The sequence below is a fragment of the Pseudomonas sp. zfem005 genome, from assembly GCF_032621735.1.
GTDB lineage: Bacteria > Pseudomonadota > Gammaproteobacteria > Pseudomonadales > Pseudomonadaceae > Metapseudomonas > Metapseudomonas solani.
In genome coordinates, this window is the sequence record NZ_JAVYJE010000001.1 from 226301 (window position 1) to 283237 (window position 56937).

The window sequence follows — 56937 nt, forward strand, 5'->3', positions numbered from 1 at the left end:
AGTTGTCCAGCAGCAGGAAGCCGATGGATTGGGGTGCGCGGTTCTGGGGCTGGGAGCCCTGGTTGGACTGTGACATCTGAAAACCCTCACGCTAAACACGCTGTGAACCTTCGTTGCGAGGTTCTCTTCTTATGGTTCTGGTACGGCGACTGACCCAGACGGTTGCCCCTGATACGAGGCAAAGGTCATGCCTAAATTGTTCAGCCGTTCAATAAAAATGCATAAGCGCATCCAAACCCCATGCCAGCGGGGCTAGGCGAGAGCGACAGAAATATTCTGTTAACGACCGCCAGGCCGCGTGAATCCTGGGGTCTGGGGCATTAGGTAGCACCCGCTGGTGGTGCCGTTGTCACCCCGCTACATCCAGGAATACCGGGCGTAACAGACGGACGGCAGCGCAGGTGACCGAATGGTCACGCGGGGCGCTGGCAGCGCCCCGGGGCGTCGCACCAAAAGCTGGCAAGGCGACGCGCCGGGGAGCGAAAGCGGGTCAGCATTCGATGGCGCTGACGGCCAGGCCGCCGCGCGAGGTTTCCTTGTACTTGTCGTGCATGTCCGCGCCGGTATCGCGCATGGTGCGGATCACCTGGTCGAGGGAGATGAAGTGCTCGCCGTCGCCGCGCAAGGCCATCTGTGCCGCGTTGATGGCCTTCACCGCTGCGATGGCATTGCGCTCGATGCAGGGCACCTGCACCAGCCCGCCCACCGGGTCGCAGGTGAGCCCGAGATTGTGCTCCAGGCCGATCTCGGCGGCGTTCTCCAGCTGTTCCGGGGTAGCACCGAGCACTTCGGCCAGGCCGGCGGCGGCCATGGCGCAGGCCGAACCGACCTCGCCCTGGCAGCCCACCTCGGCGCCGGAGATGGACGCGTTCTTCTTGCACAGGATGCCCACGGCGGCGGCGCCCAGCAGGTAGTCCACCACGTCGCCGTCGGAGGCCTCGGGGTTGAACTTCATGTAGTAGTGCAGCACCGCCGGGATGATGCCCGCCGCGCCATTGGTGGGCGCGGTGACCATGCGCCCGCCGGCGGCATTCTCCTCGTTCACCGCCAGGGCGAAGAGGTTGACCCACTCCATGGCGCTCATGGTCGAGCCGATGACGTTGGGTTTGCCCAGTTCCTGCAGGCTGCGGTGCAGCCTGGCGGCGCGGCGACGCACATTGAGGCCGCCGGGCAGGATGCCTTCCTGGCTCAGGCCGTTGTCCACGCATTCGCGCATGGCGTCCCACAGGCGCAGCAGCCCGGCGCGGATATCCACCTCGCTGCGCCAGGCCTTCTCGTTGGCCAGCATCAGTTCGGAAACCCGCAAGCCATGGCGCTTGCACAGCTGCAGCAGCTCCTCGGCGCTGGAGAAGTCATAGGGCAGCCGGGTGTGGTCCTGGTCGAGCTGGCCTGCGGCGGCCTGCTCGGCATCGACGACGAAGCCGCCGCCGACGGAATAGTAGGTGTCGCGGTGCAGCTCGCCGTCCTCGCCGACGGCCACCAGGGTCATGGCGTTGGGGTGGTAGGGCAGGTTCTCGTCGAGCAGGCGCATGTCACGCTGCCAGTCGAAGGGCACCGGCAGGCGGCCATCCAGCGGCAAGGTGCCGCTGGCAAGCAGCTCGGCGATGCGCGGGGCGATCTGCTTGGGGTCGATGCGGTCCGGCCACTCGCCCATCAGGCCCATGATCACGGCGCGGTCGGTGCCATGGCCGATGCCGGTGGCGGAAAGCGAGCCGTAGAGGTTCACCTCCAGGCGCGTCACCCGCTCCAGCAACTGGCGCTCACGCAGGGCGCCGACGAAGAGCACCGCAGCGCGCATGGGGCCGACGGTATGGGAACTGGAAGGACCGATACCGATCTTGAACAGGTCGAACACGCTGATAGCCACGATGGTCTCCGCGACGGGTGATGGGGCGTCGCCGACATCATCTGCATTTCCGCCGCGAGCCGGCGTCCCACACCGACCCGCTCGTGTCCAAATACGCCGCGGCGTCGTGGATGAAAAAGCGACAGCACCTTCCTGCTTGCGACCTGCTTCGTAGAAGCCCGCACGACTTCGTCACATGATCCGGGCGCACCCGCACCGGCCAGCAGCAGTCCGTTCGCCGCGCGGACAGGCGATCGCCATCCCCTCGACTCTGCTGTGGAAGTCCCCATGAACCCATTGATCCCCCGGTTCCTGGCCGTAGCGCTCTGCACCCCGCTGCTGGCACAGGCCGCCGTTGAACCGGAATCCTGCAAGACCGTCCGTTTCGCCGATGTCGGCTGGACCGATATCACCGTCACCACCGCCGTCACCCGCTACGTGCTCGCCGAGCTCGGCTACAGCACCCAGGTCAAGCGGCTCTCGGTGCCCGACACCTACAAGGCGCTGTCGGAAAAGAAGATCGACGTGTTCCTCGGCAACTGGATGCCGAGCATGGAAAACGACATCGCGCCCTACCGCGAGAACGGCAGCGTGGACACCCTCGGTGCCAACCTCAAGGGCGCCAAGTACACCCTGGCGGTCAACCAGGCCGCCTATGACGGCGGCCTGAAAAGCTTCGCCGACCTGGCAAAGTTCAAGAAGGAACTGGGCGGCAAGCTCTACGGCATCGAGCCTGGCAACGATGGGAACAAGTTGATCCAGAAGATGATCGACGACAAGGCGTTCGGCCTCGCCGACTTCAAGCTGGTGGAGTCCAGCGAGAGTGGCATGCTGGCCCAGGTGAAGCGCGCCGAACACCTCAAGCAATGGGTGGTGTTCCTCGGCTGGGAGCCGCACCCGATGAACAACCAGTTCCAGATGCATTACCTGGCTGGCGGCGACGATTACTTCGGCCCCGACTTCGGCGGCGCCACTGTCTACACCAACACCCGCGCCGGTCTGGCCAAGGAATGCCCCAACCTCGGACGCCTGCTGGGCAACCTGGAGTTCAGCCTGGATATGGAGAACCACCTGATGGGGGCCATCCTCAACCAGAGCACCAACCGCCGGCGCGAAGCCAAGGCCTGGCTGAAGGCGCATCCGGAGCAATTGGAGAAGTGGCTGGTGGGCGTCACCACCCGCGACGGGAAAATGGCGAATGCCGCCCTCGGGCTCGCCGCAGCGCCATGAATTTCGCTTTTTCTCGAATCCGCTGTAGCCCCCGGCAGCTCTTGCCTGAGGCCGTGTCAACCCCTGAAACCCGCGCCCTGCGCGGGTTTCAGCACCCCCAACAGGTGAAAAATTTCTGTTATGGTTTTTTTCGGCAACCGGCCTTGTGTCGTCGCCCAACACGTCAGGGTCGTAAACCGACAATTGCCCGGCTACCGAGGCTATATCGTTGACTCAGCCGATTTCGTCGCTGTCCTTTCAAGCCTGAACTGACAGACCTGGGCCCTCAGCCCTGGACCGAAGAACAGAAAACGGCGGAGCCAATGTCTAAGGCGCCCGCCCTACAAGAAATTTCGGATGTACGCACACCTCAGGACGAGGTGTTGATCGACCCAAGGACAGGGTTTCGTAGCACTGCCAGAGGGTTTGGAAAGCGGTTTGCAAAACAGCGGAATGATGGTTAGGAACTCAAGGAATCGAACGCTCGTCCATACACCTCAGGTGTCATGGCGAATCCTCGAATCCGTGCAGTGCCTAGCCCGCTCCGCCGGTCGCGCGATTCTCCTGCCAAGCCCTGGAACCAGTAAACCCACACAGGCAATAACAGTCGGCATCGCCTGTCGGCGCGTCCCCGTGGCGCCCGTCCGGTCCCGTGTAGCTGATCTGGATGTCTACTGAAGGGGAACCATCCCATGCAGTCTGGAAAAATCGTTGTCCAGAACCTCTACAAGGTTTTCGGCCAACAGCCACAAGAAGCCATCGACTTGCTCAAGCAAGGCTGGAGCAAGGAAAGGATCCTCGCCGAACGTGGCGCGGTGATCGGCGTCAGCGACGTGTCGTTCAGCGTCGAGGAAGGCGAGATATTCGTGCTCATGGGCCTCTCCGGTTCGGGCAAGTCCACGCTCATCCGCCTGATCAACCGGCTGATCGAGCCCACCGCCGGTGACGTGTTCATCGACGGCCAGAACGTCGCCAAGCTGCCCAAGGCGCAACTGATCGACCTGCGTCGCCGCGACATGAGCATGGTCTTCCAGTCCTTCGCCCTGATGCCTTCGCGCACCGTGCTGGACAACGCCGCCTTCGGCCTCGAAGTGGCCGGCAAGGGCAAGAAGGAACGCGAGCAGCGCGCCATGGAAGTGCTGGAGCAGGTGGGCCTGGCACCCTTCGCGCAGAAGTACCCCCACGAGCTGTCCGGCGGCATGCAGCAGCGCGTCGGCCTGGCCCGCGCCCTGGCGGTCGACCCCTCGATGATCATCATGGACGAGGCCTTTTCGGCCCTCGACCCGCTCAAGCGCCGCGAGATGCAGGACGTCCTCCTGGCGCTGCAGAAGACCCACCGCCGCACCATCATCTTCGTCTCCCACGATATCGAGGAGGCCATGCGCATCGGCACCCGCATCGGCATCATGGAAGGCGGCAAGCTGGTCCAGGTCGGCACCCCGCAGGAGCTGATCGAGAAGCCCGCCAACGACTACGTGCGCAACTTCTTCGACACCGTCGACACCAGCCGCTACCTCACCGCTGGCCAGCTCAAGTCCGATAGCGTCCCGCTCTACGTGCATAACGGCAAGGCGCCCAACGCCCAGCAGGTGTGCCAGGAGCTGCAGGCGCTGGACAAGCACTACGCCTTCATCGTCGACGAGGACAACAAGTTCCGCGGCTCTATCAGCCTGGAGAAGATCGCCCTGCTGGTGGAAGAAGGCCAGAACAAGTGCCTGGAGCCTGAACTGCTCAAGCACATCGTGCCGGTACCCGAGGACCTTCCGCTGGAACAGGTGATCGAACGCCTGGTGGACAACGAAGGCCCCATCCCTGTCGTCGATCAGGACGGCCATTACTGCGGCGCCATCAGCAAGGGCCGCCTGCTTAGCCGTCTGCAGGGAGAATGACCATGAGCGAGAAACTGGATCTGGGCAGCTGGGTCAACGACGTCGTCCAGCACCTGCTGGATAACTACAGCGGAGCCTTCGAGAACATCGGCGCGGTGGTCAGCGGCTTCTCCGAGCTGATCGAACGCTTCCTCATGTGGCCGCCGGCCTGGCTGGTGATCGCCGTCTTCGTCGGCCTCGGGCTGTGGCGCATCGGCGTCAAGTTCGCCCTGTTCACCGCCGCCGCCTTCGTGCTCATCGTGCTCACCGGCTTCTGGGAACAGACGGTGGTCACCCTCGGGCTGACCTTCTCCTCCACCCTGATCAGCCTGTTGCTGGGCGTGCCCCTGGGCATCTGGGCGGCGAAGAGCGAACGGGTCGCCTACATCATCCGTCCCATCCTCGACTTCATGCAGACCATGCCGGCGTTCGTCTACCTGATCCCCGCCGCCATGCTCTTCGGCCTCGGCCGCGTGCCCGGGATCATCGCCACGGTGATCTTCGCCATGCCGCCGGCGGTGCGCCTCACCAGCCTCGGCATCCGCCAGGTGAACAAGGAAATCGTCGAGGCCGGGCAATCCTTCGGCTGCACCAGCTGGCAGCTGCTATACAAGGTGCAGCTGCCGAACGCGATGCCGTCGATCATGGCCGGGGTCAACCAGACCATCATGATGGCGCTGTCGATGGTGATCATCGCCTCGATGGTGGGCGCTGGCGGCCTGGGCAACGACGTGCTCGCCAGTATCCAGCGCCTGGACATCGGCCTGGGCTTCGAAAGCGGCATGGCCGTGGTGCTGCTGGCGATCATCCTCGACCGCATCACCGAAAGCTTCGGCACCCCGCAAACCGCTTCCCGCGGCCGTCTGTTCGGCTGGCTGAGCGCGCGGGCCAAGCTGCAACGGCAATAACGTATACCTAGAAAACAGAAGCCATCACTTTCCAGTAGCAGGGAGTTGCAGATGATGAACATGAAGAAGATCGCGGGTGCCGGCTTGCTGGCCTGCGCGCTGGTGCAAGGCGCGTGGGCACAGGACCCGGAGAGCTGCAAACAGGTGCGTTTCGCCGAGATCGGCTGGGCCGACATCTCCGCCACCACCGGCGTCGCGATGGTCCTCACCGAGGGCCTGGGCTATACCCCGCGCAAGATCATGGCCTCTGTACCGATCGCCTTCACCGGCGTGAAGAACAAGCAGATCGACGTGTTCCTCGGCTACTGGGCGCCCTCCATGGACGCCGTGATCGAGCCCTTCACCAAGGGCAACGGCGTGAAGGTGCTGCCGACCGCCAACCTGGAAGGCGCCAAGTACACCCTGGCCGTGCCCACCTACGCCGCCGAAGCGGGCCTGAAGAGCTTCCAGGACATCGCCAAGTTCAAGGACCAGCTGGGCGGCAAGATCTACGGCATCGAGCCGGGCAACGACGGCAACCTGCTGATCGACAAGATGATCAAGGGCGACCAGTTCGGTCTCGGCGGCTTCCGCATGGTCGAGTCCAGCGAGGCCGGCATGCTGGTCCAGGTGCAACGCGCGGTGAAGAAGAAGGAGCCGGTGGTCTTCCTCGGCTGGGCCCCGCACCCGATGAACACCCAGTTCGACCTCACCTACCTCTCCGGTGGCGATGACGTGTTCGGCCCCGACTTTGGCGCCGCCAAGGTCTACACCGTGGTACCGCCGGATTACGAAGCGCGCTGCGGCAACGTCGGCAAGCTGCTGAACAACCTGCAGTTCAGCGTCGAGATCGAAAGCCAGCTGATGGACCGCGTCCTGAAGAAGGAAGACCCGGTCGTGGTCGCCAAGGACTGGATCAAGGCCAACCCGGCGATCCTCGACAAATGGCTGGCCGGCGTCACCACCCTCGATGGCCAGGACGGCGCCGCCGCCGTCAAGAAACACGTCGGCCTCTGATTTTCCGCTTCCCGTCTCCTGCCGCCACGGCCCCACCGGGCCGTGGCGTGCAGCGCCACACAGCCCGCCCGAGAACGGGCCCGTGGCATCCAACGTAGCTAGCTGCCAATCCCACCTGATGGAGCATTACGTATGCGAAAGCTGAAGTCCCTGTGTCTGCAATCCATCGGCATCGCCGCCCTGGCCATCGGCCTCGGCGCCCACGCCGCTGACAAACCCACCCTGAAGATCGGTTACGTCAACGGCTGGGACGATAGCGTCGCCGCCACCCACGTCGCCGGCGAGATCCTCAAGGAGAAACTCGGCTACGGCGTCGAGCTCAAGCCGGTCGAGCCCGCCATCATGTGGCAGGGCATCGCCCGCGGCGACCTGGATGGCACCCTCTCCGCCTGGCTGCCCGCCACCCACGGCGAATACTTCGAGAAGCTGAAAGACAAGGTCGTGGTCCTCGGCTCCAACTACAAGGGCGCCAAGATCGGCCTGATCGTGCCCGACTACGTGCAAGCCAAATCCATCGAAGACCTGAACAAATACAGCAAGGACTTCGACGGCAAGATCACCGGCATCGACGCCGGCGCCGGCGTGATGCGCCGCACCGAAGACGCCATCAAGCAGTACAACCTCGACATCAAGCTGATGCCCAGCTCCGGCCCGGCCATGGCCACCGCCCTGACCCGCGCCGAGAAGGCGCAGAAGCCCATCGTCGTCACCGGCTGGATTCCGCACTGGATGTTCGCCAAGTGGAAACTGCGCTTCCTCGAGGACCCGAAGAAGGTCTTCGGCGACGACGAGCACGTCGACACCGTGGTCAACCCGGGCCTGGAAGCCAAGGCGCCGGAAGCCACCGCTTTCCTCAAGAAATTCTCCTGGAACGGCGAGGAAGTGGGCGCCGTGATGCTGGCCATCCGCGAGGGCGCCAAGCCCGAAGAGGCCGCCAAGGCCTGGATCGCCAAGAACCCCGAGCGCGTGGCCGAATGGCTTAAGTAAGCGCTGGCAACCTCTCGACGGCGATGCGTGCCCCCGGTGCGCATCGCCGTTTTTCGTTATGCCTCCCGCCTTTTCCAACGCTTCACGGCGCATGCCTTTGACCGACGGGTCATCCTTGAAGCGACCTTCTTGATTGATCGATCAATTTGATACGCCCTAGACTGCGCGCTTTCCTTCGTCCGAATTCGTCGTCTGGAGTGCCTGATGCCCAAGGTCGGAATGCAGCCGATCCGCCGTTCGCAACTGATCAACGCGACCCTCGAAGCCGTCGACCAGGTCGGCATGGGCGATGCCAGCATCGCCTACATCGCCCGCCTCGCCGGTGTCTCCAACGGCATCATCAGCCACTATTTCAAGGACAAGAACGGCCTGCTCGAAGCCACCATGCGCCACCTGATGCAGGCCCTGAGCACGGCCGTGCGCGAACGTCGCGCGGCCCTGGGCGACGACTCCGCGCGGGCGCACCTGCGCGCCATCATCGACGGCAACTTCGACGACAGCCAGGTCAACGGCCCGGCCATGAAGACCTGGCTGGCGTTCTGGGCCACCAGCATGCACCAGCCCGCCCTGCGCCGCCTGCAACGGGTCAACGACCACCGCCTCTACTCCAACCTGTGCTGCGAATTCCGCCGCGTGCTGCCCCAGGAACCCGCCCGCGCCGCCGCCCGTGGCCTGGCCGCGCTGATCGACGGCCTGTGGCTGCGCAGCGCCCTCACCGGCACCACCTTCAACGCCCGGCAGGCGCTGCAGATCGCCTACGACTACCTCGACCTGCAGCTGGCCAAGGCGACCGGCTGACGCGCGTAATGGCGGCGCTGCGCGCCGCTTGGCGATTGAAATGGCGCTGTCGGCGTTAGCTTTTTGGTTTTAGTGCAGGCGCTCAAGCACGGCACTTTCCGGGCGCCACAAGGTTCGTGCCACCTCCACCGCATGGGTTTCGCTTCGCTCTACACCATCCTACGAAAGTCCGTGCGCACCACGTGGTGATGCGTTGGACGAAGAAAGTTGGAGCAGCCGCCAAATGCCCCTTTCAGGAGGCCGAGCAAATCGTCGTGGAAGGGGTTGAGCGACATGGATGTCGCGAGAGCCGCGATGGGCCAGGGATGGCCCTTCGCGGCGTGCCCCTGGAACGATGATGGAGCGAGGGGAGTCTGGCGAAGCCAGACCCGTATGCAGGGGCGAGCGCTTTTGGTTCCTTTTAAGGCGACTGTTAAAAGGGACTCGCCCGGGTGGGCGAAACCAGAAGCACCAGCAAAGCTCGGCAATCAGCTGGACTCAAATCCTCTAGCAATACTTAACGCAGACAGAGCCATTGAAATCGCCCCTACGTTGGCCATGGTGGGGCATGTAGGTCGGGTGCAACCCGACATCGGCGGCACAGGGCTTTCGCGGGTTTCACCCGCCCTACGGACGGAGCCATCCGCCACAAACGAAAACGCCCCGGGGTTTCCCCTGGGGCGTTGCTCATTGCGGGCCGGTCAGACGGGGCCGGGCGCGATCACCGGTGAGTGCCGGTTCATCTCCTGCGCCTCCAAGTCGGTGCGCATGGCCTTGAGCAGGGCGAACATGTAGAGCAGCAGCACCACCGAGAACGGCAGGCCGGCCAGCACCACCACCGTCTGCATGGCGGTGAAGTTGCCGGCGAACAGCAGGCCGATGGTCACCAGGGTGATCAGCACCGACCAGAAGATGCGCAGCCAGTTGGGCGCGTCCTCGTCCAGCTCGCCGCCCTTGCGCGACAGGTTGGCGAGCATCACCGAGCCGGAATCCGCCGGGGTCAGGAACAGCACGAAGCCCACGCAGATCGACAGGCCGATCACCGCCTTGGCCCAGGGGTAGTGCTCCAGCAGCAGGTAGATGGACATCGCCGGCTGCTCCAGCGCCGCCTTGCCCAGCTCGGCCGCGTTCTGGTCCATCACCAGGTCCAGGGCGCTGTTGCCGAAGATCGACAGCCAGGCCAGGGTGAAGCCCAGGGGGATCAGCAGCACGCCGCAGACCAGCTCGCGCACCGTGCGGCCGCGGGAGATGCGGGCGATGAACATGCCGACGAAGGGCGCCCAGGAAATCCACCAGGCCCAGTAGAACAGGGTCCACAGGCCCATCCACGCCTCGCTCTTGCCGGACTGGCCGGTGTAGACGTAGAGGTCGAATGTCTTCAGCACCAGACCGTTGAGGTAGTCGCCGAGGTTCTGCACCAGGCCGTTGAGCAGGTGCAGGGTGTCACCGGCCAGCAGCACGAACAGCAGCAGGCCGCTGAACAGGATGATGTTGAGGTTCGACAGGCGGCGGATGCCCTTCTCGATCCCCGACACCGCGGCCAGGGTCGCCACCGCGCTCATCACCAGGATCACCGTCAGCAGCGCGCCCTGGCTGTGGGGATAGCCGAACAGGTACTCCAGGCCGGAGGACACCTGCAGCGAGCCGATGCCGAGGTTGGTCACCAGGCCCAGCAGGGTGACGAAGATGCCGAAGCAATCCACCGCGTTGCCCACCGAGCCCTTCATCAGGCGCTCGCCGAACAGCGGGTAGAGCGCCGAGCGCAGCGCCAGCGGCTGCTTGTGGCGGTAGGCGAAGTAGCCCACGGCAAGGCCCACCAGCGCGTAGATGGCCCAGCCGTGCACGCCCCAGTGGAGGAAGGTCAGCTGCAATGCCTGGCGCGCCGCATGCTCGGTGCCTGCCTCGCCTTCCGGCGGGTTGTATAGGTGGTCGATGGGCTCGGAGGCGGCGAAATACAGCAGCGAGATGCCGATGCCCGAGGAGAACAGCATCCCCGCCCAGGCGCCGTAGCTGAAGTCCGGCCGGTCACCGTCCGCCCCCAGGCGCAGGTTGCCATAGCGGGAGAAGGCCACGTAGAGCACGAAGAACAGGTAGGCCCCGATGGCCAGCATGTAGTACCAGCCAAAGCTGCGCGAGAGCCAGCTCTGCGCCTTGTTCAGCCAGAGCCCGGCCCCCTCGGGGAAGAGGATCAGGGCGACGGTGAGGATCAGGATCAACGCGGTGGAACCGAAGAACACCACGGGGTTGAGCCGCGCACGCGACTCGGGATGCAGCGCAAGGGAAGCGGTACTCATGTGGAGAAGAGCTCCAGGGCAGTGAAAGCACGCGCCTGACGGCGCAACGACAGACCCGCGCCGCCCTGCCGACCCGCTCATGTAACCCGGCGAAGCCTCTGCAATGCGGCCTGAAGAGGTGCGGCGAACTGCCGCAGCCCCGTTCATGGAGCGCAGCTTATTCTTTGTTGTTTGAACGTTCAATAAAAATAAAGTAGGCTCGTTTTCACGCTTCCGGGCACCTTCGCCGTGCCCGGGATTCCGACAAAGGGCCCGCCCCGAGCGCGGCCCGCCTTGCGCAAACGAGACCTGAGAGGACGAACCCCATGGCCCGATTCGAAGACCAGAAGCTCTACATCGGCGGTCGCTACGTCGACTCCACCAGCGGCGCCACCTTCGAGAGCATCAACCCGGCCAACGGTGAGGTCCTCGCCAACGTCCAGCGCGCCGGCAAGGAAGACGTCGAGCGCGCCGTCGCCAGCGCCATCGAAGGGCAGAAGGTGTGGGCGGCGATGACCGCCATGCAGCGCTCGCGCATCCTGCGCCGCGCCGTGGAGATTCTCCGCGAGCGCAACGACGAGCTGGCCGCCCTGGAGACCCTGGACACCGGCAAGCCCCTGGCCGAGACCCGCGCCGTGGATATCGTCACCGGTGCCGACGTGATCGAGTATTACGCCGGCCTGGTGCCCGCCATCGAGGGCGAGCAGATCCCCCTGCGCGAAACCAGCTTCGTCTACACCCGCCGCGAACCCCTGGGCGTGGTCGCCGGCATCGGCGCCTGGAACTACCCGATCCAGATCGCCATGTGGAAATCCGCCCCGGCCCTGGCCGCCGGCAACGCGATGATCTTCAAGCCCAGCGAAGTGACCCCGCTGACCGCCCTCAAGCTGGCCGAGATCTACACCGAAGCCGGCGTGCCGGACGGCGTGTTCAACGTTCTCACCGGCAGCGGTCGCGAAGTTGGCCAGTGGCTGACCGAGCACCCGCAGATCGAGAAGATTTCCTTCACCGGCGGCACCGCCACCGGCAAGAAGGTGATGGCCAGCGCCTCCAGCTCCTCCCTCAAGGAAGTGACCATGGAACTGGGCGGCAAGTCGCCGCTGATCATCTTCGAGGACGCCGACCTCGACCGCGCCGCCGACATCGCCGTCATGGCCAACTTCTTCAGCTCCGGCCAGGTCTGCACCAACGGCACCCGCGTGTTCATCCCGCGCGTGCTGCAGGCCCGCTTCGAGGCCAAGGTGGTCGAGCGCGTCAAGCGCATCCGCCTGGGCAGCCCGCAGGACGAGAACACCAACTTCGGCCCGCTCACCAGCTTCCCGCACATGGAAAGCGTGCTCGGCTACATCGAGTCCGGCCGCAAGGAAGGCGCGCGCCTGCTGATCGGCGGCGAGCGCGTCACCGACGGCGAGTACGCCAAGGGTGCCTACGTGGCCCCGACCGTGTTCACCGACTGCACGGACGAGATGACCATCGTCCGCGAGGAAATCTTCGGCCCGGTGATGAGCATCCTCGTCTACGACACCGAAGAAGAAGCCATCCGCCGCGCCAACGACACCGACTATGGCCTGGCCGCCGGCATCGTCACCCGCGACCTGGCCCGCGCCCACCGGGTTATCCACAAGCTGGAAGCCGGCATCTGCTGGATCAACACCTGGGGCGAGTCGCCCGCCGAGATGCCCGTCGGCGGCTACAAGCAGTCCGGCGTCGGCCGCGAGAACGGCCTCACCACCCTCGCCCACTACACCCGCATCAAGTCGGTGCAGGTCGAGCTCGGCGACTACTTCTCCGTCTTCTAAACGGCAGCCCGAAGCGGGAAGCCAGGAGCCCTGAGCCCTGGCTTCCAGCCCCCCAGCCATTTAAAGAGAGAGCCTCATGTCTCAAGAATTCGACTACATCATCATCGGTGCCGGCTCCGCCGGTAACGTACTGGCCACCCGCCTCACCGAGGACGCCAACACCAGCGTCCTGCTGCTGGAAGCAGGCGGCCCCGACTACCGCCTGGACTTCCGCACCCAGATGCCCGCCGCCCTCGCCTATCCGCTGCAGGGCCGCCGCTACAACTGGGCCTACGAGACCGACCCCGAGCCGCACATGAACAACCGCCGCATGGAATGCGGGCGCGGCAAGGGCCTGGGCGGCTCCTCGCTGATCAACGGCATGTGCTACATCCGCGGCAACGCCCTGGACTTCGACAACTGGGCCAAGGCGCCCGGCCTGGAAGACTGGACCTACCTCGACTGCCTGCCCTACTTCCGCAAGGCCGAGACCCGCGACATCGGCCCCAACGACTATCACGGCGGCGACGGCCCGGTGAGCGTCACCACGCCCAAGGCCGGCAACAACCCGCTGTTCCACGCCATGGTCGAGGCCGGCGTGCAGGCCGGCTACCCGGCCACCGACGACCTCAACGGCTACCAGCAGGAAGGCTTCGGCCCGATGGACCGCACCGTGACCCCGGAAGGCCGCCGCGCCGCCACCGGTCGCGGTTACCTGGACCAGGCCCGTGGCCGGCCCAACCTGACCATCGTCACCCACGCCACCACTGACCGCATCCTCTTCACCGGCAAGCGCGCCAGTGGCGTCGCCTACCTGCACGGCGACGGCAACGAGCCAATCACCATCAACGCCCGCCGCGAAGTACTGCTGTGCGCCGGCGCCATCGCCTCGCCGCAGATCCTCCAGCGCTCCGGCGTCGGCCCGAGCGCCCTGCTGCGCGAGTTCGACATCCCCCTGGTACACGACCTGCCCGGCGTCGGCGAGAACCTGCAGGACCACCTCGAGCTTTACCTGCAGTACGCCTGCAAGGAGCCGGTCTCCATCTACCCGGCCACCAAGTGGTGGAACCAGCCCGCCATCGGCGCCAACTGGCTGTTCCGCGGCAAGGGCCTGGGCGCCAGCAACCAGTTCGAGGCCGGCGGCTTCATCCGCACCCGCCCCGAATTCGCCTGGCCCAACATCCAGTACCACTTCCTGCCGGTGGCGATTAACTACAACGGCAGCAAGGGCGTGCAGGAGCACGGCTTCCAGGCGCACATGGGCTCCATGCGCTCGCCCAGCCGCGGCCGCATCCGCCTCAAGTCCCGCGACCCGCGCGAGCACCCGAGCATCCTGTTCAACTACATGGCGTCCGAGCAGGACTGGCAGGAGTTCCGCGACGGCATCCGCATCACCCGCGAGATCATGGCGCAGCCGGCCCTGGACAAGTACCGCGGCCGCGAACTGAGCCCCGGTGCCCAGGTGCAGACCGACGCCGAGTTGGACGACTTCATCCGCAACCACGCCGAAACCGCGTTCCACCCTTCCTGCTCCTGCAAGATGGGCAGCGACGAGATGGCGGTGGTCGACGGCCAGGGCCGCGTGCACGGCATGCAAGGGCTGCGCGTGGTGGATGCGTCGATCATGCCGGAGATCATCACCGGCAACCTCAACGCCACCACCATCATGATCGCCGAGAAGATCGCCGACCGGATCCGTGGCCGCCAGCCGCTGCCCCGCAGCACCGCCAGCTACTACGTCGCCGGCGACGCCCCGGTACGCACCCAGCCGCAGCGCAAGGCCGGCTGAACCCCAGGGGCGGCCAGTACCGCCCCTTCATTCCCACAGACCGGGCTCCGGCCCGGGAGCCCCGCCCTACTCCGGCAGCTCCTGACGGATCATCCAGTGCCCACCCGGCGGCATCAGCCGGCTGATATCGAAATGCTCCAGGCTTTGCCGGTCCAGCATCTGGATGCGCGGGCTGACCCAGCGCGCCTCACCCTTGCCCTCCAGCGCCCGCACCGCCAGGTCGATGGCGATGCGCGCCTGGATCACCGGCGAATCCGTCGGTGCCGCCAGCACCAGCCCCTGGCGAATGTCCTCCACCACCCGCTCGGTGGCATACAGCGAGACCACCTGGGTCTGGAAGCGCGACGGCGACCCCTTGACCAGTTGCGCGGCGAAGGCGGCCGCTTCGGCATTGGCCAGCAGGTAGTCCAGGCGTGACTCACGCCCCAGCAGCCCGCGCACCAGCGCCGCCTGGGTCGAGCGGTCCACCGGCCCGTAGCCGCCATCGGCCAGGCGCACCGACGTGCCGTCCATGGCCGTGCGCAAGCCGCGCTCGGCGTCCAGCACCCAGCCCGCGTCCCTGGGGCCCGGCAGCCAGCCGAGGTTGATCGGCCCGCCCCCCGCCCTCTCACCGATGTAGCCCAGGGCCTCCCGCGCCATATCGGCGAAATCCACCCGCGCGTGCGCGGTCACGCCATCGCAGTCGATGCCGTTCACCAGGTCGATCACCGGCGTGCCGTTTCTTTTCAACTGCTCGATCTCGTGGCACAGGCCACGGGCCTCGATGGCGCCGATGACGAAGGCGTCGGCACCGAGCTGGATGCAGCGGGCCAGCTGGGCGCGCTGCATCGCCGGGAACTGGTAGCCGCCCGCTTCGTAGATGCCCAGCTGCACGCCCTGGCGCCGGGCTTCCTCGTCCAGCCCCCAGGCGACGCCCCACCAATAGCGGTCGATGCCATGGGGCAGCAGGGTGCAGATGCGCCAGGGCCGGCTGGCATGGTCGAGGGGCACGTAGTCGCGGGCCTGCCCGTCGGCGATCACCGGTACCGGGAACCACTGCGCCCCATGGCAGGGCGCCAGGACCAACAGGGAAAGCAGCAGCGCACAGCAGATCCGCATAGGGGCCATTCCGCAGCAAACGCGAGGGGGGAGTGAACCAAGCCTAGCAGCCGTCGCCGCTCGCGGCGGGATGACAGCCCGGCCGGCGGCGCCTAAAGTCCGCAAGGTCACACGCCCAAGGAATCCCATGGCCGATCTGCCCAGCCTCGACGCCCGCACCGCCCGCCTGCTGCCCTGGCTGGTGGCCGTCGCCTTCTTCATGCAGGCCCTGGACGGCACCATCCTCAACACCGCCCTGCCGGCCATGGCCCGCGACCTGGCCGAAGACCCGCTGCGCATGCAGTCGGTGATCATCGCCTACATGCTCACGGTGGCCCTGTTGATTCCCGCTTCGGGCTGGATCGCCGACCGCTTCGGCACCCGCCGGATATTCTTCGGCGCCATCGTCCTGTTCAGCCTGGGCTCGTTGTTCTGCGCCCTCTCCGCCACCTTGCCGCAGCTGGTCGCCGCCCGCGTGGTGCAAGGCCTGGGCGGTGCGCTGATGATGCCGGTGGGGCGCCTGGTGGTGCTGCGCGCCTACCCACGTACCGAGCTGGTGCGGATCATGAGCTTCATCACCCTGCCCGGCCTGTTCGGCCCGCTGATCGGCCCCACCCTCGGCGGCTGGCTGGTGGAATACGCCACCTGGCACTGGATCTTCCTCATCAACCTGCCCGTCGGCCTGATCGGCGGCTGGGCCGCCTGGCGCTTCATGCCCGACCTGCGCTCCAGCGGCCCGGTGCGCCTGGACGTCTACGGTTTCCTGCTGTTCGGCACCGCCATGGTGCTGATCACCATCGCCCTGGAGGGCCTGGGCGAACTGCACCTGCCCCATGTGCGGGTGATGCTCCTGCTGCTCGGCGGCCTCGCCTGCCTGGCCGCCTATTGGCTGCACGCGGTGCAGGTGGAACAGCCGCTGTTCGCCCCCTCGCTGTTCCGCACCCGCACCTTCGCCGCCGGCATCCTCGGCAACCTCTTCTCGCGCCTGGGCAGCGGCGCCCTGCCCTTCCTCACGCCCCTGTTGCTGCAGGTGGCGCTGGGCTTTCCGCCGGCCCAGGCGGGGATGACCATGATCCCTCTGGCGCTCTCGGCGATGATCGCCAAGCCCCTGGCCAAGCCACTGCTCGACCGCCTCGGCTACCGCCGCCTGTTGCTGGGCAACACCCTGCTGCTCGGCGGCATGATCGCCAGCCTGGCGCTGATCGACGCCGACACGCCCTACCCGCTGCTGCTCCTGCACCTGGCCGCCCTGGGCGCGGTGAACTCCATGCAGTTCACCGCCATGAACACCGTCACCCTGCTCGACCTCGACGACCACCAGGCCAGCAGCGGCAACAGCCTGCTCTCGGTGGTCATGCAGCTGTCCATGAGCCTCGGCGTGGCGGTGGCTGCGGCGCTGCTGGGCGGCTTCGGCAAGCCCGATGCGCCCTCGGTGCTGGCGGCCTTCCAGGCCACCTACCTGTGCGTCGGCACCCTCACCCTGCTGGCGGCGGCGATCTTCTTCCAGCTGCCGCCGGACAGCGGTCGCGCCGTGCGTCGGGTACCCGGCGATATCGACCACTGATACGGCACTGCGACACCGGGACGGCAAGGTGGCCCGGCGCCATCCTGCTAAACTGCGCGCCTATCCGATTGCCAGGCCCCGCCCGTGACCACCAACGCCTTTTCCGCCCTGCCCCTGTCCGCCGCCATGCTGGCCAACCTCGACGCCCTCGGCTACCACGAGATGACGCCCATCCAGGCCCTGGGCCTGCCGGTGATCCTCAAGGGCCAGGACCTGATCGCCCAGGCCAAGACCGGCAGCGGCAAGACCGCCGCCTTCGGCATCGGCCTGCTCGACCCGCTCAACCCGCGCTTCTTCGGCTGCCAGGCCCTGGTGCTGTGCCCGACCCGCGAGCTGGCCGACCAGGTGGCCAAGGAAATCCGCCGCCTGGCCCGTGCTGCCGACAACATCAAGGTGCTGACCCTCTGCGGCGGCGTGCCCTTCGGCCCGCAGATCGGCTCCCTGGAGCACGGCGCGCACATCATCGTCGGCACCCCGGGGCGCATCCAGGAACACCTGCGCAAGGGCACCCTGAAACTCGACGGCCTCAACACCCTGGTGCTGGACGAAGCCGACCGCATGCTCGACATGGGCTTCTACGACAGCATCGCCGACATCATCGAGCAGACCCCGGCCAAGCGGCAGACCCTGCTGTTCTCCGCCACCTACCCCAAGGGCATCGCCGAACTGGCCGGGCGCTTCCTGCGCAACCCGCAGCAGGTGAAGGTCGAGGCCCTGCACGACGACAGCCAGATCGAGCAGCGCTTCTACGAGATCGACCCCAACCAGCGCATGGACGCCGTGGTCCACCTGCTGCTGCACCATCGCCCGCAGTCCAGCGTCGCCTTCTGCCACACCCGCCAGCAGTGCCAGGAACTGGTGGAACACCTGCAGGCCAACCGCATCTCGGCACAGACCCTGCACGGCGAGCTCGAACAGCGCGACCGCGACCAGGTGCTGACCATGTTCGCCAACCGCAGCTGCAGCGTGCTGGTGGCCACCGACGTCGCCGCACGCGGCCTGGACATCGCCGGCCTGGAAGCGGTGATCAACGTCGAGCTGTCCCGCGACCCGGAAATCCACGTGCACCGCGTCGGCCGCAGTGGCCGGGCCGGCGAGAAGGGCCTGGCCCTGAGCCTGGTGGCGCCCGCCGAGGCCAGCCGCGCCCAGGCCATCGAGGACCTGCAGAAGGCCCCGCTGAACTGGCAGCGCCTGGACGAACTGGTATTGAAGAACCGTGACCCGCTGCTGCCGCCAATGGCTACGCTGTGTATCAACGGTGGACGCAAAGAGAAGGTGCGCCCTGGCGACATCCTCGGCGCGCTGACAGGTGAAGCTGGCATTCCGGGTGCACAGGTTGGCAAGATAGCCATCTTCGATTTCCAGGCTTTCGTGGCCGTGGACAGGAACATCGTCAAACAGGCCTTGAAACGCCTGAGTGACGGCAAGATCAAGGGCCGCTCGTTCAAGGTGCGCGCCCTCTAGTAACGCCCCGGAAAGGTTCGCCCTGTATGACAGCGTTGGCGGGAGACCCCCGCCACGCAGCAATGGAGTAGGTCGTGCGCAATATTCTGGTCGTCGAAGACAGCCCGCTGGTCCTGAAGATCCTCGAACACCTGTTCCGCCAGGAGCCGGACCTGCAGCCCGTGTTCTGCGCCTCCTGCGCCGAGGCCGAGGTGCTGCTGGAAACCTCCGCCGCCTTGTTCTTCGCCGCCATCGTCGACCTCAACCTGCCTGACGCGCCCGACGGCGAGATCGTCGACCTGGTGCTGCGCTACGAACTGCCCTGCGTCGTCCTCTCCGGCTCCTACAAGGAGCAGCGCCGCGACGAGCTCCTGCTCAAGGGCGTGGTCGACTACGTGCTCAAGGAAAGCCAGCACTCCTACGAATACGTCTTCCGCCTGCTGCACCGCCTGGTGCGCAACTGCGGGGTGAAGATCCTCGTCGCCGAGGACTCCGAGGCCACCCGCAACTTCGTACGCCGGGTGCTGACCCCGCACCTCTACCAGATCATCGAGGCCCGCGACGGCGACGAGGCCCTGCACATTCTTCAGGAGCAGCCGGACATCGACCTGCTGCTGGTGGACCACGGTATGCCCGGCATCAGCGGCTTCGACCTGGTGAAGATGCTGCGACAGAAGCTGCACCGCACCGAGCTGATCATCCTCGGCCTCTCGGCAGACCAGAAAGGCTCGCTCAGCGCCATGTTCATCAAGCACGGCGCCGACGACTTCCTGCGCAAGCCCTTCTGCACCGAGGAGCTCAATTGCCGGGTGATGTCGACCCTGGAGCGCCGCGACCTGATGCGCGCACTGAAGCAGGCGGCGCTGTTCGACTCGCTGACCAACCTCTACAACCGCCGCGCCTTCTACGAACAGGGCCTGCAGCTGTTCCAGCAGGCCCAGCGCGCCGGCCAGGAGCTGAGCGTGGCGATGCTCGACCTCGACTTCTTCAAGCTGATCAACGACAAGTTCGGCCACGCCAGCGGCGACACCGCCCTGGTGATGTTCTCCCGGGTGCTGGCCCACGCCCTGCCCGACGCCCTGCTGGGCCGCCTCGGCGGTGAAGAGTTCGCCGTGGTCAGCAAGAGCGACGCGACCACCCTCAAGGCCACCCTCGACCAGCTGCGACGCAACTGCGCCCGCCTCAAGTACGCCGCCGATGCACCGCCGCTGTCATTCAGCGCCGGCATCTACCAGGGGCCGCCGGAAGACCTGGAAAGCCTGCTCCACGAAGCCGACCAGCGCCTCTACCAGGCCAAGCACGAAGGCCGCGGGCGGACCATCGCCAACCGCTAGAAGCCGTGGCGCTCGAAGATGCGCTGGTAGGTCCCGTCGTCGCGCATCGCCTGCATCGCCCGGTCGAAATCCGCCACCAGTTGGCGGTGCCGTGGGTGGCTGCGGCGTACCAGGATCGCCAGGTCGTTCTCGCTCAGCGGCCGTGGCAGGAACTCCAGTTGCCCCTTCAACTCCTTGAGTTCGCGATTGAGGTGATAGCGCGCCACCAGTTCGTCCTCCAGGGTCAGTTGCACGCGCCCGGCGGCGAGCATGCGCGCGCCCATCTCGAAGCCCATCACCGGCACCCGGTCCAGGGTCGGGTCATGGTCGAACTCGGCAGAGTAGGCATAGCCCCGCACCACGGCGATGCTGTAGGGGCGCAGGTCGGCCAGGGTCTCGAAATTCACCTTCGCGCCGCGATGACGGAGGAAGCGCACGCGGTTGACCAGGTAGGGCTTCGAATACAGGCCGTAGACAGCGCGAGCCTGGTCGTACCAGGCGTTGACCACCACGTCGTAGTCGCCCACCTCCAGCCCGCGCAGTGCCCGCGCCCAGGGCACCTCCACATACTCGGAGGTGTGCCCGGCGCGCTGCAGCGCGGTCACCACCAGGTCCACCGCCAGGCCACCCTGGGGCAGGTTGGCGTCGGTGAACGGCGGCCAGGTGTTGGCCACCAGCCGCAGGTGCTCGGCGCGTGCAGCCCCCGTGCAAAGCAGAACGAGCAACAGCAAACAACTGCAGGTCTTTTTCATCCATGGCTTCCACTGGGGCTGGGACGGTCGGAATCACCGGACTGCACGCATTTCCCTTGCCAGCCAGCGGAGAGCGCTGGTCGCGGCACCTCCATAGGGTAGACTTCGCCACCGGCGCGCGCCTTGGCCGATTCGACTTCTGAGGGTGGTTTCTTGTTCGTGACTGATGTGGTGATTATCGGGGCCGGCGCCGCCGGTTTGTTGTGCGCCTCCAAGGCCGCCGCGCGCGGTCGCAAGGTGCTGCTGCTCGATCACGCGAACAAGGCCGGCAAGAAGATCCTCATGTCCGGCGGCGGCCGCTGCAACTTCACCAACCTCTACACCGAGCCGGCCAACTTCCTCTCCGCCAACGCCCACTTCTGCAAGTCGGCCCTGGCCCGCTACACCCAGTGGGACTTCCTCGAGTTGGTGAACAAGCACGGTGTCGCCTACCACGAGAAGAAGCTCGGCCAGCTGTTCTGCGACCACAAGGCCAGCGACATCCTCGCCATGCTCCTGGCCGAGTGCGACGAGCACGGCGTCGACCTGCGCCTGGACACCGCCGTCAGCGCCATCGCCCGCGACGAGGCCGGCTACGCGCTGCAGACCGCCATCGGCCCGGTGCGCTGCCAATCCCTGGTGATCGCCACCGGCGGCCTGTCGATTCCCACCCTGGGCGCCACCGGCTTCGGCTACCAGGTGGCCCGCCAGTTCGGCCACGAGGTACTGCCGACCCGCGCCGGCCTGGTGCCCTTCACCATCACCGACCAGCTCAAGGCGATGTGCACCGAACTCTCCGGCACCTCGGTGGACGCCCTGGTGAGCTGCAACGGCGCCAGCTTCCGCGAGAACATCCTGTTCACCCACCGCGGCCTCAGTGGCCCCGCCATTCTGCAGATCTCCTCCTACTGGAACCCCGGCGAGGCGATCTCGATCAACCTGCTGCCCCATCTCGACGTGCCCGCCTGGCTGGTGCAGCAGCAGGGCGAACGCCCCAATGCCGAGCTGAAGACCCTGCTGGGCGAACTCTTCACCCGCAAGTTCGCCACCCTGCTGGCGGAGCGCTGGTTCGCCTCGCGGCCGATGAAGCAGTACAGCCTGGCCGAGCTGCAGGCCATCGCCGAAGCCCTCACCGACTGGCAGCTCACGCCATCGGGCACCGAGGGCTACCGCACCGCCGAGGTCACCCTGGGCGGGGTCAGCACCCACGAGGTGTCGTCCAAGACCATGGAATCGCAGAAGTCCCCGGGGCTGTATTTCATCGGCGAGGTGCTGGACATCACCGGCCACCTCGGCGGTTTCAACTTCCAGTGGGCCTGGGCCTCGGCGCACGCCGCCGCGCAGTTCGTCTGAGCCCGGGGCATGCCTGAGGGCGGCAGCACCTGCGCATTCCCGCCAGCGGGTGTAACCCGCCTCGCCCGGGCGGCATCCAAGCGGTAACCTCTTGCCGATCGGCCCCCGCACACCCGCGCGGGCCGTGCCCCTGGAACGCACGCCCACAAGGCCGCCATGTCATCGACCTCGCTCCGTCATTCCCTGCGCCGCCTCTGGGCCCAGGACAAGTTCAGCTACAGCCTGCGGGTGTTCGTCGCCCTCACCGGGAGCATGGCGCTCTGCTGGCAGCAGGACCGCATGGACCTGCTGATCCCGCTGTTCCTCGGCATCATCGCCAGCGCCCTGGCCGAAACCGATGACAGCTGGCAGGGCCGCCTCAACGCCCTGCTGGTGACCCTGGGCTGCTTCAGCGTCGCCTCCTTCTCGGTGGAACTGCTGTTCCCCTACCCCTGGCTGTTCGTCTCCGCCCTGGCGCTGGCGGCCTTCGGCCTGACCATGCTCGGCGCCCTGGGCGAGCGCTACGCCACCATCGCCTCGGCGACGCTGATCCTGTCGATCTACAGCATGATCGGCGTCGACCAGCGTGACGGCATCGGCCATGACCTGTGGCGCGAGCCGGCGCTGCTGGTGGGCGGCGCGGCCTGGTACGGGTTGCTCTCGGTGATCTGGCAGGCGCTGTTCACCCACCAGCCGGTGCAGCAGAGCCTGGCCCGGCTATACCGCGAGCTGGGGCGCTACCTCAAGCTCAAGGCCAACCTCTTCGAACCGCTGCGCGAGCTGGACGTGGAAGCCAAGCGCCTGGAACTGGCGCAGCAGAACGGCAAGGTGGTGGCGGCGCTGAACGCGGCCAAGGAGATCATCCTGCACCGGGTCGGCAATGGCCGCCCCGGCCCCAAGGTGAGCCGCTACCTGAAGCTGTACTTCCTCGCCCAGGACATCCACGAACGCGCCAGCTCCTCGCACTATCCCTACAACCAGCTGGCCGAGGCCTTCTTCCACAGCGACGTGCTGTTCCGCTGCCAGCGCCTGCTGCGCCAGCAGGGCGGTGCCTGCCAGGCCCTGGGCCAGGCCATCCAGATGCGCCAGCCCTTCGACTACAACGACGGCACCCAGGCCCTGGACGACCTGCACCGCTCCCTGGAGCACCTGCGCATCCAGAGCAACCCGGCCTGGCGCGGCCTGTTGCGCTCGCTCAACGCCCTGGCCGGCAACCTCTCCACCCTCGACCGCCTGCTGACCGACGCCAGCAACCCCGACGCCCTCGCCGAAGCCCAGGACAGCAGCCTGCTGGACCGATCGCCCAAGGGCCTGAAGGACGTCTGGGAGCGCCTCAAACAGAACTTCACCCCCACCTCCCTGGTGTTCCGCCACGCCCTGCGCATGGCCATCGCCCTGTCCACCGGCTACGGCGTGCTGCACCTGATCCACCCCAGCCAGGGCTACTGGATCCTGCTCACCACCGTATTCGTCTGCCAGCCCAACTTCGGCGCCACCCGGCGCAAGCTGGTGCAGCGGATCATCGGCACCGTCATCGGCCTGGCCCTGGGCTGGGCGCTGTTCGACCTGTTCCCCAGCGCCCTGGTGCAATCGCTGTTCGCCGTGGTGGCCGGGGTGATCTTTTTCGCCAACCGCGCCACCCGATACACCCTGGCGACGGCAGCGATCACCCTGATGGTGCTGTTCTGCTTCAACCAGATCGGCGACAGCTACGGCCTGTTCGTGCCGCGCCTGGTGGACACCCTACTGGGCAGCCTGATCGCCGCCCTGGCGGTGATCTTCATCCTCCCCGACTGGCAGGGCCGCGGCCTGCACCGTGTGGTCGCCAACACCCTGGCCTGCAACGCCCGCTACCTGCGCCAACTGGTGCAGCAGTACAGCGGCGGCAAGCGCGACGACCTGGCCTACCGCCTGGCCCGGCGTAACGCCCACAACGCCGACGCGGCGCTGTCCACGACCCTGGCCAACATGCTCATGGAGCCGGGGCACTTCCGTAAGGAAGCGGACATCGGCTTCCGCTTCCTGGTGCTCTCGCACACCCTGCTCAGCTACCTCTCCGCCCTCGGCGCCCACCGTTCCAGCGAGCCCATGGCCCTGGAAGGCAACCTGCTGGGCGACGCCGCCGAACGCATCGCCACCGCCCTGGAAGAAATCGCCACCGACCTCGCCGCGCGCAAGCCGGTGACCATCCACAGCGACCCGGAAGAAACCCTGGCCAAGGAACTGGAGCAACTGCCCGAGGACATGGACGAACGCGCCCGCCTGGTGCAGACCGAACTCGGCCTGATCTGCCGCCAGCTCGGCGCCCTGCGCACCCTGGCGGCGCACCTGGCGAGCGGGAAGAAGGTGGAGTGATCTAATCCGCTCGGGGCCGGTACGCCTGTAGGGGCGAATTCATTCGCCCAGGGACCACGCAGTGGTCCCACATCTCCCAGCAAATACAGCGCCCTCCCACCCCACGAAGCGCCCCAGCCCCTACGACACCACCGATACAGTCCCCTGTCCCATCAACGAGGACAGGGACATGTCTCGAGACAATCTGCGTATCGGCCGCTTCTCGGCCCCCGGCCGCCTCTACCACATCACTGCCACCACTGAAGGACGAAAGCCGTTCTTCGCCGATCTGGTCTGTGCACGCCTGGTGATCGGCGAGATGCGTCGCCTCCATGAACAGAGACTGCTGGAATCATTGCCCTGGGTGCTGATGCCCGACCACCTGCACTGGCTGCTCCGCCTGCAAGGCCCCCTATCACTCTCCCAGGTCATCAAGTTGCTGAAGGGGCGTTCGTCGAAGCGGTTGGGCGAGCGGCTCGGAACGGGCCGGAGGATCTGGCAGCGGGGCTTCCATGACCGGGTATTGCGCAAGGAGGAAGATCTGCAGCAGGTAGCGCGCTACATAGTGGCCAACCCGCTGCGAGCCGGGTTGGTCGGGAACGTTCGCCTGTATTCGCATTGGGATGCGGTGTGGGTTTGAAGGCGGTGGCAGCCCGATGGGCTGCTGGGCGACTGAAGTCGCCCCTACATGGCCCCTGCATTGCAGCTATAGAGTCAGGCCTCTGCCTGCATCTCGGCCATCTCCGCCATCAACGCCTTCACCGTCTCGCCCACCTTGCGCACAGCGGCTTCCTGCTCGGCGTCGGGTTTGCGCGAGTAGTTCATGCGCAGGCAGCTGCGGTACTTGCCGGAGGCGGAGAACAGGCTGCCGGAGGCGATCTGTACGCCCTTGTCGAGCAGGGCGCGGTTCAGGCGCAGGGTATCGAAGCCCTCGTCCAGCTCCACCCAGAGCATGAAGCCGCCCTGAGGCCGGCTGACGCGGGTGCCGTCGGGGAAGTACTTCATCACCCAGTCGATCATCTGGTCGCGGCCATGCTGGTACTGGCTGCGCATGCGCCGCACGTGGGGCTCGAAGGCGCCGCTGGCGAGGAACTCGGCCAGGGCCATCTGCGGCTGGGTGGCGGTGGCACCGGTGGAGATGTACTTCATGTGCAGCAGGCGGTCGAAGTAGCGGCCGGGGGCGATCCAGCCGATGCGGATGCCCGGCGCCACGGTCTTGGAGAAGGAGCTGCACAGCAGCACGCGGCCGTCCTCGTCGAAGGACTTGATGGTGCGCGGGCGCGGGTAGCGGTAGGCGAGGTCGCCGTAGACGTCGTCTTCGATGATCGCCACGTCGTAGCGCTGGGCCAGGGTCAGCAGGGCACGCTTGCGGGCCTCCGGCATGATGTAGCCGAGGGGGTTGTTGCAGTTGGGGGTGAGCTGGATGAGCTTGATCGGCCACTGCTCCAGGGCCATTTCCAGGGCTTCCAGGCTGATGCCGTTGATCGGGTCGGTGGGCAGTTCCAGGGCCTTCATGCCGAAGCCTTTCAGCGCCTGCATGGCGCCGTGGAAGCTGGGCGAATCCACCGCGACTATGTCGCCCGGCTGGCAGATGGCGCGGATGGAGGCGGACAGCGCCTCGTGGCAGCCGGTGGTGATGATCAGGTCGCTGGCGGGAATCTGGCAGCCCGCATCCACCAGCAGCCGCGAAATCTGTTCGCGCAACGGCAGCGAACCCTGGATGGCGTCGTAGTAGAGGCCACCCAGGTCCGGGCGCCGGGCGACCTGGGCCAGGCTGCGCATCAGCGGCCGCAAGGTGGGGCTGGAGACATCGGGCATGCCTCGGCCCAGTTGCACCAGGCCGTCGCGGGCGCCGCGCTTGACCAGTTCCAGCACGTCGCTCCATTGCGACACGTCCACCGGGCGCTGCGCTGCGCGGGTCATGGCCGGCAGCGCCGGGGCCTCGCGGCGGGGCGGTACGAAGTAGCCGGACTTCGGCCGTGGCACGGCGAGGCCGCCATCCTCCAGCAGGCGATAGGCCTGCTGCACGGTGCTGAGGCTGACACCGTGCTCCTGGCTCAGGGCGCGCACCGAGGGCAGGCGGTCGCCCGGGCGGTAGTAGCCCTGCTCGATACGCTCGGCGAGGGTTTCGGCGAGCTGGGTGTAGAGCTTCATGACAGTTCCCCTTGCGCAGAGCGGGTTGCGCACAGACCGGTACAGATGACGGGTAAATTGTGGATTCAGACGCGCAGACGCGCAATCTGTATGAAAAAAATACCCACACCGTGAATCTGTAATGCTTTTCGTCGCCCATTCATCATGTTCTCCATTCACCCGCACCCCAGCATGAGGAGAACGACATGAACGGCCTGAGCGATACGCGGCTGAGCCTCCACGGGAAAGAACTGGAGCTGGAGCACCTGTGCGTCCGCGCCAATGCCAGCTTCGCCGAAGACGGCCGCTGGCATCGCTTCTGGCGCCGCCTGCACACCCGCAAGGCGCTGCTGGACCTGGACGAGCAGGCGCTGCGCGATATCGGGCTGACCCGCGAACAGGCCCTGGAAGAGGCGCTGAAGCCGTTCTGGAAGCTGTAAGTAAGGCCGGCCGCCCGCAGGCGGCCGGTTGTCCGGCGATCAGGACAGGCGGAAGCGCGCGGTGTTCTGGTTCAGCGCCTGGCTGCCGCGATGCAGTTGCTCGGCGGCGGCCTGCACCGACTGGGCACCATGCAGCAACAGGCTGGCAGCCTGGTCCACCTGCTGGATATTGCCGCTGACCTCGTCCGCCGTGGCGGCCTGTTCTTCGGCGGCGGTGGCGATCTGCGCCAGGCGATCACTGACCCGCTGTACCGCATCGGCGATGCCGGAGAGGTCGTCGCCCATGCTCAGCACACTGCCCACATCACCCTCGGCCTGCTTGAACGCGGCCTCCATCAGCGCCACGGCCTGGCCGACCACGCCTTGCAGGCTGGCGACGGTGTCGCCGATTTCCTTGGTCGAGTCCTGGGTGCGCTGGGACAGGCTGCGCACCTCGTCGGCGACCACGGCAAAACCACGGCCCTGTTCACCGGCACGGGCGGCTTCGATGGCGGCGTTGAGCGCCAGCAGGTTGGTCTGCTCGGCGATGCCCTTGATCACATCCACCACGCGGTTGATCTGCTGGGCCTGGTCGCGCAGTTGCTGCAACGAGGAGACGGTGTCCCCCAGGCGCGTGCTCAGCTCACGCATGCTGGCCCCGGTGCGGGCGCTGCGCTGGTTGCTCTGCATGGCGATCTCGCGGGTCTGCTGGGCATCCTGGGCGGCGCCCTCGCAGCTTTCGGCCACGCTCTGGGCGGTGGCCGCCAACTGGTGCGCGGCGGCGGCGATCTGGCTGACCTGGCCCTGCTGCTGTTCCACCGAGGTAAGGGTGTCCTGGGCCTGGGCATTGAGTTGCTGCACGGTGCCACCCAGTTGGCCGCTCTCGAGGTTCACGCCCTCCAGCGAACTGCGCAGCTGCGCCAGCGCGGCGTTGAGGGCTTCGGCGATCTGCGCCAGGTCGTCGCTGCCATGCACGGTGGCGGCCACGCGCAGGTCACCGGCACGCAGGCCTTCGGCCGCTTCGGTGATGGCGGCGGTGCCCCGGCGAATGGCCGCATTGAGGCACAGCAGCATGTACAGGGCCAGCAGGGTAAGCAGGCTGAAGCCGCCGATCACCTGGACCATGCTGCGCAGCGCCTGGGTGCGGAAGTCGCCGAGGCGCGCCTGGAAGCGCTCGGTCAGCGCCTGTTGCAGGGCCACCAGCTGGCCGTCGAGGCGCTCCACCTGCTGGATGAACTCGGCGGTGCCGAGGGTGAAGGGGTTGGCCTCGAACATGCCCTTGTCGACCCGGGCGAGGAAATCGTTCATGGCCTGGTCGGCCTGGCGGAACGGGGCATCCAGCGCGGCGTTGACGTCGGATGCCTGGGCGATGGCGTCCTGGGCCTTGCGCAGTTGACGCGACGTGTCATCGAGGGAGCGGCGCAGGTCACGCACGGCGACCCGGCTCTGCAGGGTGAAGTGCTGCGACACCACCGCGCCATGGGCGTTGGCGGCGAAACTGCCGAGCAGCTCCTGGGCGCGCGGCTGCACGTAGGTGAGCTGCTCCATCATCAGGTAGGTGTCCATGCCCGGGTCGAGGATCAGCCCGGTCTCGGTGGCCACCTGCTCACGCAAGGATTGCAGGCTCTGCAGTACGTCCTGGAAACGCTCCAGTGCATCCGGCAGCGCCAGCGGCGCCAGGGCCTGGAAGCTGATGCGCTCGCTGCGCGAACGGGCTTCCTCGAACAGCTTGCGGCTCTGCTCGCCGAGCTGCTCCGTCTTCAGCTGTGCATCGACCTTGGCCAGGGCTTCCTGCAGGCGGCCGCTGCGCTGCTCGAGCAGGGACTTGGCGGCATCCTCGGTGCCCTTCCAGCGGGCCAGCAGCAGACGCTGGGTGCCCACCTCGTGCTGGGCATCGGCCAGCGTGGCGATCACCCGCATGCCACTGAGCTCGCCGTCCACCAGGCCGAGGCGGTCCAGGTAGGAGGTGGTGATCACCCACAGGGCATAGCCCAGGGGCAGGATGAACAAAAGGAAGAGCAGCTGGAATTTCCGCGCGAAGCTGAACCCTTCGAGCAGACGCACGCCCGGCGTGAGTAATGCTGTCATGACGACACCTCATTGGACCCGGATCGGCCAAGGGGGCCGAAAACAAGCCCCATGCAAAAGCCGAACCTGGGGGTTACCCCTTTGTCGCCGGCAGCACCCCGGGGCGCTGCGCGACGCATGGCGAGGCACTCCGGCCAGCGGAACCCCGCAGCGGCCCTGCGACGGGAAGGCATTGCACCAGAACGGTGCGACTACTGAAGCAGCGACTCCACCCGCTGGATCTCGGCGCGCTGGCTGGCCACGAGGGCCAGGCCATTGCCGCTGGGGTCCAGGGCATTCAGGGGGGCCTGCAACTTACGATAGGCGACAAGATCCACCAGCGGTGGCAGCAGAGCGGTAGGGCCGGCATCACGCAGGGCGTGGAACAGGCCAAGGTTGATCAGGTCGGCCAGTTCAACGCCCGGGCCGGAGGACTCGTCCCAGGCGCCCAGGTTGCGCACCACGGAGATGTAGCTTTCATCCACCGACCACTTCTTCAGCACGATCACCCCGAGGGATTTGCCGTATTCCCGGCACAGGCGGGTGTAGAGCTCGGGGGATGGGATCTGCTGGGCATCCTTGAACGCCGAGAGGATGGCTAGGGCGCCGATGTCGCTGAGCACGCTGGCCAGCAGCACATGGTCGGACGAGGCGTGGCCGATCAGCCGCGCCAGCACGGCGCTGATGCTGCCGCGCCGGGCCAGGCGGCCCCAGGTGTCGACGAAGAGCTTCTTGTGCGCGGCGCTGTGCAGGGTGAACAGGCTCTTGATGCTGTGGACCATGGTGATGCGGTCCACCTCCAACATGCCAAGGGTGCGGATCACATCGTCCAGGGTCTTGGGCGGCGGCGCGGTGCGCAGGCGCGTGCTCGCCGCGTGCTTGACCAGGGTGGCGCTGAGGGCGGGGTCCTTGTTGATGACCCGCGCCAGGGTAGCGGTGCTGGCATCCGGATTGGCCAGCACGCGGCGAATTTCCAGGGTGATCATGGGGAGGCTGGGGAGCTGTTCTTCACCGCTCATCAACTGTGAAACCAGACGCCTATAGATCGAATAACCCGACTCTTCAGTACTCACGACAGTCCCCATATGGCCTTGTGCCAGTGTAGCCATCGCCAAGGTCGGCAAACAGTGCCGCGACGCTCTGCCGACGAGCGACATGCGCGCGCGGGAACCGAACCCGGGCCGCCAGGCTCCACTCTAGTGGCGAACACCATCCCGCTCCCCATTCCGATGCGCAGAGGCCCTTCCGTGGAAACCGAACGACTGTCCAAGACCCTGAACTTCATGCGCACGCAGCTACTTCCCCTTGGCTTTTCCGGCCACATGGACAGCGACCGCAGCCTGCACGTGCTGATCTACGACCAACGCACCCGCAAGACCATCCTCGAGACCGCCGGCATCCCCTTCTCCGCCACCTGCGGCAAGGCCGAGGCGCTGCACCTGGTGCAACGCCTGAAACGCGATATCGACGAGCAGTTCATCCGCACCCACCCCTGAACCGCCTCAGGGGATGGTGACGCCGTGCCGGGTCGCCATCTCATCCAGCCGGCCGTCGCTGATCAGGCTGGCGAAGGCGCGGTCGAAGTCGGCACGCAAGGCCGCGTGGTCCTCGGTCCTGGGGAAGGCGAAGTAGCCATCCTGGATGTCGATGATCGGGAGCAACTGGTGCACGGTGCCGCGCTCCAGGGCTTCGATGCGCGGTCGGGTGTTGCGCTCGTTGCTGGCCAGCAGGTCGATGCGCCCCAGCACCAGCATGCGCAGGGCGTTGTCGACGCTCTCGATGCTGTGCAGGTCCATCGCCTCGCGGCCTTCGTCGAAGTGGGGGCCGTAGGTCCAGCCACGGATGATGCCGACACGCCGGCCGGCCAGCGTGGCGTAGTCCCCCTTCCAATCGACATCCACGCCATCACGGGCATAGAACACGATGCGATCGCGATAGAAGGCGTGCTGGCTGAAGAGGAAACGCTGCTCGCGCTCCGGCGTGCGGTAGGGGCCGATCAGGATGTCCGCGCGCCCCTGCGCCACCATCTTCTGCGCCCGCGCCCAGGGGTAGACCTCGAAGCGCACCGAGTCGCCCATGCGCTGCGCCACCTCGCGCAGGACATCAGGGCCGAGGCCGATGAAACGGCCGTCCTGGGTCTGCCCGAACAGGCGCGGGAACTCGGCTCCCACGGCCAGCCATTCGCGGGCCGACGCGAACGGCACGACCACCAGGCACAGCAGCACTGGACACAGCATCCGTAGGTAGCGGCTCATGCCCGCGAATACTCGACGACAGGAATGGGGCTTGAGCCTAGCAGGCTTTTTCTGCGCCAGGTGAGCCGGCAAAGCGGGGCTGCGGAGGGCCGACCGGAGCATTCGCCAGGGCCTTTGGGACACCGCCTACAGATGCACCCTGGAGCCGGGGCTATAGTCGGTCCCGTCATGCCCGCCTCAGGACTGCGCTTATCCTGCAGCCCTCCACAGCTGGGGTTGGGCATGACCCCCTCCCTCCTTACTCTCTCAATTCCCCTCGCCCAGCTCGCGCCAGATCAGGTAGAGCCGCAGATCGAACTCCAACTGGTGGTAACCCGGCAGCATGTGCTCACACAGCTGGTAGAAGGCCTTGTTGTGGTCGCGCTCGCGCAGGTGCGCCAGCTCGTGCACCACGATCATCCGCAGGAACTCGGGCGCCGCCTCCTTGAACAACGAGGCCACGCGGATCTCCTTCTTCGCCTTGAGCTTGCCGCCTTGCACGCGGGAGATCGCGGTGTGCAGCCCGAGGGCCTTCTGCACGACATCCAGCTTGTTGTCATAGATCACCTTGTCGATGGCCGGCGCGTTGCGCAGGTGCTCCTGGCGCAGGGCATTGGTGTAGCCGTAGAGCGCCTTGTCGCTCTGCACCTCATGCCGCTCCGGGTAGCGCTTGGCGAGGTAGTCGCCCAGGCGGCGCTGCTCGACCATCAGGCGCACCTGGTCCTGCAGATGGGCGGGGTAGGACTGGATGTAGCGAAGCGGGTTCATGGCAGATCGAAGCGGCAGAAAGAGAGCCGACATTCTACCGCCGGTGACACTAAGCGACGCAGCCTGTCAGCGAAGCGGCAGCGGCCTCTCGACCGTTCATCGGATGCCCTCGAAGCACCTGCCCGCCCCCAGCGAAACGGGGCTACCGCTGCGCTTACGGAAAAATGACGCCAATGATTCGGCGCAAGCCGCATTCCACCTGAGGGCGGCATTCCGGACATGAACCATCCGGTTAGTTTTTGCGATTGCACCTTGATGGCAAAGCCCGTTCCAGACGGCTTTTTGACAGGCCCGACGGCGACGATCGGTGATTAACAAGGGGCTTGCACAACCCTATAAAGCGTTCCGCGAGACGGCGTAAATGCCTTCGGACGACACGGCAGCCCCCTGCCACTCCCTAGCTTTCACTTTTAGTTCGTGTGCAGTTGGCCGGATGCCGCAGTAAGTGATTACGTCTCGTGGATGAGATAGCACCCGACTGAAAGTTCTCTTAGAGAACTCAGTCAAAATGATCGATCTCGGAACCTGGAACCTCACCATCCCCGTCGGTAGCCCTTCGGTGACCATCGAAACCCCCGCCCTGATGGGTGGCTATCAGGACAACTACTTCAAGGCGGCCAACGGCACCCTGTTCTTCTGGACCCCGGTGAACGGCAGCGCCACCGCCAACGCCGTCTACCCACGCAGCGAGCTGCGCGAGACCTACGCCGACGGCAAGCTGCGCAACTGGACCTATGGCGCCGCCGACAACTACATGAGCGCCAACCTGGCGGTCGGCCAGGTCCCGTCCACGGGCAAGATCGTCATCGGCCAGATCCACGCCTTCGGCAGCACCAGCCCGCTGCTCAAGCTGGAGTACCAGTTCAAGACCAAGACCGGCACCGGCAACATCGTCGCCAAGGTGCGCAACACCCCCACTGACGAAGCCGGTGCGGTGGTCACCCTGCTCAGCGGCGTGAAGCTCAACCAGCGCTTCACCTACGTCATCAACATGTCGCCCACCGGGCAGTTGAGCATCCTGGTCAACAGCACCCTGTTCACCCAGCAACTGGCTTCCAGCTGGGCGCCCAAGCCGCTGTACTTCAAGGCCGGGGTCTATGCCCAGGACAACGTCGGCGACGCCAGCGAAGCCGGCAGCGCCACCTTCTACAACCTGAAGCTCGAACACCGGGCCCTGGCGACCACCGCCCAGTAAGGAAACAGCATGTGGGTTCCAGGCCCCGAAAAGCAGAAAGCCCCGCGAATGCGGGGCTTTCCGTTTACAGCGAAGGGAAGACTCAGTTGACCTTGGCGGTCAGCTCACCCTTGGCGTAGCGCTGGTACATGCCTTCCAGGGAGATCGGCTTGATCTTCGAGGCGTTACCGGCGGTGCCGAAGGCTTCGTAGCGGGCGATGCAGATGTCACGCATGGCGACGATGGTCTTGGCGAAGAACTTGCGCGGGTCGAACTCGCTCGGCTGCTCGGCCATCATGCGGCGGATAGCACCGGTGGAAGCCAGGCGCAGGTCGGTGTCGATGTTGACCTTGCGCACGCCGTGCTTGATGCCTTCGACGATTTCCTCGACCGGCACGCCGTAGGTTTCCTTGATGTCGCCGCCGAACTCGTTGATCACCTTCAGCCACTCTTGCGGCACCGAAGAGGAGCCGTGCATCACCAGGTGGGTGTTGGGGATGCGCTTGTGGATTTCCTTGATGCGCTCGATGGAGAGCACGTCGCCGGTCGGCGGCTTGGTGAACTTGTAGGCGCCGTGGCTGGTGCCGATGGCGATGGCCAGGGCATCGACCTGGGTCTTCTTGACGAAGTCCGCAGCCTCTTCCGGATCGGTCAGCAGCTGGCTGTGATCCAGCACGCCCTCGGCGCCGACGCCGTCTTCTTCGCCGGCCATGCCGGTTTCCAGGCTGCCCAGGCAACCCAGTTCGCCTTCCACGGACACGCCGCAGGCGTGGGCGAAGGCTACGGTCTGCTGAGTCACGCGGACGTTGTAGTCGTAGTCGGCCGGGGTCTTGCCGTCTTCACGCAGGGAGCCGTCCATCATCACCGAGGAAAAGCCCAGTTGGATGGAGCGCTGGCACACGTCCGGGCTGGTGCCGTGGTCCTGGTGCATGCACACCGGGATGTGCGGGAATTCTTCGATGGCTGCGAGGATCAGGTGGCGCAGGAAGGGCGCGCCGGCGTATTTGCGGGCACCGGCGGAGGCCTGGACGATCACCGGGGAATCGGTCTTGTCGGCCGCTTCCATGATGGCGCGCATCTGTTCCAGGTTGTTGACGTTGAAGGCCGGGACGCCGTAGCCGAATTCGGCGGCGTGGTCCAGCATCTGGCGCATGCTGATGAGTGCCATGGTGTTTCAGTCTCCCGAGTGGGTGGGCATTCGAAATGCGAAGCCTGCCGCAGGGGCAGGCCATGTTCAAGTTCCATGAAGGACGGCGAACGTCCTCCCGTAAAAACCGGCCGGCGCTGAAGCCGGCCCGGTGAAATCATCGGCGCCGATTCAGGGCGCCTTGCAGCCGCGGCCGATCAGGTCATCGGTGGCGACCCAGTAGACCAGCCCTTCGTCACCCTTGGTGTGGAAGGCCAGGCGGCTGTCGCTATAGAGCACGCCGGACCCCGAAGGTTCTCGGGTCAGGCGGTAGACGATATCGCCACCGCCCAGGCGCAGGTCCACCTGCTCCTGGTTGGCATCGGCGAAGCGCCACAGCACCTCGGCCTGGCTGTCGCAGACCCAGCGGGTCCACTCGTCGGCCGGCGCCTGGGCGCCCGCACAGCCGCCCAGCGCCAACAGCGCCGCGAGGGCGAACATGCCTTTCATCCTTTCACTCCCTTGGCCAGAAGGCCGTTAACCCGCAATGGGTCATGGACAGTGCTGCTCCTGGCTGCCGTTGACGGTGGGGTCACCGCTGCTCTGGGCCTCCACACGCTGGTCGTCCTGGGATTGCGGCAGGATGACCTGGGGCGGGCTCATCACCTCGCAGGTGGACGGCGCGGAAGCACCGCCCGCACAGCCGGCGAGCATCGCGAACAACGACAGCAGGATCAGGTTGGTACGCATGGCGGCAACTCCTTTTCTCGGGTCCTGTTCAAGGGACCACGAGCCACCGCCATGGTTTAGCCGCTATTTCAGGCCCTGGTTCAGGCCTTGGCGCGTTGCTCCAGCACTTCAACGGCCGGCAGCACCTTGCCCTCGACGAACTCGAGGAACGCACCACCGCCAGTGGAAATATAGGAGATGCGCTCGCCCACGCCGTACTTGTCGATGGCGGCCAGGGTGTCGCCACCGCCAGCGATGGAGAAGGCCGGGCTCTCGGCGATGGCCTGGGCCAGTACCTGGGTGCCGTTGCCGAACTGGTCGAATTCGAACACGCCCACCGGGCCGTTCCAGAGGATGGTCTTCGACGACTTCAGCAGCTCGGCGAACTGGGCGGCGGTCTGCGGGCCGATGTCGAGGATCATGTCGTCGTCGGCGACGTCGGCGATGGCCTTGACGGTGGCTTCGGCGGTTTCGGCGAATTCCTTGGCCACCACCACGTCAACCGGCAGCGGCACGCTGACCTTGGCGGCGATGGCGCGGGCGGTTTCCAGCAGGTCGGCTTCGTGCAGGGACTTGCCCACCTTGTAGCCGGCAGCGGCGAGGAAGGTGTTGGCGATGCCGCCACCGACGATCAGCTGGTCGCAGATCTGGCTCAGCGAGTTGAGCACGTCGAGCTTGGTGGAAACCTTGGAGCCGGCGACGATGGCCGCCATCGGGCGGGCCGGGTTGCCCAGGGCCAGGCCCAGGGCTTCCAGTTCGGCGGCCAGCAGCGGGCCGGCAGCGGCGACCTTGGCGAACTTGGCCACGCCGTGGGTCGAGCCCTCGGCGCGGTGGGCGGTGCCGAAGGCGTCCATCACGAAGACGTCGCACAGGGCGGCGTACTTCTGCGCCAGCTCGTCGGCGTTCTTCTTCTCGCCCTTGTTGAAGCGCACGTTCTCGAACAGCACCACCTGGCCGGGGGCGACATCGACGCCGTCCAGGTAGTCGGCCACCAGGGGCACGTCACGGCCCAGGGCCTTGGCCAGGTACTCGGCCACCGGCGCGAGGCTGTTCTCTGCGGAGAATTCACCTTCGGTGGGACGACCCAGGTGCGAGCAGACCATTACCGCCGCGCCCTTCTCCAGTGCCAGCTTGATGGTCGGCAGGGAGGCGAGGATGCGCGCATCGCTCTTCACGACACCGTCCTTCACCGGGACGTTGAGGTCTTCGCGAATCAGTACGCGCTTACCCTGGAGGTCGAGGTCGGTCATTTTCAACACGGTCATGGGGGTCAGTCCTTCACGGGGCTGGATGTTGTGGAAGCAGCGGAAACCCGCAGATAGTGGCCTGCGGTGTCGAGCATGCGGTTGGCGAAGCCCCATTCGTTGTCGAACCAGGCCAGCAGGTTGACCAGGCGCGGGCCGGACACGCGGGTCTGGCTGCCGTCGACGATGGCGGAATGGGGGTCGTGGTTGAAATCACAGCTGGCGTGGGGCAGCTCGGTGTAGGCCAGCAAGCCCTTGAGCGGGCCGCTTTCGGCAGCCTCGCGCAGCACGCGGTTGATCTCGGCGGCACTGGTGTCCCGCGCGGTCTGCAGGGTGATGTCGAGGCAGGACACGTTCACCGTCGGCACGCGGATGGCCTTGGCCTGGATGCGCCCGGTCAGTTCCGGCAACAGGCGCTCGATACCCCGGGCCAGGCCGGTGGAGACCGGAATCACCGACTGGAAGGCCGAACGCGTGCGGCGCAGGTCTTCGTGGTGATAGGCGTCGATTACGGGCTGGTCGTTCATCGCGGAGTGAATGGTGGTGATGGAGACGTACTCCAGACCCACCGACTCATCGAGAAGTTTCAGCAGGGGCACACCGCAGTTGGTGGTGCAGGAGGCGTTGGAGACCAGGGTCTCGGTGCCGACCAGGCTGTCCTGGTTGACGCCATAGACGATGGTGGCGTCGATATCCGCCTCGCTGGCCATGGGCTGGGAGAACAGCACCCGGGGCGCGCCGGCCCGCAGGAAGCGCTCGGCCTGGGCACGGTTGGTGTACTGGCCGGAGCACTCGAGCACCAGGTCGACGCCCAGCGCCGCCCAGTCGATCCCCTCGGGCGATGGGTTGCGCAGCACCTTCACGCAGTCGCCGTTGATGTGCAGGCAGTCGCCATCGACCTTCACGTCACCTGGGAAGCGGCCGTGGGTGGAGTCGAAGCGCGTCAGGTACTCGATGCTGGCCTGATCGGCCAGGTCATTGAGGGCGACGATCTCGAAGCCATCACGCCCGCCGCGCTCATGCAGGGCACGCAGGACGCAACGACCGATACGACCGTAGCCGTTCAGGGCAACGCGGAAGGGAGTGCTGGGCATCTGATCGCGAAGAGCTTGAAGCCGGAAGCTTGAAGCCGGAAGAAGAGCACACGGGGCACTCCAGCTTCCAGCTTCCGGCTCTCGGCTTCCGGCTCAGTCCTCCAACAGTTCTTCAGCAGTGGCGACGACGTTCTCGACGGTGAAGCCGAAGTGCTCGAACAGGGCCGGGGCCGGGGCGGATTCGCCGAAGCTGGTCATGCCGATCACGCGGCCTTCCAGGCCCACGTACTTGTACCAGTAGTCGGCGTGGGCGGCTTCGATGGCGATGCGCGCACCGACTTCCAGCGGCAGCACGGACTGCTTGTAGGCGGCGTCCTGCTGGTCGAACAGGCTGGTGGACGGCATGGAGACGACGCGGACCTTGCGGCCAGCGGCGGTCAGTTGGTCGAAGGCCTGCACGGCCAGGCCGACTTCCGAACCGGTGGCGATGAGGATCAGCTCCGGCTCGCCGTCGCAGTCCTTGAGCACGTAGCCGCCACGGGCGACGTTGGCCAGCTGGGCCGCATCGCGTGCCTGGTGAGGCAGGTTCTGGCGGGAAAAGATCAGCGCGCTCGGGCCGTCCTTGCGCTCGATGGCCGCCTTCCAGGCCACGGCGGATTCCACCGCGTCGGCGGGGCGCCAGGTGTCCAGGTTCGGGGTGCTGCGCAGGCTGGTCAGCTGCTCGATCGGCTGGTGGGTCGGGCCGTCTTCGCCCAGGCCGATGGAGTCGTGGGTGAAGACGTAGAGCACGCGCTGCTTCATCAGGGCGGACATGCGCACGGCGTTGCGGGCGTATTCCATGAAGATCAGGAAGGTCGCGCCGTAGGGGATGAAACCGCCGTGCAGGGCGACGCCGTTCATGATGGCGCTCATGCCGAACTCGCGCACGCCGTAGAACATGTAGTTGCCGGCGGCGTCTTCGGCGGAAACGCCCTTGCAGCCTTTCCACAGGGTCAGGTTGGAGCCGGCCAGGTCGGCGGAGCCGCCGAGGAACTCGGGCAGCAGCGGGCCGAAGGCGTTCAGGGCGTTCTGGCTGGCCTTGCGGCTGGCGATGGTCTCGCCCTTGGCGGCGACATCGGCGATGTAGGCGGCAGCCTGGGTGGCGAAGTCGGCGGGCAGCTCGCCCTTCACGCGGCGCTGGAATTCAGCGGCCAGCTCGGGGTGGGCGGCGGCGTAGGCGGCGAAGCGCTCGTTCCAGGCGGCTTCACGGGCGGCGCCGGCTTCCTTGGCGCTCCACTCGGCGTAGATGTCGGCCGGGATTTCGAAGGGCGCGTGGTTCCAGCCCAGGTTGGCGCGGGTCAGGGCGATCTCGTCGTTGCCCAGGGCAGCGCCGTGGCACTCTTCCTTGCCCTGCTTGTTGGGCGAGCCGAAGCCGATGATGGTCTTGCAGCAGATCAGGGTCGGCTGCGCGCTCTTGCGAGCGGTCTCGATGGCGGTGCGGATCTCGTCGGCGTCATGGCCGTCGACATTGCGGATCACCTGCCAGCCGTAGGCTTCGAAGCGCTTCGGGGTGTCGTCGGTGAACCAGCCATGGACTTCGCCATCGATGGAGATGCCGTTGTCGTCGTAGAAGGCGATCAGCTTGCCCAGGCCCAGGGTGCCGGCCAGGGAGCAGACCTCGTGGGAGATGCCTTCCATCATGCAGCCGTCGCCGAGGAAGGCGTAGGTGAAGTGGTTGACGATCTCGTGGCCTTCGCGGTTGAACTGCGCACCCAGCACCTTCTCGGCGAGGGCGAAGCCCACGGCGTTGGCGATGCCCTGGCCCAGCGGGCCGGTGGTGGTCTCGACGCCGGCGGTGTAGCCGTATTCCGGGTGGCCCGGGGTACGGCTGTGCAACTGGCGGAAGTTCTTCAGGTCGTCGACGGTGACGTCATAGCCGCTGAGGTGCAGCAGCGAGTAGATCAGCATCGAGCCGTGGCCGTTGGACAGCACGAAACGGTCGCGGTCGGCCCACTGCGGGTTGTTCGGGTTGTGCTGCAGGTAATCCCGCCACAGCACTTCGGCGATATCGGCCATGCCCATGGGGGCGCCGGGGTGGCCGCTGTTGGCTTTCTGCACCGCATCCATGCTGAGGGCACGAATGGCATTGGCACGCTCACGACGGCTGGGCATCGCTGATCTCCTGCGGGTCTGAAAAGACGCTGAACGAAAAAAGGCGGCTATTTTCGCCCAGCGGGCAGGCATCGGGCAATGACAGATGGTCGAAGATGCGCCTCCTTGTCCTTTCAGCCCCGCGCCGGGCCCGTCAGCGGGCACAGGCAGGGCGCGCGGAACAGCTCGCCATGCCAGGCACCGGCCAGGGTGCGACGCATCACCAGCAGCCAGACGGCGGCCAGCTGCAGCGCCAGCAGGGCGCCGACGGCGCCAAAGAACACCAAGCCGGTCTGCCGCTGCAACTCGAAGGTGGCCAGGGCGAACACCCCCAGCGGGAAGGTAAAGCCCCACCAGCCCAGGTTGAAGGCCATGCGCTGGCGGATGTAGCGGCGGGTGAACAGGCAGGCCGTCACCCACCACCAGAACCCCGCGCCCCAGAGCGCCAGCCCGCCCACCAGGCCGATGCCCGGCAGCAGCACAGCCAGGCCCTGCAGGGGCGAACCGGCGAGTGCGTCCGGCGCTGCATGCCCTAGCGCCAGCAGCCCCAGGCAGCCGGTGGCCAGGGGGCCCAAAGGCAGCCAGCTGGTGGCGGCGAAATCGGTATCCGGCAGCTTGTGCAGGGCCAGGCGCAGCAGCACCAGGGTGATCAGCGAGAAGGCCAGGGCCATCGACAGGCCCCACAGCAGGTAGCCCATCACCAGCAGCAGGCGCGCGTCGGCGGCATCCAGGTGCGGGGCGATGACGCCAGCGCTGGCGGCGGCCACTTCGGGCGCGACGATGGGCAGCAGCCAGACGGCGGTGAGCTTCTCCAGCGCATGCTCCTGGCGGGTGAACATCAGGTAGGGCACCAGCAGCGCCGCGCCCAGGGCCAGGGCCACGTCCAGCCACCAGAGGCCATGGGCCACGGCATAGGCGGTGGCGCCCCAGTGCGGGCCACCATAGAGCACCAGGCCGTTGACCAGGGTGGCCAGGCCCATGGGGATGGCGCCGAGGAACATCGATTGCACCGGGTGCGCCAGCATCGGCTCGATGGTATCCGGGTGCAGCAGCAGGCGCGCCAGGAACAGCCCGGCACAGGTGGCGAACAGCAGGCCATTGAACAGCCACAGCGCCTCGCCGAGGCGGTGCAGCAGCGGCACCTGCCAGGGCAGCGTGCCCAGCACCAGGGCCAGCACACCGGTGCCCATGGTCACGGCGAACCAGCCGGGGATGAAATGGCGCACCAAGGCGCGAGGGTCGGTGAGGCGGGTCATTGGGCGAGGCATGGTGGCTCCGGTCGGGTAGTCCCGTTGCAGACGATGACTGCACAGTAGATCCGCCATGTGCTATACGAAAAATACATACTTGATATACACGGCATGCCTTTTATTTATGAATCTCCATCACCTCAAGGTTTTCCTCGCCGTGGCCGAGAGCGGCAGCATCAGCGGCGGTGCCGAGCGCCTGCACATCAGCCAGCCGGCGGTCACCCGTGAAGTGCGTGAACTGGAAGCCCGCCTCGGGATCACCCTCTTCGACCGCCAGCCCCGCGGCGTGACCCTGACCGAAGGCGGCCTGCGCCTGCACCACTATGCGCAACGCATCTTCGCCCTGGAACAGGCCGCCGAGGCGGACCTGCGCAGCTTCGCCGGCCTCGACGACGGCGAACTGCGCCTGGGCGCCAGCGCCACCCTGGGCAGCTATCTGTTGCCCGACCTGATCGCCCGCTTCCATGCCCGGCACCCGGAAATCCGCGTGGATCTGCAGGTCAGCAACACCCGCGAGATCACCCAGGCGCTGGCCGACGAGCGCATCGCCCTGGGCTTCGTCGAGGGCGACTTCGATCGCACCACCCATGCTTTCCGGCTGCTGGAACGCGATCGCCTGCTCCCGGTCTGCAGCCCCACCCATGCCCTGGCGGGCCAGGGGCGCCTGGCTGCGACGGAGCTGGCCAGCCAGGCGTTGTACCTGCGCGAGGAGGGCTCGGGCACCCGCGCCAGCATCGAGCAGGCCTATGCCCACCAGGGCCTGGAGGTGCGGGCGCGCATGGCCATCGCCAGCACCGAAGCGCTGAAGCGCCTGGTGCGCGACGGCCAGGGCATCGCCTGGCTGTCCCAGCGGGTGATCGACGACGACCTCGCCGCCGGCCGCCTGGTCGCCCTTGAGGTGGAAGACCTGCGCATCGAGCGCGAACTGCACCTGCTGTGGCACCCGACCCGCACCCTGAGCCCCGCACCAGCGGCGTTCCTGGCGGCGATCCTGGACAAAAAATAACCACCTATCGGCAATATCAAAACTTTTTGATATTGCCGTTGCGAGCGATTGGAGCGGGGACTAGACTGCGCTCCCTATGAACCTGCGCGTACCCCAGATCCGCCACGACGACTGCGATGAGCTGGCTGCACTGTGCAAGGCCGGGGGCGACCCCCTGCGCCTGAACGTGCTGCGCGCCCTGGCCAACGACTCGTTCGGGGTGCTGGAGCTGGCGCAGATCTTCGCCACCGGTCAGTCCGGCATGAGCCATCACCTCAAGGTGCTGTCCCAGGCAGGGCTGGTGGCCACGCGCCGCGAAGGCAACGCAATCTTCTACCGCCGCGCCATCGCCCGGGGCGAGCGCTTCGGCGGCACCCTGCACGGGGCGCTGCTGGACGAGGTGGACAGCCTGCAGCTGCCACTGGACGTACTGGCGCGGATCGCCGAGGTGCATGCCCAGCGCGAGGCGGTGAGCCGCGAGTTCTTCGCCCGCTCGGCGGAGAAGTTCCAGGCCCAGCAGGACCTGATCGCCGGCCTGCCGCAGTACCGCGACAGCGTGCTGGCCCTGCTGGATGCACTGAACCTGCCGGCCAGCGCCTGTGCCCTGGAAGTGGGTCCGGGCGACGGGGGCTTCCTCCCCGACCTGGCCCGACGCTTTGCCCGCGTCACCGCGCTGGACAACAGCCCGGCGATGCTGGAACTGGCGCGCAGCCGTTGCGCCACCGAAGGATTGGGCAACGTCGAGCTCAAGCTCGCCGACGCCCTGGATGACGAACACGAGGCCGCCGACTGCGTGGTGCTGAACATGGTCCTGCACCATTTCGCCGCCCCGGCCGAGGCCCTGAAGCAGCTGGCTCACCACCTCCTTCCGGGGGGCAGCCTGCTGATCACCGAGTTGTGCAGCCACAACCAGAGCTGGGCCAGGGAGGCCTGCGGCGATCTCTGGCTCGGCTTCGAACAGGACGACCTGGCCCAGTGGGCCGGCGCCGCGGGGCTGACGCCCGGCGAGAGCCTCTACATTGGTTTAAGAAACGGCTTTCAGATTCAGGTGCGGCACTTCGCCAAGCCGGCTTCGAGAAGCGACCTCACCCACCGGTATTAAAGGAACCGTTAGATGAGCGAATACTCCCTCTTTACCTCCGAATCCGTCTCTGAAGGCCATCCGGACAAGATTGCCGACCAGATTTCCGATGCCGTCCTCGACGCCATCATCGAGCAGGACAAGCACGCCCGCGTGGCTGTGGAAACCCTGGTCAAGACCGGTGTTGCCATCGTCGCCGGTGAAGTCACCACCAGCGCCTGGGTCGACCTCGAGCAGATCGTCCGCGACGTCATCTGCGACATCGGCTACACCAGCTCCGACGTCGGCTTCGACGGCGCCACCTGCGGTGTGATGAACATCATTGGCAAGCAGTCCCCGGACATCAACCAGGGCGTCGACCGCGCCAAGCCGGAAGACCAGGGCGCCGGTGACCAGGGCCTGATGTTCGGCTACGCCAGCAACGAAACCGACGTGCTGATGCCGGCCCCGATCCGCTTCTCCCACGCCCTGGTCGAGCGCCAGGCCGAAGCCCGCAAGTCCGGCCTGCTGCCGTGGCTGCGTCCGGACGCCAAGTCCCAGGTCACCTGCCAGTACGAGAACGGCAAAGTGGTCGGCATCGACGCCGTGGTGCTGTCCACCCAGCACAACCCGGAAGTCTCGCTGGCCGACCTGCGCGAAGCGGTAATGGAGCTGATCATCAAGCACGCCCTGCCCGCCGAGCTGCTGCACAAGGACACCCAGTTCCACATCAACCCGACCGGCAACTTCGTGATCGGCGGCCCGGTGGGCGACTGCGGCCTGACCGGTCGCAAGATCATCGTCGACTCCTACGGCGGCATGGCCCGTCACGGTGGCGGCGCCTTCTCCGGCAAGGACCCGTCCAAGGTCGACCGTTCCGCTGCCTACGCCGGTCGCTACGTGGCCAAGAACATCGTCGCCGCCGGCCTGGCCGAGCGCTGCGAGATCCAGGTCTCCTACGCCATCGGCGTGGCACTGCCCACCTCCATCTCGATCAACACCTTCGGCACCCACAAGATCGCCGAAGAGAAGATCATCCAGCTGGTGCGCGAAGTGTTCGACCTGCGTCCCTACGCCATCACCAAGATGCTCGACCTGCTGCATCCGATGTACCGCGAAACCGCGGCCTACGGCCACTTCGGCCGCACCCCGGAGCAGAAGACCGTCGGCAACGACAGCTTCAGCACCTTCACCTGGGAGAAGACCGACAAGGTCGACGCCCTGCGTGCCGCCGCCGGCCTGTAAGGCTTCGCGACATGAAAAAGCCCCGCATTTGCGGGGCTTTTTCTTTGCTGTACCGGCACTGGCGAAAATCAGGAAATCTTCAGGCCGCCCCCGAGGTACATGAGACCCAGGCCGGCTGCCAGGACCAGCAGCGGAGAACGCTGCACCGGCTCGTTGGCCGCGAAGATGACCTGCGAGATCGGCGGGAAGATGAAGTTGAAGACTGCGCACAGCATGGAAACCTGGATGCCGCGCGCCACTGACCAGATCCAACCCGCCAACGCGATGAAAAAGCCTACCGTAGCCATTTGCCACTCCCTGTGAGAAAGAGCGGCGATCCTACCAGCGCGCGCCCTGTCTGCGTAGCCCGGACTTCAATCCAGGGTTTCACTCACCTTCGACCCCATCTGCACCCAGAGCCGTGAAGCAATGCAGCTTTCATTTCGCTGCTCTGTTGCTAGAATCCGCGCCCTCTCGCCCCTCCCTCACGGATGACTCAAGCGCCCGGGGCGAGCAAGCATTGGCGCTGGAGCCCAAGGAGATACCCATGCGCATCACGTCCATTCTTCCCGCCGCCCTGTTCGCAGCCCTGTTCGCCGCCCAGGCGCAGGCCGTCGACCTGGGCAACCCCCTGGGCGACAAGCTCAGCAAGGGCTGCGAGGAAAAGAGCGCGGAAGCACAGGCCAAGCTGGATGAGGCCAAGAAAGAACAAAGCGGCCTGGGTTCCAGCCTGCTCGGCTCGGTGGCCGACAAGGCCGAGAAGCAACTGTCCGAAGGCTGCGAGAAACTCGACGAAGCCCAGAAAGGCTGAGTCGCGGGGGCCGGCGCGAGTCGGCCCTTCCTGTCAGCCAGCGCCCCACGCCCACCTTCCCCGACGCAACGCCCACCGCTCGGATCCGCCGCTTTAGCGCCCCGCCCTATGCCGCCGCCCATCACGGTAGCCGGCTCCAGTCCCGCCAGTTTTGTTCCCATCCAGGCGCCCTGCCGCCTTCCGTGGCTCAACACACCCCCGCCTGCCGCCCAGGCACTTGCCCAAAGCGAAGCCGCCAAGGATGTTCTGCTACCTCCTTTCGGGCATGGAGCCCGTCCCACCCGCACGGAGGCCCACATGCCCACTCCCCTGCCCACCCGCCTGCTCACCCTGATCCTTTGCCTGCCCGTCTTCGCCCTCGCTGATTGCCCAGTCTGGAGCGATGCCCGCGCCGAGCGCGAACTGCTTGCCCTGCACAAACAATTGACCGGCTGGGAACACAGCTACCACCGCGACCGCCTGTCACCCATCCCCGACGAAATCTACGACCAGGTGCGTGCGCGCTTCGCCGAACTGCGCCAGTGCTTCCCCGCTGCCGTCGTGGAAGACACGCAGCCCCTGAGCTCCGTCGACGGCAAGCACCTACACCCCGTGGCCCAGACCGGCCTCGACAAGCTTGCAGATGCCAAAGCCCTGCAGGACTGGATGCGCACCCGCAACGACCTGTGGGTGCAGCCCAAGGTGGACGGCGTGGCGGTCACCCTGGTCTACCGGGCCGGGCGCCTGCAGCAGGCCATCAGCCGGGGCGACGGCGAGCGCGGCGAGGACTGGACCGCCAACGCCCGGCGCATCCCCGCCATTCCCGAGCGCCTCGCCACCTCCAGCGACCTGTTGTTGCAAGGCGAGCTCTACTGGCAGCTCCCCGGGCACATCCAGGCCCAGGCCGGCAGCCGAGGCGCACGCGGCACGGTTGCGGGGCTCATGGCCAGGCACAACCTGGGCGCGGAGGAGGCCCGGGGCATCGGCCTGTTCATCTGGGACTGGCCCGGTGGGCCGGAGGGCATGCTGCAGCGCCTGGACGGCCTGGCGCGCTTGGGCTTCACCGATACCCAGCGCCACACCCTGCCGGTACGGGACGCCGAGCAGGTGGCCCAATGGCGCGAACGCTGGTACCGCAGCGCCCTGCCCTTCGCCAGCGACGGCGTGGTGATCCGCCAGGGCGTGGCGCCTGCCGCACACACCTGGCAGGCGCGACCTCCGCACTGGGCCATCGCCTGGAAATACCCCTTCGCCCAGGCCCTGGCCGAGGTGCGGCGGGTGGAGTTCCTCGTCGGCCGCACCGGCCGCGTTACCCCACGCCTGCTGCTGTCAGCGGTGACCCTGGATGATCGGCGCATCCAGCGCGTCAGCCTGGGTTCACTGGAGCATTGGCGTGAACTGGATATCCGCCCCGGCGACCAGGTCGCCATCGCCCTGGCCGGGCTGACCATTCCACGCCTGGAGTCGGTGGTGCTGCGCGCCAGCGAACGCGTGGCGCTGGAGGTGCCGGACCAGACGGCCCTGCACGCACTCAGCTGCTGGCGGCCGACACCGGGTTGCCAGGCGCAATTCCTCGCCCGGCTGGAATGGCTGTCCGGCCGCGGCGGCCTGGCCATGCGCGGCGTCGGCCCGGGAACCTGGGAGCGTCTGCTGACAGCCGGCAAGCTGGAAGGCCTGCTGGATTGGCTGGAACTGGAGGAAGAGGAGTTGCAGGGCATCCCCGGGTTTGCCCAGCGCAACGCCTCGCGCTTCAGCCAGGCGAGCGCCACGGCGAAACGCCAGGGTTTCCAGCGCTGGCTCAAGGCGTTGGGCCTGCCCCCCAGCGGCGATGCACGCCTGGAGGGTGGCTGGGAGCGATTGGCGCGCCGCACCCAGGCCGAGTGGCAAGCCACCCCGGGCCTGGGACCGGCCCGCGCACAGCAGCTGGAGGCCTTCTTCCGCCACCCGGAGGTGCAGGCCCTGCGCGAGCGCCTGGCAGCGGCGGGCGTCGAGGGCTTCGCTCCGCCTCAGTAGGCGCGGAATTCCTTGTGGCACGCCTCGCAGGCGTCCTCGGCCTTCTGCACCAACGGTGCCATGGCGTCCGGGGCCAGGGGGCGCTTCGTCGTGGCGGCAGCCAGCTGGCCGGTAGCGGCCTCCAGTTCGCGGGCCAGGCTCTGGAAGCGCTCCTGGCGCTGCCAGACGTCGTCACGGGCGTCGCTGTCGCCTTCGTCACGCACCTTGGGGAAGTGCTGCCAGGGCTCATGGGACAGCTGGTCGAGCTTCACCGCGTTCTCGGCGAACTTCTGCTCGTTGAACTCGACGCGGCCACGCAGCATGCCGCCGAGGTCCTCGCTGGTGTGCAGCATCTGCTTGAAGATCGCCTGGCGCTTGCCCAGGGGCGAATTGGGGTCGACACCGCCGCAAGCGGCGAGCGTCAGGCAGGCGGATAGCAGGATCAGGACAGTCGTTCTTTTCATGGTGGATCACGGGGTACTACGGCGGGCGGGGCGCACAGTATCGGTAGATGCCTGGCAAATACCAAGGGTGGCGACAGTTTGTCGCAGATCATTGCAAGGCCGATAAGCCGGGCGCGAGCGCCCATCCGCAGCCACAATGACAGCCAACCGAAACCACCCGAGCGAGGCGATCCCATGCACCTGCCCACCCTGCTGCTACTCGCTGCCGGCCTCGCGCTGGCAGGCACCGCCGCTGCCGCAGAAAGCCCACTCACCGGCTGCGCGGCCAAGCGCCAGGCCATCGAATCACGCATCGAACAGGCCCGCGCCCACGGCAACGATGCACAGGTCGCCGGCCTGCAGAAAGCCCTGGACGAAGTGAAGGCCCACTGCACGGACGCCGGCCTGCGCCAGCAGCGCGAGGACGACATCGCCAAGCGCCGCGCCGAGGTGCAGGAGCGCGAAGCCGACCTGCGCGAAGCCCAGGCCAAGGGCGATGCCGGGAAGATCGCCAAGCGCGAGGCCAAGCTGGCCGAAGCGCGCCGGGAACTCAGCGCCGCCGAGGCGGAACTGCAGCGCTGACCCCGGCACCCGCCTCAGGCGGAGACGAAGAAGAAGCTGGCGATCAGCCCCATGCCGGCGAACCAGACCAGCGAGCGCAGTGCCGCCCAGTCGGCCAGGTAGCAGACAAAATAAGCGATGCGACTGGCGACGAAGGCCATGGCCAGGGTGTCCAGGGTGCCTTGCTCGGCGCCGCCGGCGAGGTGGCCGATGACCACGGCGATGCCGAATGCCGGGGTGACTTCGAAGGCATTCAGCTGGGCGTTGTTGGCGCGCTTGCGCCAGCCCTCCAGGCCCGCGAGGAAGGTGCGCGGGTCATGGTTCTGCCGGGGGCCGAAATCCCCTCCGGTGAACTTCGCCGCGGCAGTGGACAGGTAGGGCAGAAACAGCGCGACCAGCACGCACCAGTAGGCTAGGGTCATTGAAGGCTCCAAGGGGACAGGGAAAGCCCCGAGGCTGCGCCAGGTACCGTTCGTCGTCCATGGCCGATGAAAACGTGCCGATCGGCACATCGGCCAATGGCCACGACTGTCCGTCGACGAGGTCGCCTGTTCTAATCACCCCTTTTTCAAGGACGAGAAAAGCCCATGCCCCGCCTTGCCATCCTCCTGCTCACCGCCCTGCTGCTCAGCGGCTGCGGCTACAACGCCATGCAAAGTGCCGACGAACAGGTCAAGGCCGACTGGTCCGAGGTGGTCAACCAGTACCAGCGCCGCGCCGACCTGATCCCCAACCTGGTCAGCACGGTGAAGGGCTACGCCGCCCACGAACAGGCCGTGCTCGCCCAGGTGGCCGAGGCCCGGGCCCAGGTCGGTAGCGTTCGGCTCGATGCCGGCCAGCTCACGGACGAGCAGGCGGTGAAGAACTTCCAGAACGCCCAGGGCCAGCTCAGTTCCGCGCTGTCGCGCCTGCTGGCGGTCAGCGAGAACTACCCGCAGCTGAAGGCGGACAGCCTGTTCCAGGACCTGCTGGCGCAACTCGAAGGCACCGAGAACCGCATCACCGTGGCGCGCTCGCGCTACGTCAAGGCCGTGCAGGCCTATAACGTGCTGGTCCGCCAGTTCCCCGGCAATCTCACCGCCATGGCCTTCGGTTACCAACCCAAGGCCAACTTCAGCGTCGCCAACGAGGCCGAGGTGTCGGTGGCACCCAAGGTGGACTTCAACACCGCTCCGCACCGGGAAGGCTGACCATGCGCGCCCACCTGATCGCCCTGCTGCTGTTGCTGGCCAGCGCCTGCGTCAGCGCCGCACCAGCGGTGCCCGCCCTCAAGCAGCGGGTCACCGACCTCACCGCCACCCTGGACGCCGGCCAGAGTGCCGCCCTCGAACACCAGCTCGCGGCCCTGGAGAAGGAGAAAGGTGCCCAGCTCGCGGTGCTGATCATCCCCAGCACCGGCGAGGAAAGCATCGAGGCCTATGCCATCCGCGTGTTCGAGCAGTGGAAGCTGGGGCGCAAGGGCGTGGACGACGGCATCCTGCTGCTGGTGGCCAAGGACGACCGCGCGCTGCGCATCGAGGTGGGTTACGGGCTGGAGGGCGCGGTGTCCGACGTGCTGGCCTCGCGCATCATCCGCGAGCGCATCACCCCGGCCTTCCGCGAAGGCGATTTCTTTGGCGGCATCCAGGCTGGCACCGATGCCCTATCGGGCCTGGTGCGCGGCGAGGCGCTGCCGGAACCGGTTGGCGGCAACCGCCAGGCGGACAGCATCAACCTGTTCAGCCTGATTCTGTTCTTCGCCCAGTTCTTCATCGCACCGGCCCTGGTCAAACGCATTCCCAGGCCCTGGGCGCGGCAGCACAGCGGGCAGCGCTACTTCGCCTGCGTCGGCCTAGTGACGGTGGCGACCCTGGCATATTGCCTGGTCACCCTCACGCCCACCGACCTGCTGCTGTTCTTCACCCTCACGGCGGGCTTCATCGGCCTGTTCGCGTTCATCTTCATCATCGCGCCGCTGTCGACCTGGCAGTTCGGCAGCGGCTCGGGCTCCTCCGGCAGCTCGTCGGACAGCAGCTCGGGCAGCTCGTCCGGCAGCTCCGGCGGCGGCTTCAGTGGTGGCGGTGGTTCCAGCGGCGGTGGCGGTGCCTCCGGCCGCTGGTAGCCGTCAATCCTTGAACTGGTCGCGGATGTAGGTGATTTCCGTCTTGCCGTGGGGGGCGGGCTTGCCGTCCTCGCCCAGGTTGACGAAGACCATGCGGTCGATGGTGAGGATGCTCTTGCGGGTGATCTTGTTGCGCACCTCGCATCGCATGGTCATGGAGGTGCGGCCGAACTCGGTGGCGGTGATGCCCAGTTCGATGATGTCGCTCTGGCGCGCCGAGCTGAGGAAGTTGATCTCCGACATCATCTTGGTCACCACGCGCTGGCTGCCGAGCTGGATGATGGCGTAGATCGCCGCCTCCTCGTCGATCCACTTCAGCAGGCTGCCGCCGAAGAGGGTGCCGTTGGGGTTGAGGTCCTCGGGCTTGACCCATTTGCGCGTATGGAAATTCATGCGTCCTTCTCCTTGCGTCGATGACGCCGGGGATCATGGCAGAGGCCCGACGCGCTGTCCCGGCAACGAAATCGATCGCCCTGATAGTTCGTTCGCCGGACGACGGAAAACCTTGGGCAGATCGCCTCGCGCAGCTATAATCCCCCGGCTTCACGCGGCCATCGGCCGCGCCCGCCACCTGTCCGAGGGGCGCTGCAGCAGGCCTGTTCTCCAAGGGGTCTGTCAGGCTCGGATGGGGCGTTATCCAAACGCATCAACGGCGCCCATTCGCACACAACGAATGGAGAGTACGCATGAGCGCTGTCATCACGCCTGCCGATTTCAACGACTACAAGGTCGCCGACATTTCCCTGGCCGCCTGGGGCCGTCGCGAGCTGATCATCGCCGAGTCCGAAATGCCCGCCCTGATGGGCCTGCGTCGCAAGTACGCGGCCAGCCAACCGCTCAAGGGCGCGAAGATCCTCGGCTGCATCCACATGACCATCCAGACCGGCGTGCTGATCGAGACGCTGACCGCCCTGGGCGCCGAAGTGCGCTGGTCGTCCTGCAACATCTTCTCCACCCAGGACCAGGCCGCTGCCGCCATCGCCGCCGCCGGCATCCCGGTGTTCGCCTGGAAGGGCGAGACCGAGCAGGAGTACGAGTGGTGCATCGAGCAGACCATCCTCAAGGACGGCCAGCCCTGGGACGCCAACATGGTGCTGGACGACGGCGGTGACCTGACCGAGATCCTGCACAAGAAGTACCCGCAGATGCTCGAGCGCATCCACGGCGTCACCGAAGAGACCACCACCGGTGTGCACCGCCTGCTCGACATGCTCAAAGCCGGCACCCTGAAAGTCCCGGCGATCAACGTCAACGACGCCGTGACCAAGAGCAAGAACGACAACAAGTACGGCTGCCGCCACAGCCTGAACGATGCCATCAAGCGCGGCACCGACCACCTGCTGTCGGGCAAGCAGGCCCTGGTGATCGGCTACGGCGACGTGGGCAAGGGCTCCGCCCAGTCCCTGCGCCAGGAAGGCATGATCGTCAAGGTGTCCGAAGTCGACCCGATCTGCGCCATGCAGGCCTGCATGGACGGCTTCGAGCTGGTCTCCCCCTACAAGAACGGCCTCAATGACGGCACCGAAGCCAGCGTCGACGCCGCCCTGCTGGGCAAGATCGACCTGATCGTCACCACCACCGGCAACGTCAACGTCTGCGACGCCGGCATGCTCAAGGCCCTAAAGAAGCGCGCCGTGGTCTGCAACATCGGCCACTTCGACAACGAGATCGACACCGCCTTCATGCGCAAGAACTGGGCATGGGAAGAGGTCAAGCCGCAGGTGCACAAGATCCACCGCACCGGCGCCGGTTCCTTCGACCCGGCCAACGACGACTACCTGATCCTGCTGGCCGAAGGCCGCCTGGTGAACCTGGGCAACGCCACCGGCCACCCGAGCCGCATCATGGACGGCTCCTTCGCCAACCAGGTACTGGCACAGATCTTCCTGTTCGAGCAGAAGTACGCCGACCTCTCCGCCGAGAAGAAAGCCGAGCGCCTGACCGTCGAAGTACTGCCGAAGAAACTGGACGAGGAAGTGGCCCTGGAAATGGTCAAGGGCTTCGGTGGCGTCGTCACCCAGCTGACCAAGCAGCAGGCCGACTACATCGGCGTCACCGTCGAAGGCCCGTTCAAGCCGGACAGCTATCGCTACTAACCAATCAAGCCAGAAGCCGGAAGCCGGAAGCTGGAAGCGCACATGCTCCACTTCCGGCTTCAGGCTTACGGCTTCAAGCTTGGAATTTTCCATGTCTCAAGAACGCCGCTACAGCTTCGAGTTCTTCCCCACCAAGACCGAAGCCGGGCATGAAAAACTGCTGAACACTGCGCGTCAGCTGGCCTCCTACAAGCCGGACTTCTTCTCCTGCACCTACGGTGCCGGTGGCTCGACCCGCGACCGTACCCTCAACACCGTGCTGCAGCTCGATGGCGACGTGAAGGTGCCGACCGCGCCGCACCTCTCCTGCGTCGGCGACAGCAAGGCCGACCTGCGCAGCCTGCTCGGGCAGTACAAGGCCGCCGGCATCAAGCGCATCGTCGCGCTGCGTGGCGACCTGCCCTCGGGCATGGGCATGGCCAGCGGCGAGCTGCGCCACGCCAACGAACTGGTCGAGTTCATCCGCGCCGAAACGGGCGACCATTTCCACATCGAAGTCGCCGCCTACCCGGAAGTGCACCCCCAGGCACGCAACTTCGAAGACGACCTGGCCAACTTCGCCCGCAAGGCTAAAGCCGGTGCCGACAGCGCCATCACCCAGTACTTCTTCAGCGCCGACTGCTACTTCTACTTCGTCGACCGCGTACGCAAGCTGGGCGTGGACCTGCCGATCGTCCCGGGCATCATGCCGATCACCAACTACAGCAAGCTGGCCCGCTTCTCCGATGCCTGCGGCGCCGAGATCCCGCGCTGGGTCCGCAAGCAGCTGGAAGCCTACGGCGACGACCTGGAGAGCATCCAGGCCTTCGGCGAACAGGTGGTCAGCGAGATGTGCGAGCGCCTGCTCCAGGGTGGCGCACCAGGGCTGCACTTCTACACCCTGAACCAGGCCGAACCCAGCCTGGCCATCTGGAACAACCTCAAACTGCCACGTTGAGGCGAAGGGCCGGCGGCAGGATGCGCCGGCCCCTTCACTCAAGGAAGACACCATGAAGACCACCCTCCGCCTCGCCCCGCTCGCCCTCCTGATCGGCTGCGCCAGCCCCAGCGCCTTCGCCAGCTTCGACTTCGTCTGCAGCCCGACCTGGGCCATCGCCGGCGACCAGCTGATGGGGTGCAGCAACCTGCCCTTCCTCAGCCCCGGCAACGACAGCCGCGCCAACCTGCAATTGCTGCTGGCCGACGCCGGCCGCCTGCGCCTGCCGGAGACACTGAAGTCCACCAGCGGCTACGAGGACGGCTACGCCCAGGTGCCCTTCACCCTGGAGATGCTCGACCCGACCAATGCCGAGGCGGCCGCCAGCGAGAACGGCGGTGAAAGCGCGGAAGGCGAAGCCGGGGATGCCGAGGCCGAGCAGAAGGACCTGCGCAGGGAGAACCTCTCCCTGGCGCTCGAACAGCTGGGCGTGGAGCTGGGCGAGACCGACCTGGCCGAGCACTACTTCGCCGAAGGCGAAGGCAATCGCTGCCGCAGCAACGACTTCGACAGCGCCCATGCCTTCGTCGACCAACTGGCCGGCACCGAGGCGCTTTCGGCCGGCGAGCGCAAGGCGCTGGCCGACAGCCGCGTCAACCTGCTCACCGTCTGCGGCGAGGGCGACCCGCAACCCGAAGACGTGCTGCCCGCCGCGACCCTGCTCACCTCCCCCGTCGCCCAGGCCTTCGCCAGCTACCTGGCCGGTGCCGACGCGTTCTACCGGGGCGACTTCGCCGGCGCCCGTCAGCAGTTCACCGGCCTCGCCAGCAGCGAGCAGCCCTGGCTCAAGGAAACCGCCCTGTACATGCAGGCGCGCGTGGCGCTGAACCAGGCCCAGCAGGACGCCTTCGACGAGTACGGCATCCCCGACCTGGCCAAGATCGACCGCAACGCCATGGCCAGCGCCGAGTCCGGCCTCAAGGCCTACCTGCAGGCCTACCCCGAAGGGCTCTACCACGCCTCCGCGCGCGGCCTGCTGCGCAAGGTCTACTGGCTGCTGGACGACCCGCGCAAGTTCGCCGCCGAGTACGCCTGGCAGTTCGCCCAGGACGAGGACAGCGCCCAGCGCAACATGAGCGGCCGCGCGCTGATCGAGGAGCTCGACGTCAAGCTGCTGCCGGCGCTCAAGCCCGAGGACGTGCAGGATCCGACCCTGCTCGCGGTGATGGACCTGATCCGCCTGCGCAAGCCCGGCAGCGAGCTCAGCCCGAGCATCAGCCTGGAGCAGCTGCAGGCGCAGAAGCAGCGCTTCGCCAGCCAACCCGGCCTGCACGACTACCTCGTCGCGGCCTGGCACTTCTATCGCGGTGGCGATGCCGCCAAGGCCCTGGCGGCCCTGCCCGCCGGCGACACCCAGGCACCCATGGGCCTGCTGGTGTTCAGCCAGGAAACCCTGCGTGGCCTGGCACTGGAAGCCACCGGCAAACCCGACGCGGCGCGCGAGCTCTGGCTGCAGCTGCTGTCCCGCCAGCCGTCCGCGCTGCAGCGCGGCCAGCTCGAACTGGCCCTGGCACTGAACCTCTCGCGCACTGGCAAGGTGGCCGAGATCTTCGCCGCCGACTCGCCCATCCGCACCGCGCCGATCCGCGAGATCGTCCTGCGCAACCTCGCCTCCGCCGACCTGCTGCGCCAGCAGGCCAAGGATGGCACCGCGCCCGCCGCCGAGCGTGACACCGCCCTGTTCACCCTGCTCTACAAGGAGCTGGTGTTCGGCGACTACGCCCACTTCCAGCAAGACCTCGCCCTGCTGCCCAACCCGGCGCCCAAGGTAGAGGAAGGCGCCACCTGGGCCGTCGGCCGCTTCGCCTGGGCCGGCCAGTCCGGCGCCGGCGAGTACGCCTGCCCATCGCTGGCCAAGGTCGCCGGGCGGCTGCAGGAGAACGACGGCGATGGCCTGGCACTCAACTGCCTGGGCGATTTCATCCGCACCAACGGCCTGGATGGTTTCAGCCTCAACGACCAGCCGCCGAAGGACGAGCTGGGCGGCTCGACCACCGACTTCCCCGGCTCGCCCTGGTCGCGCCTGGCCGGCTACCAGCGGACCATCGACGACCCCCACGCCAGCGCCGACGAAATGGCCTATGCGCTATTCCGCGCGGTGAACTGCTTCGCCCCCGCCGGCTACAACACCTGCGACGGCCAGGACATCGCCAAGTCCCAGCGCAAGCAGTGGTTCCAGGACCTGAAGAAGAACTACCCGGGCAACCCCTGGGCGCAGAAGCTCAAGTACTACTGGTAAGCGACGCGTGATCGCCAGGGCACTGGCCCTGCTGCTGGCCCTGGCGAGCCTTCCCGGCCTCGCCGGGGAGCGGGTGGATGCCGCCGACTACGACGCCTTCTGGGTCTGGAGCGGCGTGCGTTCCCAGGCGGTGCTGGCGGAGGCGCGCACCCTGTACATCCTCCAGGGCCAGATCGACGGACCGCGCCAGCCCGGTGACCCGCAGGCGCGCTTCATCGCCCAGGGCATGGCGGTGCCGCGCCTGTCGCACGGCGAGGTCTGGGTGGTGTACCGCGCCCATACCCTGCGCTGGACCGAGCCCGTCTACGCCACCCTTCTCGCCCAGCTCGAGCGCTGGCGCCGCGCGGGCAACCCGGTGGTCGGCGTGCAGATCGACTTCGACGCCCGCACCCTGCACCTGGACGGCTACGCCGATTTCCTCGAGCAGCTGCGCCAGCGCCTGCCCCGCCAGTACCGCCTCGGCATCACCGGGCTGCTCGACTGGGGCAGCAACGGCGACCCGGCGGTGCTCAACCGCCTGGGCAAGGTGCTCGACGAGGTGGTGGTGCAGACCTACCAGGGGCGTCACAGCATCCCCGGCAACGCCCGCTACCTGCCCCGCGTCGCGAAGCTGCAACTGCCCTACCGCATCGGGCTGGTCCAGGGCGGCGAATGGCAGGCCCCGGACTACCTGGAAGACAGCCCCTGGTTTCGTGGCTACGTGGTGTTCCTGCTCAATCCCTGACCGGCCGAGCGGCGCGCCGGGTCACTTCCCAGCCCGGAAAGCGCCGCGTATTCTGGCCCTATGCCAGCATCCCGTCGCCTCTTCGTCCTGTTGCTGTTCACCTGCCTCGGCGCCTTCGCCAACGCGGGGCCGCTGCGCATCGTCACCGATCCCTGGGCGCCCTATGTCTTCGTGGAGAACGGCCAGGCACGCGGCCTGGACTATGACGCCAGCGTCGAGGTGTTCAAGCGCCTGGGCGTGGAGGTGCACTGGGACTTCATGCCCTGGAAGCGCTGCCTGATCGAGATGGAGAACGGCCAGGCCGACGCCGTGCTGGATATCTTCATCACCGAAGAGCGCCGTCCCCGCCTGCATTTCGCCGACGAGCCGCTGTCCAGCGCCGAGTTCGTGCTCTTCTATGACCGCGCCCGCGCCTATCCCTTCAACCGCCTGACCGACCTTCAGGGCCTGAAGGTCGGCACCTCACCGGGCTACTGGTACAGCGACAGCGACTTCCGCACCTCCGAGCTGTTCACCCGCGAGCCGGCGCCGAGTCACGAAGCCAACCTCGGCAAGCTGGTGCGCGACCGCGTCGACCTGGTGGTCAACGACCGCCGCGCCGGGCTGTGGCTGGCGCAGCACCTGGGGCTCGCCGAACAGGTCGCCCACCACCCCCGTCCGGTGGGCGAAGACCCGCTCTACCTGGCCTTCCGCCGCACCCCCGAACTGGGCGAGTTGGCCCAGCGCTTCGCCGAGGAACTGCGCCGCTTCAAGCGGGAGCCGGCCTACGCCACGCTGCAGGCGCGCTACCCGGTACGCGAACAGGCCTGGGCCGACGGCCTGGATCGCAGCACACCGTTGAGCAGTCGATAGGCTGCACGCCGGAAATGCTCTGTTATACTCCCGGCTCCCGCCAGGCATACGCCCGGATGTTGGCCCCCCAAGCCAGCAGGACCGGACGGGAATCGCGCCTCCCCGCTGCGATTTTCTAGCCAGGCAGACACTCCCCCGGGCCAAGCCCTAACTAGACAGGATTTCCCATGTCCTTTGCCTCCCTCGGTCTCTCCGAGGCTTTAGTCGGCGCTGTGGAAGCAGCCGGCTATAACCAGCCCACTCCGGTGCAACAGCGGGCCATTCCCGCCGTGTTGCAAGGTCGCGATCTGATGGTTGCGGCACAGACTGGCACTGGCAAGACCGGCGGCTTCGCCCTCCCGGTTCTCGAGCGCCTGTTCCC

51 protein-coding genes, 1 pseudogene and 1 riboswitch (2 of these 53 only partly in view) are annotated in these 56937 nt (G+C 66.7%); of the genes and pseudogenes, 31 read left to right on the forward strand and 21 right to left on the reverse strand.

Features of this window, described 5'->3' with window-relative positions; genetic code table 11:
* Window positions 1-76 carry the beginning of a GlxA family transcriptional regulator gene (locus RTW82_RS01040; protein WP_021218170.1) on the reverse strand. Its footprint begins 1025 nt before the window's first position, so 76 of the gene's 1101 nt are visible here — the first part of the coding sequence; it begins with the start codon at window positions 74-76; its stop codon lies off the left edge, out of view.
* Between the two features lie 414 nt (window positions 77-490).
* Window positions 491-1867, reverse strand: a complete 1377-nt coding sequence (locus tag RTW82_RS01045) for an L-serine ammonia-lyase (protein WP_316924011.1) — start codon at window positions 1865-1867, stop codon at window positions 491-493.
* Window positions 1868-2134: 267 nt separating this feature from the next.
* Between RTW82_RS01045 and RTW82_RS01050 the strand changes: the two genes are divergently transcribed.
* The 6 genes from RTW82_RS01050 (at window position 2135) to betI (ending at window position 8612) form a co-directional block, all read left to right on the forward strand.
* On the forward strand, window positions 2135-3076 hold the full coding sequence (locus RTW82_RS01050) for a choline ABC transporter substrate-binding protein (protein WP_043240749.1): 942 nt from the start codon (window positions 2135-2137) through the stop codon (window positions 3074-3076).
* 671 nt (window positions 3077-3747) lie between these two features.
* A complete protein-coding gene (locus RTW82_RS01055; protein WP_021218173.1) occupies window positions 3748-4944 on the forward strand; it encodes a glycine betaine/L-proline ABC transporter ATP-binding protein in 1197 nt (398 codons plus the stop codon).
* Window positions 4945-4946: 2 nt separating this feature from the next.
* Window positions 4947-5831 (forward strand): ABC transporter permease, encoded by an 885-nt coding sequence (locus tag RTW82_RS01060; protein WP_021218174.1) that lies wholly within the window; start codon window positions 4947-4949, stop codon window positions 5829-5831.
* A 51-nt stretch (window positions 5832-5882) separates the two neighbouring features.
* Window positions 5883-6827, forward strand: coding sequence for a choline ABC transporter substrate-binding protein (locus RTW82_RS01065; RefSeq protein WP_184488459.1), 945 nt, complete (start codon window positions 5883-5885; stop codon window positions 6825-6827).
* 132 nt (window positions 6828-6959) lie between these two features.
* Entirely contained in the window at window positions 6960-7814 is an 855-nt protein-coding gene (locus tag RTW82_RS01070) for a glycine betaine ABC transporter substrate-binding protein (RefSeq protein ID WP_021218176.1), read from the forward strand.
* A 204-nt stretch (window positions 7815-8018) separates the two neighbouring features.
* Complete coding sequence (betI, locus tag RTW82_RS01075) at window positions 8019-8612, forward strand: transcriptional regulator BetI (RefSeq protein WP_021218177.1); 594 nt, start codon at window positions 8019-8021, stop codon at window positions 8610-8612.
* 680 nt (window positions 8613-9292) lie between these two features.
* On the opposite strand, the gene RTW82_RS01080 is transcribed toward betI, so the two are convergent.
* Window positions 9293-10828, reverse strand: coding sequence for a BCCT family transporter (locus RTW82_RS01080; RefSeq protein ID WP_184488570.1), 1536 nt, complete (start codon window positions 10826-10828; stop codon window positions 9293-9295).
* Between the two features lie 362 nt (window positions 10829-11190).
* Here RTW82_RS01080 and betB point away from each other — a divergent pair, with 362 nt between their 5' ends.
* Both betB and betA read left to right on the forward strand, forming a co-directional pair.
* The gene (gene betB / locus RTW82_RS01085; RefSeq protein ID WP_043240754.1) at window positions 11191-12663 is read left to right on the forward strand and encodes a betaine-aldehyde dehydrogenase; all 1473 of its coding nucleotides are present in this window, start codon (window positions 11191-11193) and stop codon (window positions 12661-12663) included.
* Between the two features lie 76 nt (window positions 12664-12739).
* A complete protein-coding gene (gene betA / locus RTW82_RS01090) occupies window positions 12740-14431 on the forward strand; it encodes a choline dehydrogenase (protein ID WP_265170310.1) in 1692 nt (563 codons plus the stop codon).
* Window positions 14432-14497: 66 nt separating this feature from the next.
* Here betA and torT read toward each other — a convergent pair whose 3' ends face one another.
* Window positions 14498-15529 carry a TMAO reductase system periplasmic protein TorT gene (torT, locus tag RTW82_RS01095; RefSeq protein ID WP_043240760.1) on the reverse strand — a complete coding sequence of 344 codons (1032 nt, stop codon included), beginning with the start codon at window positions 15527-15529 and terminating at the stop codon, window positions 14498-14500.
* A gap of 127 nt (window positions 15530-15656) precedes the next feature.
* Here torT and mdtD point away from each other — a divergent pair, with 127 nt between their 5' ends.
* From mdtD to RTW82_RS01110, 3 genes are all read left to right on the forward strand, one after another.
* The gene (gene mdtD / locus RTW82_RS01100) at window positions 15657-17072 is read left to right on the forward strand and encodes a multidrug transporter subunit MdtD (RefSeq protein ID WP_021222591.1); all 1416 of its coding nucleotides are present in this window, start codon (window positions 15657-15659) and stop codon (window positions 17070-17072) included.
* 84 nt (window positions 17073-17156) lie between these two features.
* Window positions 17157-18536, forward strand: coding sequence for an ATP-dependent RNA helicase DbpA (gene dbpA / locus RTW82_RS01105; protein ID WP_021222592.1), 1380 nt, complete (start codon window positions 17157-17159; stop codon window positions 18534-18536).
* Between the two features lie 74 nt (window positions 18537-18610).
* Window positions 18611-19849 (forward strand): diguanylate cyclase, encoded by a 1239-nt coding sequence (locus RTW82_RS01110; RefSeq protein ID WP_021222593.1) that lies wholly within the window; start codon window positions 18611-18613, stop codon window positions 19847-19849.
* Here RTW82_RS01110 and RTW82_RS01115 read toward each other — a convergent pair.
* Window positions 19846-20580: a substrate-binding periplasmic protein gene (locus RTW82_RS01115; RefSeq protein ID WP_316924012.1), complete on the reverse strand. Its 735-nt coding sequence runs from the start codon at window positions 20578-20580 to the stop codon at window positions 19846-19848. The genes RTW82_RS01110 and RTW82_RS01115 overlap by 4 nt on opposite strands.
* A gap of 153 nt (window positions 20581-20733) precedes the next feature.
* On the opposite strand from RTW82_RS01115, the gene RTW82_RS01120 reads away from it, so the two are divergent.
* The 3 genes from RTW82_RS01120 (at window position 20734) to RTW82_RS01130 (ending at window position 24865) form a co-directional block, all read left to right on the forward strand.
* Window positions 20734-21912: an NAD(P)/FAD-dependent oxidoreductase gene (locus tag RTW82_RS01120; protein WP_184488450.1), complete on the forward strand. Its 1179-nt coding sequence runs from the start codon at window positions 20734-20736 to the stop codon at window positions 21910-21912.
* Window positions 21913-22068: 156 nt separating this feature from the next.
* Entirely contained in the window at window positions 22069-24246 is a 2178-nt protein-coding gene (gene yccS / locus RTW82_RS01125; protein WP_043240771.1) for a YccS family putative transporter, read from the forward strand.
* A 169-nt stretch (window positions 24247-24415) separates the two neighbouring features.
* On the forward strand, window positions 24416-24865 hold the full coding sequence (locus RTW82_RS01130) for an REP-associated tyrosine transposase (protein ID WP_316924013.1): 450 nt from the start codon (window positions 24416-24418) through the stop codon (window positions 24863-24865).
* A 74-nt stretch (window positions 24866-24939) separates the two neighbouring features.
* On the opposite strand, the gene RTW82_RS01135 is transcribed toward RTW82_RS01130, so the two are convergent.
* Entirely contained in the window at window positions 24940-26379 is a 1440-nt protein-coding gene (locus RTW82_RS01135; protein ID WP_316924014.1) for a PLP-dependent aminotransferase family protein, read from the reverse strand.
* A gap of 185 nt (window positions 26380-26564) precedes the next feature.
* On the opposite strand from RTW82_RS01135, the gene RTW82_RS01140 reads away from it, so the two are divergent.
* Window positions 26565-26798 carry a DUF1127 domain-containing protein gene (locus RTW82_RS01140; protein WP_316924015.1) on the forward strand — a complete coding sequence of 78 codons (234 nt, stop codon included), beginning with the start codon at window positions 26565-26567 and terminating at the stop codon, window positions 26796-26798.
* Between the two features lie 39 nt (window positions 26799-26837).
* Here the strand turns inward: RTW82_RS01140 and RTW82_RS31585 are convergent.
* A pseudogene (locus tag RTW82_RS31585) lies at window positions 26838-27377 on the reverse strand (methyl-accepting chemotaxis protein); the annotation flags it as partial.
* A gap of 1679 nt (window positions 27378-29056) precedes the next feature.
* Complete coding sequence (locus tag RTW82_RS01150) at window positions 29057-29953, reverse strand: HDOD domain-containing protein (protein ID WP_316924017.1); 897 nt, start codon at window positions 29951-29953, stop codon at window positions 29057-29059.
* Between the two features lie 138 nt (window positions 29954-30091).
* Here RTW82_RS01150 and RTW82_RS01155 point away from each other — a divergent pair, with 138 nt between their 5' ends.
* A complete protein-coding gene (locus RTW82_RS01155) occupies window positions 30092-30340 on the forward strand; it encodes a DUF1652 domain-containing protein (RefSeq protein WP_021222602.1) in 249 nt (82 codons plus the stop codon).
* A gap of 6 nt (window positions 30341-30346) precedes the next feature.
* On the opposite strand, the gene RTW82_RS01160 is transcribed toward RTW82_RS01155, so the two are convergent.
* Together RTW82_RS01160 and RTW82_RS01165 are read right to left on the reverse strand one after the other, a co-directional pair.
* Window positions 30347-31099: a transporter substrate-binding domain-containing protein gene (locus RTW82_RS01160; protein ID WP_316924018.1), complete on the reverse strand. Its 753-nt coding sequence runs from the start codon at window positions 31097-31099 to the stop codon at window positions 30347-30349.
* A 246-nt stretch (window positions 31100-31345) separates the two neighbouring features.
* Window positions 31346-31846, reverse strand: a complete 501-nt coding sequence (locus tag RTW82_RS01165) for a M48 family metallopeptidase (RefSeq protein WP_316924019.1) — start codon at window positions 31844-31846, stop codon at window positions 31346-31348.
* Between the two features lie 508 nt (window positions 31847-32354).
* Here RTW82_RS01165 and RTW82_RS01170 point away from each other — a divergent pair.
* The gene (locus RTW82_RS01170) at window positions 32355-33041 is read left to right on the forward strand and encodes a polysaccharide lyase family 7 protein (RefSeq protein WP_316924020.1); all 687 of its coding nucleotides are present in this window, start codon (window positions 32355-32357) and stop codon (window positions 33039-33041) included.
* A gap of 82 nt (window positions 33042-33123) precedes the next feature.
* Here RTW82_RS01170 and fba read toward each other — a convergent pair whose 3' ends face one another.
* The 7 genes from fba to RTW82_RS01205 form a co-directional block, all read right to left on the reverse strand.
* Window positions 33124-34188: a class II fructose-bisphosphate aldolase gene (fba, locus tag RTW82_RS01175; protein ID WP_021222606.1), complete on the reverse strand. Its 1065-nt coding sequence runs from the start codon at window positions 34186-34188 to the stop codon at window positions 33124-33126.
* A 150-nt stretch (window positions 34189-34338) separates the two neighbouring features.
* Entirely contained in the window at window positions 34339-34656 is a 318-nt protein-coding gene (locus RTW82_RS01180) for an MliC family protein (protein ID WP_184488443.1), read from the reverse strand.
* A gap of 42 nt (window positions 34657-34698) precedes the next feature.
* Window positions 34699-34896 carry a hypothetical protein gene (locus RTW82_RS01185; protein ID WP_021222608.1) on the reverse strand — a complete coding sequence of 66 codons (198 nt, stop codon included), beginning with the start codon at window positions 34894-34896 and terminating at the stop codon, window positions 34699-34701.
* An 80-nt stretch (window positions 34897-34976) separates the two neighbouring features.
* Window positions 34977-36140 (reverse strand): phosphoglycerate kinase, encoded by a 1164-nt coding sequence (locus RTW82_RS01190; RefSeq protein WP_316924021.1) that lies wholly within the window; start codon window positions 36138-36140, stop codon window positions 34977-34979.
* A gap of 5 nt (window positions 36141-36145) precedes the next feature.
* Window positions 36146-37213 (reverse strand): erythrose-4-phosphate dehydrogenase, encoded by a 1068-nt coding sequence (gene epd / locus RTW82_RS01195; protein WP_021222610.1) that lies wholly within the window; start codon window positions 37211-37213, stop codon window positions 36146-36148.
* Between the two features lie 93 nt (window positions 37214-37306).
* The gene (gene tkt / locus RTW82_RS01200; protein ID WP_316924022.1) at window positions 37307-39304 is read right to left on the reverse strand and encodes a transketolase; all 1998 of its coding nucleotides are present in this window, start codon (window positions 39302-39304) and stop codon (window positions 37307-37309) included.
* A 113-nt stretch (window positions 39305-39417) separates the two neighbouring features.
* The gene (locus RTW82_RS01205) at window positions 39418-40551 is read right to left on the reverse strand and encodes a TDT family transporter (RefSeq protein WP_316924023.1); all 1134 of its coding nucleotides are present in this window, start codon (window positions 40549-40551) and stop codon (window positions 39418-39420) included.
* 106 nt (window positions 40552-40657) lie between these two features.
* Here RTW82_RS01205 and RTW82_RS01210 point away from each other — a divergent pair, with 106 nt between their 5' ends.
* From RTW82_RS01210 to metK, 3 genes are all read left to right on the forward strand, one after another.
* Window positions 40658-41539 carry a LysR family transcriptional regulator gene (locus tag RTW82_RS01210; RefSeq protein ID WP_316924024.1) on the forward strand — a complete coding sequence of 294 codons (882 nt, stop codon included), beginning with the start codon at window positions 40658-40660 and terminating at the stop codon, window positions 41537-41539.
* A gap of 76 nt (window positions 41540-41615) precedes the next feature.
* On the forward strand, window positions 41616-42620 hold the full coding sequence (locus RTW82_RS01215; RefSeq protein WP_184488438.1) for an ArsR/SmtB family transcription factor: 1005 nt from the start codon (window positions 41616-41618) through the stop codon (window positions 42618-42620).
* Window positions 42621-42632: 12 nt separating this feature from the next.
* Complete coding sequence (gene metK, locus RTW82_RS01220) at window positions 42633-43823, forward strand: methionine adenosyltransferase (protein ID WP_316924025.1); 1191 nt, start codon at window positions 42633-42635, stop codon at window positions 43821-43823.
* A gap of 68 nt (window positions 43824-43891) precedes the next feature.
* Here the strand turns inward: metK and RTW82_RS01225 are convergent, their stop codons facing one another.
* Window positions 43892-44110 carry a hypothetical protein gene (locus RTW82_RS01225; protein ID WP_043240802.1) on the reverse strand — a complete coding sequence of 73 codons (219 nt, stop codon included), beginning with the start codon at window positions 44108-44110 and terminating at the stop codon, window positions 43892-43894.
* A gap of 239 nt (window positions 44111-44349) precedes the next feature.
* Here RTW82_RS01225 and RTW82_RS01230 point away from each other — a divergent pair, with 239 nt between their 5' ends.
* On the forward strand, window positions 44350-44613 hold the full coding sequence (locus RTW82_RS01230; RefSeq protein WP_021218398.1) for a hypothetical protein: 264 nt from the start codon (window positions 44350-44352) through the stop codon (window positions 44611-44613).
* Window positions 44614-44910: 297 nt separating this feature from the next.
* A complete protein-coding gene (ligB, locus tag RTW82_RS01235; protein ID WP_410478739.1) occupies window positions 44911-46605 on the forward strand; it encodes an NAD-dependent DNA ligase LigB in 1695 nt (564 codons plus the stop codon).
* Here the strand turns inward: ligB and RTW82_RS01240 are convergent.
* Window positions 46599-47048 carry a cytochrome c gene (locus RTW82_RS01240; RefSeq protein WP_316924026.1) on the reverse strand — a complete coding sequence of 150 codons (450 nt, stop codon included), beginning with the start codon at window positions 47046-47048 and terminating at the stop codon, window positions 46599-46601. The genes ligB and RTW82_RS01240 overlap by 7 nt on opposite strands.
* Before the next feature lie 174 nt (window positions 47049-47222).
* On the opposite strand from RTW82_RS01240, the gene RTW82_RS01245 reads away from it, so the two are divergent.
* Window positions 47223-47609 carry a DUF1090 domain-containing protein gene (locus tag RTW82_RS01245; RefSeq protein ID WP_316924027.1) on the forward strand — a complete coding sequence of 129 codons (387 nt, stop codon included), beginning with the start codon at window positions 47223-47225 and terminating at the stop codon, window positions 47607-47609.
* A 14-nt stretch (window positions 47610-47623) separates the two neighbouring features.
* On the opposite strand, the gene RTW82_RS01250 is transcribed toward RTW82_RS01245, so the two are convergent.
* A complete protein-coding gene (locus RTW82_RS01250; RefSeq protein WP_021218394.1) occupies window positions 47624-48010 on the reverse strand; it encodes an MAPEG family protein in 387 nt (128 codons plus the stop codon).
* 165 nt (window positions 48011-48175) lie between these two features.
* On the opposite strand from RTW82_RS01250, the gene RTW82_RS01255 reads away from it, so the two are divergent.
* Together RTW82_RS01255 and RTW82_RS01260 are read left to right on the forward strand one after the other, a co-directional pair.
* The gene (locus tag RTW82_RS01255; RefSeq protein WP_021218393.1) at window positions 48176-48778 is read left to right on the forward strand and encodes a LemA family protein; all 603 of its coding nucleotides are present in this window, start codon (window positions 48176-48178) and stop codon (window positions 48776-48778) included.
* A 2-nt stretch (window positions 48779-48780) separates the two neighbouring features.
* Window positions 48781-49689, forward strand: coding sequence for a YgcG family protein (locus RTW82_RS01260; protein WP_316924028.1), 909 nt, complete (start codon window positions 48781-48783; stop codon window positions 49687-49689).
* A 3-nt stretch (window positions 49690-49692) separates the two neighbouring features.
* Here the strand turns inward: RTW82_RS01260 and RTW82_RS01265 are convergent, their stop codons facing one another.
* Window positions 49693-50082 carry an acyl-CoA thioesterase gene (locus RTW82_RS01265; RefSeq protein ID WP_111262572.1) on the reverse strand — a complete coding sequence of 130 codons (390 nt, stop codon included), beginning with the start codon at window positions 50080-50082 and terminating at the stop codon, window positions 49693-49695.
* Between the two features lie 178 nt (window positions 50083-50260).
* Window positions 50261-50354: riboswitch (S-adenosyl-L-homocysteine riboswitch) on the forward strand.
* Window positions 50355-50375: 21 nt separating this feature from the next.
* Here RTW82_RS01265 and ahcY point away from each other — a divergent pair.
* The 6 genes from ahcY to RTW82_RS01295 all read left to right on the forward strand — a co-directional run.
* Window positions 50376-51785: an adenosylhomocysteinase gene (gene ahcY / locus RTW82_RS01270; protein ID WP_316924029.1), complete on the forward strand. Its 1410-nt coding sequence runs from the start codon at window positions 50376-50378 to the stop codon at window positions 51783-51785.
* 91 nt (window positions 51786-51876) lie between these two features.
* Complete coding sequence (gene metF / locus RTW82_RS01275; RefSeq protein ID WP_236234835.1) at window positions 51877-52722, forward strand: methylenetetrahydrofolate reductase [NAD(P)H]; 846 nt, start codon at window positions 51877-51879, stop codon at window positions 52720-52722.
* Window positions 52723-52774: 52 nt separating this feature from the next.
* Complete coding sequence (locus RTW82_RS01280; protein WP_316924030.1) at window positions 52775-55000, forward strand: hypothetical protein; 2226 nt, start codon at window positions 52775-52777, stop codon at window positions 54998-55000.
* 10 nt (window positions 55001-55010) lie between these two features.
* On the forward strand, window positions 55011-55724 hold the full coding sequence (locus RTW82_RS01285) for a DUF3142 domain-containing protein (protein ID WP_410478751.1): 714 nt from the start codon (window positions 55011-55013) through the stop codon (window positions 55722-55724).
* A 60-nt stretch (window positions 55725-55784) separates the two neighbouring features.
* Complete coding sequence (locus RTW82_RS01290) at window positions 55785-56576, forward strand: substrate-binding periplasmic protein (RefSeq protein ID WP_316924031.1); 792 nt, start codon at window positions 55785-55787, stop codon at window positions 56574-56576.
* Window positions 56577-56743: 167 nt separating this feature from the next.
* On the forward strand, window positions 56744-56937 hold the 5' end (the start) of the coding sequence (locus tag RTW82_RS01295; protein ID WP_316924032.1) for a DEAD/DEAH box helicase. Its footprint extends 1675 nt past the window's final position; 194 of the gene's 1869 nt are visible here — the first part of the coding sequence; its start codon is at window positions 56744-56746; its stop codon lies beyond the right edge, outside the window.

Bases quoted from the DNA above. Each gene is read 5' to 3' on its own strand.
- RTW82_RS01050 (WP_043240749.1), top strand. From the start codon at position 2,135: ATGAACCCATTGATCCCCCGGTTCCTGGCCGTAGCGCTCTGCACCCCG.
- RTW82_RS01055 (WP_021218173.1), top strand. From the start codon at position 3,748: ATGCAGTCTGGAAAAATCGTTGTCCAGAACCTCTACAAGGTTTTCGGC.
- RTW82_RS01060 (WP_021218174.1), top strand. From the start codon at position 4,947: ATGAGCGAGAAACTGGATCTGGGCAGCTGGGTCAACGACGTCGTCCAG.
- RTW82_RS01065 (WP_184488459.1), top strand. From the start codon at position 5,883: ATGATGAACATGAAGAAGATCGCGGGTGCCGGCTTGCTGGCCTGCGCG.
- RTW82_RS01070 (WP_021218176.1), top strand. From the start codon at position 6,960: ATGCGAAAGCTGAAGTCCCTGTGTCTGCAATCCATCGGCATCGCCGCC.
- betI (WP_021218177.1), top strand. From the start codon at position 8,019: ATGCCCAAGGTCGGAATGCAGCCGATCCGCCGTTCGCAACTGATCAAC.
- betB (WP_043240754.1), top strand. From the start codon at position 11,191: ATGGCCCGATTCGAAGACCAGAAGCTCTACATCGGCGGTCGCTACGTC.
- betA (WP_265170310.1), top strand. From the start codon at position 12,740: ATGTCTCAAGAATTCGACTACATCATCATCGGTGCCGGCTCCGCCGGT.
- torT (WP_043240760.1), bottom strand. From the start codon at position 15,529: ATGCGGATCTGCTGTGCGCTGCTGCTTTCCCTGTTGGTCCTGGCGCCC.
- mdtD (WP_021222591.1), top strand. From the start codon at position 15,657: ATGGCCGATCTGCCCAGCCTCGACGCCCGCACCGCCCGCCTGCTGCCC.
- RTW82_RS01115 (WP_316924012.1), bottom strand. From the start codon at position 20,580: ATGAAAAAGACCTGCAGTTGTTTGCTGTTGCTCGTTCTGCTTTGCACG.
- yccS (WP_043240771.1), top strand. From the start codon at position 22,069: ATGTCATCGACCTCGCTCCGTCATTCCCTGCGCCGCCTCTGGGCCCAG.
- RTW82_RS01130 (WP_316924013.1), top strand. From the start codon at position 24,416: ATGTCTCGAGACAATCTGCGTATCGGCCGCTTCTCGGCCCCCGGCCGC.
- RTW82_RS01135 (WP_316924014.1), bottom strand. From the start codon at position 26,379: ATGAAGCTCTACACCCAGCTCGCCGAAACCCTCGCCGAGCGTATCGAG.
- RTW82_RS01140 (WP_316924015.1), top strand. From the start codon at position 26,565: ATGAACGGCCTGAGCGATACGCGGCTGAGCCTCCACGGGAAAGAACTG.
- RTW82_RS01150 (WP_316924017.1), bottom strand. From the start codon at position 29,953: ATGGCTACACTGGCACAAGGCCATATGGGGACTGTCGTGAGTACTGAA.
- RTW82_RS01160 (WP_316924018.1), bottom strand. From the start codon at position 31,099: ATGAGCCGCTACCTACGGATGCTGTGTCCAGTGCTGCTGTGCCTGGTG.
- RTW82_RS01165 (WP_316924019.1), bottom strand. From the start codon at position 31,846: ATGAACCCGCTTCGCTACATCCAGTCCTACCCCGCCCATCTGCAGGAC.
- RTW82_RS01170 (WP_316924020.1), top strand. From the start codon at position 32,355: ATGATCGATCTCGGAACCTGGAACCTCACCATCCCCGTCGGTAGCCCT.
- fba (WP_021222606.1), bottom strand. From the start codon at position 34,188: ATGGCACTCATCAGCATGCGCCAGATGCTGGACCACGCCGCCGAATTC.
- RTW82_RS01180 (WP_184488443.1), bottom strand. From the start codon at position 34,656: ATGAAAGGCATGTTCGCCCTCGCGGCGCTGTTGGCGCTGGGCGGCTGT.
- RTW82_RS01185 (WP_021222608.1), bottom strand. From the start codon at position 34,896: ATGCGTACCAACCTGATCCTGCTGTCGTTGTTCGCGATGCTCGCCGGC.
- RTW82_RS01190 (WP_316924021.1), bottom strand. From the start codon at position 36,140: ATGACCGTGTTGAAAATGACCGACCTCGACCTCCAGGGTAAGCGCGTA.
- epd (WP_021222610.1), bottom strand. From the start codon at position 37,213: ATGCCCAGCACTCCCTTCCGCGTTGCCCTGAACGGCTACGGTCGTATC.
- tkt (WP_316924022.1), bottom strand. From the start codon at position 39,304: ATGCCCAGCCGTCGTGAGCGTGCCAATGCCATTCGTGCCCTCAGCATG.
- RTW82_RS01205 (WP_316924023.1), bottom strand. From the start codon at position 40,551: ATGCCTCGCCCAATGACCCGCCTCACCGACCCTCGCGCCTTGGTGCGC.
- RTW82_RS01210 (WP_316924024.1), top strand. From the start codon at position 40,658: ATGAATCTCCATCACCTCAAGGTTTTCCTCGCCGTGGCCGAGAGCGGC.
- RTW82_RS01215 (WP_184488438.1), top strand. From the start codon at position 41,616: ATGAACCTGCGCGTACCCCAGATCCGCCACGACGACTGCGATGAGCTG.
- metK (WP_316924025.1), top strand. From the start codon at position 42,633: ATGAGCGAATACTCCCTCTTTACCTCCGAATCCGTCTCTGAAGGCCAT.
- RTW82_RS01225 (WP_043240802.1), bottom strand. From the start codon at position 44,110: ATGGCTACGGTAGGCTTTTTCATCGCGTTGGCGGGTTGGATCTGGTCA.
- RTW82_RS01230 (WP_021218398.1), top strand. From the start codon at position 44,350: ATGCGCATCACGTCCATTCTTCCCGCCGCCCTGTTCGCAGCCCTGTTC.
- ligB (WP_410478739.1), top strand. From the start codon at position 44,911: ATGCCCACTCCCCTGCCCACCCGCCTGCTCACCCTGATCCTTTGCCTG.
- RTW82_RS01240 (WP_316924026.1), bottom strand. From the start codon at position 47,048: ATGAAAAGAACGACTGTCCTGATCCTGCTATCCGCCTGCCTGACGCTC.
- RTW82_RS01245 (WP_316924027.1), top strand. From the start codon at position 47,223: ATGCACCTGCCCACCCTGCTGCTACTCGCTGCCGGCCTCGCGCTGGCA.
- RTW82_RS01250 (WP_021218394.1), bottom strand. From the start codon at position 48,010: ATGACCCTAGCCTACTGGTGCGTGCTGGTCGCGCTGTTTCTGCCCTAC.
- RTW82_RS01255 (WP_021218393.1), top strand. From the start codon at position 48,176: ATGCCCCGCCTTGCCATCCTCCTGCTCACCGCCCTGCTGCTCAGCGGC.
- RTW82_RS01260 (WP_316924028.1), top strand. From the start codon at position 48,781: ATGCGCGCCCACCTGATCGCCCTGCTGCTGTTGCTGGCCAGCGCCTGC.
- RTW82_RS01265 (WP_111262572.1), bottom strand. From the start codon at position 50,082: ATGAATTTCCATACGCGCAAATGGGTCAAGCCCGAGGACCTCAACCCC.
- ahcY (WP_316924029.1), top strand. From the start codon at position 50,376: ATGAGCGCTGTCATCACGCCTGCCGATTTCAACGACTACAAGGTCGCC.
- metF (WP_236234835.1), top strand. From the start codon at position 51,877: ATGTCTCAAGAACGCCGCTACAGCTTCGAGTTCTTCCCCACCAAGACC.
- RTW82_RS01280 (WP_316924030.1), top strand. From the start codon at position 52,775: ATGAAGACCACCCTCCGCCTCGCCCCGCTCGCCCTCCTGATCGGCTGC.
- RTW82_RS01290 (WP_316924031.1), top strand. From the start codon at position 55,785: ATGCCAGCATCCCGTCGCCTCTTCGTCCTGTTGCTGTTCACCTGCCTC.